This window comes from Bradyrhizobium sp. AC87j1 (assembly GCF_002936975.1).
Classification (GTDB): Bacteria; Pseudomonadota; Alphaproteobacteria; order Rhizobiales; family Xanthobacteraceae; genus Bradyrhizobium; species Bradyrhizobium shewense.
The window spans coordinates 1-55,285 of the sequence record NZ_PTFE01000009.1 but is presented as its reverse complement, the minus strand read 5'-3'; the positions used below and the strand labels follow the sequence as shown (position 1 = coordinate 55,285).

Genomic DNA, 55,285 nt, shown 5'->3' with positions numbered 1-55,285 from the left:
GGGAATGCCGCCGACCCATCGGCTGGACATCCGCTTCACCTCCAGCCGTTCTTCGCTGATCGTCAGCGCCACGACGGGATTGCCGACCAGCGAAAACCTTGGCATCGACGCCCAGTACAATCTGATCGAGGTCGCGACCGGCAAGTCGGTGATGACCGGCACCACGTTCTCGCGCGTGTCCTATGACATGCCCGGGTCCTATCAGCGCTTCTCCCGCACCCGCGCCGTCCGCGACGCGGAGGATCGTGCCGCCAACGAGATCGCCGAGAACATCACGACCCGGCTCGCCTCGTTCTTCACCGCTGGCACGTAGTGCAGTTCCGTCATTCCGGGGCGCCCGCAGGGCGAACCCGGAATCCAGAGATTATAGATCGAGATTCCGGGTTCGCGCTTCGCGCGCCCCGGAATGACAGTTGGGCCCGATGGTCGCGCTGCGTGGAAAAGAGATCGACGCCTTCCTCGCCCGCCCCGATGCGGGCCGCCCGATCATCCTGCTCTATGGTCCCGATGCCGGCCTGGTGCGCGAGCGCGCCGATGCGCTGATCGCCTCCGCCGTCGATGATCCCAACGATCCGTTCTCGCTGGTCAAGCTCGACGGCGACGAGCTTTCCGCCGAGCCCTCGCGCCTCGTCGACGAAGCCATGACGGTGCCGCTGTTCGGCGGCCGCCGCGCCATCCGCATTCGCGCCGGCTCGCGCAGCTTTGCCAGCGGTATCGATACGCTGGCGGAGATGTCGGTGAAGGATTGCCGCGTCGTAATCGAGGCCGGCGAGCTGCGTCCGGAATCGCCGCTGCGAAAAGCCTGCGAGAAGGCCAAGGCCGCGGTAGCGATCGGCTGCTATCCCGACACCGAGCGCGACCTCGCCAAGCTGATGGAAGACGAATTACGCATCGCAAATTTGCGCATCGCGCAGGATGCCCGCGCGGCGCTGATGTCGTTCCTCGGCGGCGACCGCCAGGCCTCGCGCAACGAGCTGCGCAAGCTGACGCTCTACGCCCACGGCAAGGGCGAGATCACACTCGATGACGTGATGGCGGTGGTCGCCGACGCCTCCGAGCTGAAGCTCGACCCGATCGTCGACGGCGCCTTTGCCGGACGGCCCGACATCGTCGAGGCCGAATTCGCAAAGGCCATGATCGCCGGCACCTATCCCGGCGTGATCATCTCCGCCGCGCAGCGTCAGGCTGCGTGGCTGCACAAATCCGCGCTCGCGATCGCCGACGGCCAGCCTGCCTCCGCCGTGCTCGACGGCGGCTATCCGCGCCTGCATTTCTCACGTAAGCCCGCGGTCGAAACGGCGCTACGAAATTTCAGCGTGGCGCGGCTCGCCGCGATCATCGAGCAGCTCGCGACCGCGGCTCTCGACACCCGCAAGCAATCCACGCTGGCCGCCGCCATCGCCCAGCGCACATTGATGGCGATCGCCGCGAACGCGAAGCGGCGGGGCTGAGCCACGCTGTCATCCCCGCGAACGCGGGGATCCATGATCACAGGAAGTGGTTTGGCGAAGACTTGCAGTCCGGTACTGCGCCCCGGTCCGATCGCTAAATCACGCGGTAGCGGTATGGGTCCCCGCGTTCGCGGGGACGACAGCGAGGGCTTGGCCTACAGCGCGCCCTTCGCCAGCCGCTTCATCACCTCGTCGAGCTGATCGAGGTTGCTGTAGCTGATCTGCACCGAGCCGCCGGGGTCGCGGTGATTGACGGTGACCTTGAGACCGAGCGCGTCGCTGACGCGCTTCTCCAGATCGATCGTATCGGGGTCCTTTTCCTTCCCCCCGGTCGCGCGGGCCTTTTGCGGCTTGCGCTCCGGCACGCCCTCTTCATGCGCGAGCGCTTCGGCCTGGCGGACGTTGAGGCCCTCCTCGACGATGCGCTTGGCGGCCGCGAGCGGATCGGGCACGCCGATCAGCGCACGGGCGTGGCCGGCTGTCAGCTCGCCGGTTGCGATGAAGGCCTGCACCTCGGCCGGCAGCTTCGTCAGCCGCATCATGTTGGCGACGTGGCTGCGGCTCTTGCCGACGACCTTTGCGATGTCGTCCTGGCTGCGTTTGAATTCGTTGGCGAGCGCGTGATAGCCTTGGGCCTCTTCGATCGGGTTGAGGTCCTCGCGCTGCACGTTCTCGACGATCGCGAACTCCAGTGCATCGCTGTCGCTGATGTCGACCGGAACGATCGGCACCTCGTGCAGGCCGGCCATCTGCGAGGCGCGCCAGCGCCGTTCGCCGGCGATGATCTCGAAGCGGTCCTGTGCCCCCTTCACCGGACGCACCACGATCGGCTGGATCACGCCGTGCTGCCTGATCGACTCGCTGAGCTCCTTCAGCTCGACGTCCGAAAAGGTGCGGCGCGGATTGCGCGGATTGGCCTTGATGAACTCGATCGGCACCTTGCGCTGCGCGCGCGGCCGATCGACATGCTGAGCCTCGCCGCCGACATCACCGATCAGACTTGCAAGACCCCGGCCCAGTCGCGAACGCGCTTCGTCGGCCATCGCCAGCTCCCTTGGATTCACGGTGCAGCACTCCAGAACTGAATTTCGAAACTAGTAGGATGGGTAGAGCGAAGCGAAACCCATCGCTGTTAGCGCGTATGATGATGGGTTTCGCTGCGCTCTACCCATCCTACGGGTCGGCGCTAATGCGTGACGCGCAGCTCACGCTCGCGCTGAATCACTTCGGTGGCGAGCCGCAGGTACGCTTCGCTGCCGACGCATTTGAGATCGTAGACCAGCACCGGCTTGCCGTAGGACGGCGCTTCGGAGATGCGCACGTTGCGCGGGATCATGGTCTTGTAGACCTTCTCGCCCATGAACTGCCGGACGTCGGCGACGACCTGGTTGGAGAGGTTGTTGCGCGAGTCGAACATGGTCAGCACGATGCCGTGGATCGACAGGTTCGGATTGAGCGTCGAGCGCACCTGCTCCACCGTCTGCAGCAATTGCGACAGACCTTCGAGCGCGAAGAACTCGCACTGCAGCGGCACCAGGATCGCATCGGACGCCGCCATCGCGTTCACCGTTAGCAGGTTGAGCGAGGGCGGGCAGTCGATCAGCACATAGGTGTAATCGGCATCCGGCGAGACGTTGTTGTTGAGCGCGCCGATCGCGTCGCGCAGCTTGAAGGCGCGGCCGGGCGTGGTGCCGAGTTCGAGCTCGAGGCCGGAGAGATCCATGGTCGAGGGCGCGATGTGCAGCCGCGGCACCGCGGTCGACACCACGGCCTCGCGGAGCGGGGCTTCACCAATCAGCACGTCATAGGTCGAGCATGAGCGGTTGCGGCGATCGATGCCGAGGCCGGTCGAGGCGTTGCCCTGCGGATCGAGATCGACGATCAGAACACGCTCGCCGATCGCAGCGAGCGCCGTGCCGAGGTTGATCGCTGTGGTTGTTTTTCCCACACCGCCCTTCTGATTCGCCAGCGCCAGGATGCGCGGATGGCCATGCGGCACCTCGCTGGGCGGTTCTTGGGTCTGCTCTTGCTGCGGCTCGTCAATCACGGTCATCGAATTTCCCCACTCAACCCCTGAGCGCCTCAGCTGCGCCGTTCGGCGGCATCGAGCTCCACGATCCAGCCGTCACCCGTGCGGCTTTGGTGGAGTCGAGGCTCGATATTCCAATATTTAGCGGCTTCGGTCAATTCAGCCTCTACATCTTGACCCTTAAGAAATAACGCCTTCGCGCCCTGGCGCATCAGCGGCTCCGCAAAGCCGATGAGTTGATGTAGCGGAGCCAGCGCACGCGCGGTGACGCAATCGACGGGGCCAGTGATTCTATCCACATTATCCCCGATCTCAGCGAGATGTACGACTCCCGGAGATGCGGTGACGCGAATTGCTTCGCGCAAAAAGGCGGCCTTCTTGGCGATTCGCTCGACGAGATGGACGCTGGCGCCCGGGGTCCCGGCCATGGCACAGGCCAGCACGACGCCGGGAAAACCGCCGCCGCTGCCGAGGTCGGCCCAGCGCTTTGCGGCGGGCGCGAGATCGACGAGCTGGAGCGAGTCGGCGATGTGCCGGGTCCAGAGCTGCGGCAAGGTCGACGGCGCGACCAGATTGGTCTTGGCCTGCCACTCCCGCAGCAGTGCGATGTAGCGATCAAGCCGGGCTTCCGTTTCATGTGAAACGGGCGCGAGCTTCAGCGCCGCGATCTTGTCAGCGGCGATGATCGCATCGAGTGATTGATCATTGGCACTGGCCTTGTCGATCTTTGGTCCGGGCTGTGACGGCGCGGCTCGCCGTCCTGCCCCCTCGCCCGCCTCAGGTCGTTGCGATGAAGATCTACCGCCTGCCGGCCCGCGTTGTTTCACGTGAAACGCCTATGCAATCGCTTTCGAGGTCTTGCGGGCCTCGCGGCGGAGATAGGCAGCAAGGATGCCGAGCGCGGCCGGCGTCATGCCGTCGATCCGGCCCGCCTGTCCGACCGTGAACGGCCGCGCCTTCTCCAGCTTGGCCCTCACCTCGTTGGAGAGCCCGGGCACCTCCTGGTAATCGACCTCAGACAGCACCATCCCCTCGTCGCGCCTGAAGGCCTCGACGTCGGCGCTCTGGCGCTCGAGGTAGACATCGTACTTGGCGTCGATCTCGAGATGGGTGGCGATAGCAGGGTCGATGGCGGACAGCTCCGGCCAGATCGCGCGGACCTGGCTCCAGCTGATATCCGGATAGGCCATCAGCGAGAACGCCGACCGGCGCTGGCCATCCCGGTTCAGGGACAGTCCGTGCTTGATCGCCTCGTTCGGAGTGATCGCCAGCGACTTCGACAGCGCCCTGGCCGCGTTCAGGGCGTCCATCTTGGCGCGGTGATGCTGAGTCCGGGCACTGCCGACGCACCCCAAAGCGATCCCCTTCTCGGTCAGACGCTGATCGGCATTGTCCGCCCGCAAGGTCAGGCGATACTCGGCCCTGGAGGTGAACATCCGATAGGGCTCGCTGATCCCGCGGGTGACGAGGTCGTCGATCATCACGCCAAGATAGCCGTCAGCGCGGTCAAACACGGTCAATGCAGCCCCGCTCGCAGCCAGTGCCGCGTTCAGGCCGGCCACGATGCCCTGCCCGGCGGCCTCTTCATAGCCGGTGGTGCCGTTGATCTGTCCGGCCAGGAACAGCCCGCGCAGCCGCTTGGTCTGCAGGGTCGGATCGAGCTCGCGGGGATCGATGTGGTCGTATTCGATGGCATAGCCCGGGCGAACCATCTTCACCCGCTCCAGACCAGGGATGCTGGCGAGGATCGCGAGCTGGACCTCCTCTGGGAGCGAGGTCGAGATGCCGTTGGGATAGACGGTGCTGTCGTCGAGGCCTTCCGGCTCCAGGAAGATCTGATGACCGTCGCGGTCGCCGAAGCGGACGATCTTGTCCTCGATCGAGGGGCAATAGCGGGGACCAGAGCTCTTGATCTGGCCGGAGTACATCGGCGAGCGATGGACATTGGCCCGGATCACCTCATGGGTCGCGGATGTGGTCCGGGTGATGCCGCACTGGATCTGCGGGGTCGTGATCCGCTCGGTCATCACCGAAAACGGCTCCGGCGGCTCGTCGCCGGGCTGCATCTCGACCGCAGACCAGTCGATCGTGGTGCCGTCCAGACGGGGCGGAGTGCCGGTCTTAAGCCGCCCCAGGGTGAAGCCGGCGCGCTCAAAGGAAGCGGAAAGACCCATGGCGGGCGCCTCATCGACGCGGCCGGCCGGCCAGTTCTTCTCTCCGAGATGAATGAGACCACGGAGGAAGGTGCCTGTGGTGACAACTACGGCCCCCGCCCGAAGCTCTTGACCGTCGGCCAGACGGAGACCGGTGACGCGGCCATCGGCCACGATCAGCTCGTCAGCCTCGCCCTCGATGACGGAAAGACCTTCGGTCTCCTGGATCGCGGCCTGCATTGCGGCGGCATAGAGCTTCCGGTCGGCCTGGGCCCGAGGACCACGGACGGCGGGACCTTTGCGGCGATTGAGCACGCGAAACTGAATGCCGCCGGCATCGCCGACGCGACCCATCAGACCGTCGAGCGCATCAACTTCGCGAACCAGATGACCCTTGCCGAGGCCACCGATCGCGGGATTGCAGGACATTGCACCGATGGTGGAGAAACGATGCGTCACCAGCGCGGTCGCAGCACCCATCCTGGCAGAGGCGGCCGCGGCTTCGCAGCCGGCGTGGCCACCGCCAATCACGATGACGTCGAAGCTCTCTCGCCCTGTTCGCATGGCGGACTTCTAGCTCAGTGTCGGGAAAGCCGGAAGAAGAAACTGGTGAGGCGGATGTTTGACGTGAAACACGGACCAGGGCCGAAGCGATTTCGCGAAAACAACCCCATGCACAGTAGAACGGGCGTTGAGTTCTCGTGTTTCACGTGAGACGAAACGGAGTTCGTCAGCGGGCTGTAGCTAAGTCCGACGAAGACAACGACTTAACTGGGATTGCGTCGCCACGGTAGACGCATTTGACGAACACCGGCCTCGCCACCCGTCATTGCGAGCGTAGCGAAGCAATCCAGAATTCCTCCGCAGAAGCAGTCTGGATTGCTCCGTCGCAGGGGCTCCTCGCAATGACGGGGCGAGAGTTAGCGGCGCTGAAACGGTCCTTTGTACGCGGATAGAGAGGAACCATTCGCCTGCGACCTCACTTTCAGCCCAGCAGTGTTTCACGTGAAACATCCGGGCCTGCAGGCCGGATCGAGCGCCGCGAGAGCTAGAGGCTTCGCGCTGTGCCCATCCGAACTCCAAAGGGGTTCAAGATATCGAGCAACAACGAGCCGTGGGATGTTTCACGTGAAACACAAGAAATGAACAAGCGCTAGTTCTACAATGAAGAACTAGATCTACTTTCCTATGCAGAACTTTTGGAAGATGGCTCCGAGGACGTCTTCGACATCCACCCGGCCCAGCAACCGGCCCAAGGCGTAAGCGGCGGCGCGCAGCTCTTCGGCTGCAAGCTCCTCGCCGTGTTCTACAAGGTCCAGACTCCGGCGCAAGCTCTCTGACGTCCGGACCAACAGATCCCGCTGGCGAGCCCGGGTCACCAGCGCGCCCTCGGTGGTTCCGAAAAACTCCGAAGCGAATTTCACCAGCGCATCCACCAGTTCCGGGACACCATCCCCCCGACTCGCCGAGATCCCGAACTCGGAGCGCGGTACGACGCCCTCGCTCAGGTCGATCTTGTTGCGGACGATCCAGGCCGGGCCACCGGACCGACCGCCCTCGCCGGACGTCCAAGACGATCTCATCGCACTGGGATCGACGTCCTGCTCCCCCTCGACCAGCCACAGCACGAGGTCGGCGTCCTCGGCCCGCGCTCGCGCACGGCGCACGCCCTCCTGCTCGACCGGATCATCGGTCTCGCGAATGCCGGCGGTGTCGATCACAGTGACGGGATAGCCATCAAGATCGAGCTGGACCTCGATCACGTCGCGCGTCGTGCCGGCATGCGGCGAGACGATCGCGACCTCGCGGCGCGCGAGCTGATTCATCAGCGTCGACTTGCCGACATTCGGCTCGCCCGCGATCGCAACCACGAGGCCCTCGCGCAGACGTTCAGAATGTCCCTGTGCCGCAAGGACTTTTGTGATTTCGTCGTGCAGGGCCTTGATCGCTTTCACTGCCGGCGCCCTGAGCTCTGCCGGCACATCGCCCTCATCGGAAAAATCGATGCCGGCCTCGATCAGCGCCGAGGCCTCGATGATGCGCTCGCGCCAGTCGCGCGCGCGGTCGCCGAGCAGCCCTTGCAACTGCCGCAGCGCCTGACGGCGCTGGCGGTCGGTGTCAGCGTGGATGAGATCGTCAAGGCCCTCGGCTTCGGTGAGGTCGAGCTTGCCATTCTCGAAGGCGCGCCGCGTGAACTCGCCCGGCTCGGCCGCCCGAGTATTCGGAATTAAAGAAATTGTGGCGAACAGCACCGAGAGCACGGCGCGGCCGCCATGAACGTGGAATTCGGCGACGTCCTCGCCGGTCGCGCTGGCCGGCCCCGGAAACCACAGCACGACCGCATCGTCGATCGGCTGGCCCGCGCCGTCACGAAGCAGCCGGCGGCTGGCCTGCCTCGGCGCCGGCAGCTTCCCCGCCAAGGTCGTCAACGCCAGGCCGGCTTGCGGACCCGAGACGCGCACCACGGCGATCGCACTCGGCGCCCGGCCGGACGACAGCGCAAAGATGGTCTGGTCTCGCGGATGCATGGCCTATTTGTCCGGCTCGCGCCGAAAAGGCAAACGGCCCATTCATGGACCGCGGCGGTCCATTTTGCTGCGCCTTTGCCGCAGCAAATATCATATTGCAGCGCAATATAGACTCGGCAATTTGCTGCAAGAACCTCGCCGATCAAGGAAAGTCCGCCAGCGAATATCAAGCTTTATATAGATATATCAATACCTTCGGAGAAGGTCGGACCTGCACTTCGATACAGCTCCATGCTGCACCGTTGCCGCAGCAAAGCCGCACAACGAAAAAAGGGCGCCCGAAGGCGCCCTCTGATTTCATATTGCACCGCACTCAGGTGTTCATCGAGTCGAAGAACTCCGAATTGCTCTTGGTCGAGCGCAGCTTGTCGAGCAGGAAGTCGATCGCGTCCATCGTGCCCATCGGGTTGAGGATGCGGCGGAGCACGTACATCTTCTTGAGCACCTGCGGATCGGTGATGAGCTCCTCCTTGCGGGTGCCGGAGCGCGAGATGTCGATCGCCGGGAAGGTGCGCTTGTCCGAGACCTTGCGGTCCAGGATCAGCTCCGAGTTACCGGTGCCCTTGAACTCTTCGAAGATGACTTCGTCCATGCGGCTGCCGGTATCGACCAGCGCGGTCGCGATGATGGTCAGCGAGCCACCCTCCTCGATGTTGCGGGCGGCACCGAAGAAGCGCTTCGGGCGCTGCAGCGCGTTGGCGTCGACACCACCGGTCAGCACCTTGCCGGATGACGGCACCACGGTGTTGTAGGCGCGGCCGAGGCGGGTGATCGAATCGAGCAGGATCACGACGTCGCGGCCGTGCTCCACCAAGCGCTTTGCTTTTTCGATCACCATCTCGGCGACCTGGACGTGACGCACCGCCGGTTCGTCGAAGGTCGACGACACGACCTCGCCCTTCACCGAGCGCTGCATGTCCGTGACTTCTTCCGGACGCTCGTCGATCAACAGCACGATCAGATAGCACTCGGGGTGATTATGCGTGATCGAGTGCGCGATGTTCTGCATCAGCACGGTTTTACCCGTGCGCGGCGGCGCGACGATCAATGCGCGCTGACCCTTGCCGATCGGCGCGACGATGTCGATCACGCGTGCAGACAAGTCTTTCCGCGTCGGATCGTCGATCTCCATGCGGAAACGCTGATTCGGAAACAGCGGCGTGAGGTTGTCGAAATTGACCTTGTGCTTGGCCTTTTCCGGGTCCTCGAAATTGAGCGTGTTGACCTTCAGCAGCGCGAAATAGCGCTCGCCCTCTTTCGGGCTGCGGATGTGGCCTTCGATGGTATCGCCGGTGCGCAGGCCGAAACGGCGGATCTGCGACGGCGAAACGTAGATGTCGTCCGGGCCCGGCAGATAATTCGCATCGGGCGAGCGGAGGAAGCCGAAGCCGTCGGAGAGAACCTCGACGACGCCCTGGCCGACAATATCGGTCTCGGCGAGCGCGAGCTGCTTGAGGATGGCGAACAGCAGCTCCTGCTTGCGCATGGTGCTGGCATTCTCGACCCCGTTCTCCTCCGCGAACGAGACGAGCTCGGCCGGCGTTTTGGACTTGAGGTCTTCGAGTTTAATTTCCCGCATTGGGGTGGTCCTGTGGGGTAACCTTGGGAGGGGTGCGAGGAGGCTCTGAAATGCGGACGTGAGAAGATAAGGTCCGCAGGTCTGGCAAGGTTAAGTGCCGATGAGGCTTCAAACCTGATGCGGTGTCCGGCCTCTGGAAAGCTCAGACACAACCACATCCGCCTGCGTTGGGTGGGATGTCGACAATATAGAAAATCGCTCCCTTCTCCGCAAGCCGAAGCGCTGAGCTAATCGTCGCGCGCCTCGCCTAGAACGGCTTCACGATCACCATGATGACGATGAAAATCATCAGAACGGTCGGCACCTCGTTGATAATTCTATAGAATTTCTGGGTTCGGGGGCGTCGGTCGGCGGCGAAATCCTTCAGCCAGCGGGAAAAAAAGCCGTGGACCGCGGACATCGCCAGGACCAGTGCCAGTTTTACGTGCAGCCAGCCGAACGAGAACCAATGGCCGGACCAGGCGAGATAGAGCCCGGCGAGCCAGGTGACGGTCATGGCCGGGTTGATGATGGCCTTGAGCAGCCGGCGTTCCATGATCTTGAACGTTTCGGACTGCTTCGAGCCGATTTCGGCCTCGCTGTGATAAACGAACAGCCGCGGCAGATAGAGCATGCCCGCCATCCAGGCGATGACGGCAATCACGTGCAGCGCCTTGATCCAGAGATAGACGTCTTCAAACATTTTCTGTTTCCGGATTTCTGACCCAGCCGAGGGAACGCTGGGGATAGTAAGAACTCGTTAAGGTCTTGCCTGCACACATATCCGTCCGTAGCGCCTTCCTCAAATCTAGAATCTTAGATTCTTAAGGTTTGAGTCTATGTGACCGTGGATTGGACTCACACAATTCCGTCCGCGCGTTCACGCGCGCTTGTTCACATCCATCAACATATCCCTGATCGCTCTGGCGACTTCCGATAAGTCGGCCAGCTTCAAAGGCTTGCGCCTTTCTGTCGGCAGCTTATCAAGGGGGTTGTCCGCGCAATCCCGTTTCCCTGGAGCGAGGGCGCCGGACTTGTCCTGACGGGCAGCGGTGTGAAGAAAATTGGCACTTGTCCCGCCCCTGGTGTCGCGCAACCCTTTCCGAGAGGTTAAGCTCCACAGAAATCCACAAATCACCCCGCCTTCATCCAAAGAGTTTTCGTGCCAACCTCGAACAATTATTTCCATCTGCACCTCGTGTCTGACTCCACCGGCGAGACGTTGATCACCGTGGCACGGGCGGTTGCGGCCCAATACGCCAACGTCACCCCGGTCGAGCACGTCTATCCGCTGGTGCGCAGCCAGAAGCAGCTCGACCGCGTGCTCGACGAGATCGAGGAGGCGCCGGGGATCGTGCTGTTCACGCTGCTGGAGAAGGATCTGGTCTCCAGGCTCGAGGACAAGTGCAAGGAGATCAATGTTCCGAGCCTGTCGATCATCGGCCCCGTGATGCAGCTGTTCGAAGCCTATCTCGGGGCTGCGACCACCGGCCGCGTCGGCGCCCAGCACGTCCTCAACGCGGAATATTTCAAGCGCATCGATGCGCTGAACTACACCATGATCCATGACGATGGTCAGCATGTCGAAGGCCTCGACGATGCCGACGTGGTGCTGGTTGGTGTGTCCCGCACTTCCAAGACGCCGACATCGATTTATCTGGCCAATCGCGGCATCCGCACCGCCAACGTGCCGCTGGTTCCCGGCATTCCGGTGCCCTCGCAATTGGAGACGCTGACGCGGCCGCTGGTCGTCAGCCTGCACGCGACGCCGGAACGCCTGATCCAGATCCGTCAGAATCGCCTGCTCTCGATGGGGACCGATTCCGGCAACGACACCTATACCGACAGGCAGTCGGTCACCGAGGAAGTTGCGTTTGCGCGCAAGCTCAGTGCCAAGCATGATTGGCCGCTGCTGGACGTCACGCGACGCTCGATTGAGGAAACCGCGGCGGCGATCATGAAGCTCTACAGCGATCGCCAGCGCAACCGGCCTTCCGGATAGCTTTCGCGATGGGTCTGTGGCTCGGCAAATCTCCGTTGATCCTGGCCTCACAAAGCAGCGCCCGAAAAATGCTGCTGGCCAATGCGGGGCTGGAATTCAAGGCTATTACCGCCGATATCGACGAGCGCGGTATTCAATTAGCTTCAGCGCTTTCAAATCCGCGCGAGATCGCTCTGCTGCTGGCGCGCGAAAAAGCCAAGGCGATCTCGGCCAATCATCCCGGAAGCTACGTGATCGGGGCCGATCAGACACTGGCTCTTGGCAATCGTCTTTTCAACAAGCCCGCAGGCCGTCCGCAGGCATTGGCGCAATTGCGCGATCTCGCCGGCAACAGCCATGAGCTGAATTCCGCGGTGGCTATGGCGCATGACGGCCAGATTGTTTTCGAAGACGTTTCGGTCGCACGCATGACCATGCGCGAGATGACCGAGGACGAGCTTTCAGCCTATCTGGATGCTGCCGGCGACGCCGTCACCGCCAGCGTCGGCGCCTATCAGCTGGAAAGCCTGGGCATTCATCTGTTCGAGCGCATCGAGGGCGATCATTTCACCATTCTCGGCCTGCCGCTGCTGCCGCTGCTTGCATTCCTGCGAGGCGAGCAGCTAGTTGCGGTGTGAATGACAGACATGGCTGAGCGCTGATGCGGATCCTGGGACTGACCGGCTCGATCGGAATGGGAAAATCCACCACCGCGAAATTGTTCGCGGAGGCTGGCGTGCCCGTCTACGATGCCGATGCTGCCGTGCATCAGCTCTATGAGGGCGAAGCGGCGCCCGCGATCGAGGCCGCCTTTCCCGGCACCACCGTGAACGGCAAGGTGGACCGGCCAAAACTGTCGGCGCGCGTCGTGCATGATCCCGCCGCCATCAAGCAGCTCGAGCAGATCGTCCATCCGATGCTCGGCGCCTCCCGGCAAAAGTTTTTTGCCGAGGCGGAAGCTGCCAAGGCGCCGGTCGTGCTGTTGGACATCCCGCTGCTGTTCGAGACCGGTGGCGAGAAGCGGGTCGATGCCGTGGTCGTGGTCTCGACCTCGCCGGAACTCCAGCGCGAGCGGGTGCTGGCGCGCGGCACCATGGACGAAGCCAAGCTCGACGCGATCATCGCCAAGCAGACGCCGGACGCCGAGAAGCGCAAGCGGGCCGATTTCGTAGTGGATACGTCACACGGACTTGACCCGGTGCGCGCGCAAATCGCCCACATCCTGGCCGAGGTCGTTAAGATGCCGCAGCGGCGGGCCTGATTCGCCGCCGCACACGGCTCTCAAGACGCTGCTCTCAAGCCACTGATCTCAAGACATGCGCGAAATCGTTCTCGATACCGAAACCACCGGCCTCGATCCGCTGCGCGGCGATCGTCTGGTCGAAATCGGCTGCGTCGAGATCCTCAATCGCATGCCGACCGGGCAGACGTACCACGTCTATATCAATCCTGAACGGGACATGCCGGCGGAAGCCTTTGCGGTGCACGGGCTGTCGGCCGAATTTCTGTCGACCAAGCCGCTGTTCCACGAGGTCGTCGATGCGTTTCTGGAGTTCATCGGCGATGCGCCGCTGGTGATCCACAACGCCTCGTTCGACATCGGCTTCATCAATGCCGAGCTCGACAAGATCAAGCGCGCGGCGATCCCGCGCGAGCGGCTGGTCGATACGCTGCTGCTGGCGCGCCGCAAGCATCCCGGCGTGTCCAACCGGCTCGACGATCTCTGCTCGCGTTATGCGATCGACAATTCACACCGCACCAAGCACGGCGCGCTGCTGGACGCCGAACTGCTGGCCGAGGTCTATGTCGATCTGGTCGGGGCGCGGCAGTCGCAGCTGCTCCTGGCGTCGGACGCTCAGGAGATTCGCGTCAATGCGGCTGGCGATGCGCCGCGGCGGCAGCGGCTGGTGCCGCTCGCGCCGCGGGTTTCCGATGCCGAGCGTGAGGCCCACAAGGCCTTCATCGCAACGCTCGGCGACAAGGCGATCTGGAACGAGTTTTTGCCCGCTCCAGCTCCTCCGGCTGGTTAGGCCTGGCCGCTCGGCTGAGCGGCCATTTGTCGCTCCATGTTCTGGCGATAGAGACCGACGAAGTCGACCGGATCCAGCATCAGGGGCGGGAACCCGCCGTCGCGCACCGCGGTCGCGATGATCTCGCGGGCGAACGGGAACAGCAGGCGCGGGCACTCGATCATGACCAGCGGATGCAGATTCTCCTTCGGCACGTTGGCGATGCGGAACACGCCGGCATAGGCGAGCTCGAACGAGAACATGATCTTGCCCGCGGTCTCGGCCTTGCCTTCGACCGACAACGTCACCTCGAACTCATGTTCGCTGAGATTGTTAGCGCTGACATTGATCTGGATGTTGATCTGGGGGGGCTGGCTCTGCTGCTGGAGCGAGCTGGGCGCGTTCGGGTTTTCGAACGAAAGGTCCTTGGTATATTGCGCCAGCACGTTGAGCTGGGGAGCCTGGGCCGCCTCGGGAGGGGTGCCGTTACCGTTGGTCATGAGAGTCTCTCCTTACCCGATTTGGGCTGAATTTCGCGGCGGTTGGCTAACATAGGGCCGCCTCGTTCCACAAGGACGAACGGTCCCGGAGGCGGGATTCCGGGCGCGCCGCAACCGCCGCGTTCATCCCGCCTTTTCCGTAAAACTGCGCCTTAAATGATTGAAGATGCGCGATTTCCGGGCAGGATCGGGTTTCCCCTTAAGCATAAAACGCGCTACACTCGGTGCTGTGCCAAAAGGCGCCATTGGCCGGGCAAGATTTCGTGCCTACATCCCACGGACCTGACGCGGACCTAAAATGGTGATGTAGACTTGCCGTTCCCGTATGGAACGGTCTACTGGCCGGATTGATTTTCCCGGCGACGACCCCAAAGCGTAGACCCAGAGCAAAGACCAGAAAGCGAATCCGACGTGGACATCTACACCATCATCTTCCTGGCGCTGGCGGTCTTCATCTTTCTGCGGCTGCGCAGTGTGCTCGGGCAGCGGACCGGCAACGAGCGGCCGCCGTTCGATCGGACTGCCGCCCGCAATGCGCTCGGGGGTACCCAGGACAACAACGTCGTGACCATGCCGGGCAAGGTCATCGATCAGGCCCCGCTGGCGCCGACCGCCGAGCCGACCCCGCCCTCCGATCGCTGGAAGGGCCTGACCGAGCCGGGCACCGCGCTGGCGCAGGGCCTTGATGCCATCGTCGACAAGGATTCCACTTTCGACCCGCGTCATTTCATCTCGGGCGCCCGCGGCGCCTACGAGATGATCGTGCTGGCCTTTGCCAATGGCGACCGCCGCGCGCTGCGCGACCTGTTGTCGTCGGACGTCTATGAGAGCTTCGAGGCCGCGATCAAGGAACGCGAGAAGAACGAGCAGAAGACCGAGACCCGGTTCGTCTCGATCGACAAGGCCGAACTCGTCGGCGCCGAGCTGCGCGACCGTACCGCCCAGCTCACGATCCGCTTCGTCTCACAGATGATCTCGGCCACCCGAGACAAGGCCGGCAACATCGTCGACGGCAGCGCCGACACGGTCGCCGACATCACCGACATCTGGACTTTCGCCCGCGACGTCACCTCTCGCGATCCGAACTGGAAGCTGGTTGGCACCGGAAGCGCGAATTAAGGTCTTTCTGAAGACCGGCGCGACGGCGCTTTGCGCAGGTGTCGTCGTGTTGTCGTCGTTTTCGCTCGGCGCCGAGGCCGCGCGGCGCCACTATCGCAGCCATCACCATCATCCCCCGCAATTGGCTGCGGCTCCGCCGCGGGCCTTGCCCTATCCGCAGCTCCCGCTGCCGTTCGAAATTCCGGGCGCGCAATATCTGCCGCTGGCCTGGGCGGACGTGAAGGGCTGGAGCGATGACAATCATCTCGCGGCGTACAAGACGTTCCGCGCCAGCTGCAAGCCGATCAATGCACCAACCGGCGCGGCGGAGCCAAAGGCGCTGGCAGGCTCGCTGAGCGAACCTTGCCGGGCGGCGAAATCGCTCGAGCTCACCGACGACGCGAAAGCAAAGACCTTCTTCGAGGAGAATTTCGCGCCGCTGCGGATCTCGCGACTCGGCGAGCCCGACGGTTTCGTCACCGGCTATTACGAGCCGGTGCTGGAGGGGTCGCGCACGCAGACCGAGGTCTACAATGTTCCGGTCTACCGCCGTCCCTCGAATCTGTTCGTGCGCGGCTACAAGCAGGATTCGGTGAGCCTGCCCAACAAGGGACCGGTCTATCGCAAGATCGGCCGCCGCAAGCTGGTGCCCTATTACGACCGCGGCGAGATCGAGGACGGCAAGATCGCCGGCCGCGGACTCGAGATCGCCTGGCTGAAGGATCCGACCGATCTGTTGTTCGCGCAGATCCAGGGCTCGGCGCGGATCAAGTTCGACGACGGCGGCACGGTCCGGCTGAATTACGACGCCTATAACGGCTATCCCTACACTGCCGTCGGGCGCGTCCTGATCGAGCGCGGCATCATTCCGAAGGAAGAGATGTCGATGCAGAAGATCAGGGAATGGATGACGCAGAATCCTGATGGCGCCAAGGAGCTGCGCCGCGCGAACCGCGCCTACATATTCTTCCGCGAGGTCAACCTCTCCGACAAGGAGGAGGCGGTGGGCGCGCAGGGCATTCCGCTGACGGCCGGACGCTCGATCGCGGTCGACAAATCGCTGCATGTCTACGGCACGCCGTTCTTCATTGAGGGCGAGCTGCCGATCGAGTCCGAACGCTCGAAGACGCCGTTTCATCGGCTGATGATCGCACAGGATACCGGCTCGGCCATCATCGGCCCCGCGCGCGCCGATCTGTTTTTCGGCGCCGGCGCGGATGCCGGCCGCGTCTCCGGACGGCTGCGCCACCCCATGCATTTCGTGATGCTGGTGCCGAAGGGCCTCGATCCCTCGGTGCGCGGTGCACGGCTGCCGGTGCCCGATCCGCGCCCCTCGGAGAAGATCGCCAAGCTGTTTCCGCAAACCGATCCCGGGAAGGGGACGGCGAAGCCGGCTACTGCCGCCGGCCCCGCGGAAACCAAGAGCGACACGGTCGCCATCGCGGGTCCAGTCCCGCTGCCGGCGCCGCGCCCTGTGATCGAGCCCGCTTCCGAACCGCAGCGACCGGTGAAGAAACGGCCCCATCGGCAGCAATGAAGCGATCGTCCCGTCCGCCCGTGCTCGAGCCTCGCCCCTCGCCGCGCCGCCGCGCGCTGAGCGAGGAGGAGCGCGAGCTGTGGGAGGTCGTTGCCAAACAGGTCAAGCCGCTGAGGAAGCACCGCGCGGCGAAGGCGCATGTCGCTCCGCGCACCGAGCCTTTGCCCGCAGCACCCGTCACGCGGCCTGCGTCATCGCCACGGCCGGCCGCTGCTGCACCGGCACCCCGCGCCGCAAAACCGGCCGTCCCGCCCCTGGCGCCGCTCGGCAAGCGCGAGCGCACAAAACTGTCGCGCGGCCGCAGCGAGATCGAGGCGCGGCTCGATCTGCACGGCATGACCCAGACGCGCGCGCATCGCGCCCTGACCGGATTCCTGCACCGCGCCCATCACGACGGCCTGACCTTCGTGCTCGTCATCACCGGCAAGGGCCGCAGCGGCGGCGAAAGCGGCGTGCTGCGCCGCCTGGTGCCGGAATGGCTGAGCCTGCCGGAATTCCGCGCCTTCGTCGTCGGCTTCGAGACGGCGCATATCGGCCATGGCGGCGAGGGCGCGCTGTATGTGCGGATCAGGCGGGCGAGGTTTTAGAACGGCCTGATGATTCCGACGCGCGGGATCAGCGTGAGGATCAAGCCGAAGATATTCGTCTTCTGATCCTCTGCCGGAATCAGCGGCGCCTCGCGCGCGGCCGGCAGCATCTTCACCGCATGCAGGAGCAGGAACATGCAGACCGCCCAGTTCGAGATCCAGCGCGAATAGTCGAACACCATCGCAAACATCACGAGATAGGCGAGGCTGATTCCGATCAGTGCCGCGAGCACGAGGCGGCGGTGCGTCTCGCTTGCGAGCGCTCCGATCAGCTTGGCAAAATAGCGCCACAGCGGCGTGTGCAGCCAGATCAGCAGCGCGAACACGGGCACGCCGAGGATGTTGTGCGGCAGGCGTCCCCAGGTGTCCGAGACCTCCTTCGCCAGCGGCTGGTACCAGATGTAGGCGAATTGCAGCAGGTCAGTTCGCGAGGGATCGGCCATCCGAGTCTTCAAGTAAGCGACGAAATCCGCTTCCGGGATTGGCATCGTTCCCAAAAATTGCGCCGCAAAGAACAGCACCGCGACGATGAGCAGGGCGACGATGCCGAAGGCGACATCGCCGCGATTGAGCCCGCAGGCGAGATAGTGCCTGATCACGACGATAGTGACGATCGTCGGCACATACATCAGCAGATGAATGTGGTGGATCAGCACGAGAATGATCGAGAACAGCGCGGCCAAAGCCACGAACAGCAATGAGCCTGCCGGCGTCAGCAACAGGATCAGCGCCAGTGCACAGCCATAGATGTCGAAATGGCCGAGCGTGTGCATGAAGTTCTTGAGGAAGAACGGCGAGCCCGCGATGAAGACGAACAGCGGCAGCGTCTTCGCGGTGAAGCCAAAGCTCTTCTGAAACAGCCTTGCGTAGAGGGCCAGCGTCACCAGCCACGTCACCCCGCCGATCGCGAACACCGACCAGACCGGCACCTTGTCCGTGAACAGCGCGACGATCGCCCCGATCAGCGCGCGCTTGATGAAGCCAAAATGGTAGTCGACCAGGAGATGGATGTAGGGGACGTAAGGCGGCAGCTGGATCTTGTGAACGAACACGCCGACGATAACCGCGGCGTTGATCGCGAGCAGCAGCCGCCAGGGGTTTTTCTGGATATGAGCGATCACGCCGCACCTGGGCTGGCGCGATTGACCTCCGCTGTCGTCCCGGGCAAGCGAAGCGCGACCCGGGACCCATAACCACAGGACGCTGTTTGAGCCAAGGCTGGAGCCGCCATCTTTTCTAACAAGGACCGCTGGTGGTTATGGGTCCCCGCGCCCGTGCGCAATTGCGCACTAGGCGGGGACGACAGCGGGATAGATAGCGGACTGAACCCAAATTACAAAATGAACCGGCTCAGATCGGCGTTCTTGGCGAGGTCCCCGACGTGCTTCTGCACGAAATCCGCATCGACCTTGACGGTCTCGCCGCTGCGGTCGGGGGCGGTGAAGGAGATCTCGTCCAGCACCCGCTCCATCACGGTCTGTAGCCGCCGCGCGCCGATGTTCTCGACGGTGGAATTGACGGCGACCGCGACGTCGGCGAGCGCGTCGATGGCGCCGTCGGTGATGTCGAGCGTCACGCCCTCGGTCTGCATCAAGGCGACATATTGCTTGATCAGCGAGGCCTCGGGCTCGGTCAGGATGCGGCGCATGTCGTCGCGGGTCAGCGCCTGCAATTCGACGCGGATCGGCAGGCGGCCTTGCAATTCCGGCAGCAGGTCCGACGGCTTTGCGACGTGGAAGGCGCCGGAGGCGATGAACAGGATGTGGTCGGTCTTGACGGCGCCGTGCTTGGTCGAGACCGTGGTGCCCTCGATCAAGGGCAACAGATCGCGCTGCACGCCCTCGCGCGAGACGTCGCCGGCGGCACGGCCTTCGCGCGCGCAGATCTTGTCGATCTCGTCGAGGAACACGATGCCGTTGTTCTCGACCGCGTTGATCGCCTCCAGCGTCAGCTGATCGGTGTCCAGCAGCTTGTCGGATTCCTCGTTGACCAGGATCTCGTGCGAGCCCTCGACCGTCAGCCGCCGCGTCTTGCTGCGGCCCCCTAACTTGCCGAAGATGTCGCCGATCGAGATCGCGCCCATCTGCGCGCCCGGCATGCCCGGGATCTCGAACATCGGCATGCCGCTGCCGCCGCCTTGCGTCTCGATCTCGATTTCCTTGTCGTTGAGCTCGCCGGCACGCAGCTTCTTGCGGAAGGATTCACGCGTCGCAGGGCTGGCATTGGCACCGACCAGCGCATCGAGAACGCGCTCCTCGGCGGCGAGCTGCGCGCGAGCGTGCACGTCCTTGCGCTTCTTCTCGCGGACCTGGGCGATCGCGACCTCGACGAGATCGCGCACGATCTGCTCGACGTCGCGGCCGACATAACCGACCTCGGTGAACTTGGTCGCTTCCACCTTCAGGAACGGCGCATTGGCGAGCTTGGCGAGCCGCCGCGCGATTTCGGTCTTGCCGACGCCGGTGGGGCCGATCATCAGGATGTTCTTCGGCAGCACCTCTTCGCGCAGCGAGCCTTCAAGCTGCTGCCGGCGCCAGCGGTTGCGCAGCGCGATCGAGACGGCGCGCTTGGCGTCGGCCTGGCCGACGATGAAACGGTCGAGTTCGGAAACGATTTCGCGGGGAGAGAAGTCTGTCATGTCTGTCTAGCTAGGGCGGGAGGCGGTTAAGGACAAGTCGCTTTTTAGGTCAGATGATGGGCGGACCCGATTGCCATTGCTTCACTGCTTCGATCGGATGGATCAACATCAGGATATTGAGCGTCAGATTGTCGCGAATGTGCAGCGCCAGCATGATCTCGAAGGCGAGCCCGATCAGGACGGTCGCACTGACAGGCAGCGCGCGTGCGGCAAGGAACCCCAGCACCATCGCCAGATTGTCGGAGACCGAATTGACGATGCTGTCGCCGAAATAATCCAGCGAGATCGTGCCGGCGCGGTAGCGCTCGATGATGAAGGGCGAGTTCTCGACGATCTCCCAGGCGCCTTCGATCAGCATGGCGATGATCAGTCGAGCCGGCCAGGACAGAGACAGCAACGGCAGGCGCACGAACAGCAGCCAGGTCAGGCCGTAGAACAGGAAACCGTGCAAGATGTGCGAGAAGGTGTACCAGTCGGCGATGTGCTGCGAATTCTCCGAGCTGTTCACCACGCCGTGCCAGAGCTTGACATAGCCGCAGGTGCAGATCGGCACCCGCCCCATGCCGAACAGGATCGCGGCCTGCAGCGCCAACAGCAACAGCGCGATGCCGGCCCAGGCGAGCGGCGGAAATGCGACCCTGCTCTCGTGCGTGTGTGTCAGCGTCACGGTTCGCGCACCATCAACAGCGCCGGCCCGTCCGGCGTCTCGACCATGCGGTCGCGAACGAAACCGGCTTTCTCATAGGCGCGTAAGGCGCGTGCGTTGAGGGGATCAGGATCGGTGACCATGCGCGGCAGGCCGTTCCGAAACTGCTCATCGACAAACTGGCGGATGAACGCCGAACCGTGATCGCGCGCGATCATGTCGCTTTCGCCGATGAACTGGTCGATCCCACGCGTGCCCTCCGGTTGCGGCCCAAAGCCCGTATTCCAGGCGGTCAGGCGATAACATTGAAGATAGCCGAAGGGGCGATCTGCGGCCAACACGATGAACTGGTCCATCGCGGGCTCGTCGAGATCGCCGCTGACGAGCACAAACTGCTCGTCCGGATCGCCCCACCATTCCCGCACATGCGCCTCGCCCAGCCAGCGCTGGATCAGCGGCAGGTCGACTGCGGTCATCGGGCGGAAGGTGTAGGGGGTGGTCATCTAGCGGCCGCGGCGGTGCTGCACTCCCTCTCCCGCTTGCGGGAGAGGGTTGGGGAGAGGGTTTCTCCGCAATGGGACAATCCCCCAGAGGAGAGAACACTCACCCGCGCCTTTGGCGCGACCTCTCCCGCAAGTGGGACAGGTTGCAGCCAGTTCGGAGCTCCGCTGTCCAGCCACAGCCCCTACCCCGTCGCCAGGCTTTCGATGGTGAGATTCCGGTTGGTGTAGACACAGATGTCGGCGGCGATGTCGAGGGAGCGGCGGACGATGGTCTCGGCGTCCTTGTCGGTGTCGAGCAGGGCCCGTGCCGCCGCCAGCGCGTAATTGCCGCCGGAGCCGATCGCCATCACGCCGGCCTCGGGCTCGAGCACGTCGCCGGTGCCGGTCAGCACCAGGGAGACGTCCTTGTCGGCCACGATCATCATGGCCTCCAGCCGCCGCAAATAACGGTCGGTGCGCCAGTCCTTGGCGAGCTCGACCGCGGCCCGGGTCAGCTGCCCCGGATATTGCTCGAGCTTGGCTTCCAACCGCTCAAACAGGGTGAAGGCATCGGCGGTCGCCCCGGCAAAGCCGCCGATCACGTCGCCCTTGCCGAGTTTCCGGACCTTCTTGGCGTTGGACTTGATCACGGTCTGGCCGATCGAGACCTGGCCGTCGCCGCCGACCACCACTTTGCCGCCCTTGCGGACGGTCAAGATCGTGGTGCCGTGCCAGCCCGGCGAGCTGTTCTGGGAATCCTGCATGAAGTACCTCGTTGACCGGCCTGATTTAGGCGGTCGGGGGCAAGGGGACAACCTGGGCACAACGGGCCGCTCCGGCCCCAATTCGCTCACCATAGGTGGAAGTGCCGCCCAGCCAAGGCGATCCCGCGGTAGCGAAGGCGTCATTTGGCTGTTAAAAGACCGGCGTTTTCGGCCCCGAGCCAGGATGAGAGCCAGTTTCAATGCGCACCGCGACGATCAAGCGCAAGACCAAGGAAACCGACATCGAGGTCTCCGTGAACCTCGATGGCACCGGCGTGGCCAATATCGCGACCGGCATCGGCTTTTTCGACCATATGCTCGATCTCCTCGCCCGCCATTCCCGCATCGACCTCACGGTCAAGGCGGTGGGCGATTTGCACATTGATTACCACCATACCACCGAAGACACCGGCATCGCGCTCGGCCAGGCGGTCAAGCAGGCGCTCGGCAACATGGCGGGCATCACTCGCTACGCCGGCGTGCACATGCCGATGGACGAGACGCTGTCGCGCGTGGTCATCGACATCTCGGGCCGCCCGTTCCTGGTGTTCAAGGCCGACTTCCCCCGCGACAAGATCGGCGAGTTCGACACCGAGCTGGTGCGCGAGTGGTTCCAGGCCTTCGCCATGAACGCCGGCGTGACTATCCACGTCGAGACCCTATATGGCGATAACAGCCACCATATCGCCGAGTCCTGCTTCAAGGGCCTGGCGCGGGCGCTGCGCACCGCGGTCGCGATCGATCCGAAAGCGGCGGGAGAAATCCCGTCCACCAAGGGTTCGCTCGGCGGCTGACGTCTTTCGGCCGGGCGGCTGCGCGCCGCTTGCGGCATCACTGAATTCCTAGGAACGGGGCATCCACCATGCCTGTCTACACAATTCATGCTCCCTCCCCTGCCGGAGCCGATTTGCGCGCGACCGACAAGTTCGTGTTCGTGCGCGACGGATTCCATTTCTGGGCGATGATCCTCGGTCCGTTCTGGCTGCTGTGGAATCGGCTGTGGCTGGCGCTGATCGGCTGGGTGGTTTTCGTCGCAGCGTTCAACGCCGGTCTGTCCAGCCTCGGCGTCGGACGCGGCTCGATCTTCTTCGCCGATCTCATCGTCGCGCTGCTGATGGGCTTCGAGGCCTCGAGCCTGCGCCGCTGGACGCTGTCGCGCGGCAAATGGCGGCAGCTCGACGTGGTGGTAGGCGATGACGAGGACACCGCCGAGCGCCGCTTCTTCAAGCGCTGGAGCCAGAAGCAGCACGGCATCGTCAACGATCAATGGGCCGTCGATCGCGGCGGCCCGCCGCCGACCCGCAGCGTGCCGGGTCAGCAATTCTCGAATCCGCCGCCGCTTCCGGCCGGCGGCATCATCGGGTTGTTTCCAGAACCGGGAGGGTCAAGATGAGCGTCGCCATCATCGATTACGGTTCCGGCAATCTGCATTCCGCCGCCAAGGCTTTCGAGCGCGCCGCGCGCAGCCTCGAAAATCCGCAAAAGGTTTTCGTCACCAGCGATCCCGATCAGGCTTACGAAGCCGACCGACTGGTGCTGCCGGGCGTCGGCGCCTTCGCCGATTGCCGGCGCGGGCTCGATGCCGTCAACGGCATGGTCGAGGCGATCACCGAAGCGGTGCGCGTCAAGGCGCGGCCGTTCTTCGGCATCTGCGTCGGCATGCAGCTGATGGCGACCCGCGGCAAGGAGCACGTCACGACCGATGGCCTGAACTGGATCGGCGGCGACGTCGAGAAGATCACGCCGCGCGACGAGAGCCTGAAGATTCCGCACATGGGCTGGAACACGCTCGACGTACTGCAGGAACATCCGGTGCTGAACAAGCTGCCGCTCGGTCCGAAAGGCCAGCACGCTTATTTCGTGCACTCCTACCACCTCAATGCTGCCAACGAGGCGGACGTGCTCGCGCGCGCCGACTACGGCGGAGCCGTCACCGCGATCGTCGCGAAGGACACGGCGATCGGCACCCAATTCCACCCCGAGAAGAGCCAGCGCTTTGGCCTCGCTCTGATCTCGAACTTTTTGCGATGGAAACCGTGATGCGTACCGCTCTTGTTACCTCCCCCCTTGTGGGGGAGGTCGAATGCGCAGCATTCGGGAGGGGGGTAGCGGCAACGGCGGTGCCCGTGGCTTACCCCTCTCCCCAACCCTCCCCCACAAGGGGGGAGGGAGCGCACCGTGTGCGCGGAAAAATCCTGGCTCAATCATGATTCTCTTTCCCGCGATCGATCTCAAGAACGGCCAATGCGTGCGCCTCGAGCAAGGCGACATGGCGCGCGCGACGGTGTTCAACCTCAATCCTGCCGCGCAGGCGCAGAGCTTCGTCGAGCAGGGCTTTGAGTATCTCCATGTCGTCGATCTCGATGGCGCCTTCGCCGGCAAGCCGGTGAATGCAGAGGCCGTCGAGGCGATGCTGAAGACGATCAAGATCCCGGTGCAGCTCGGTGGCGGCATACGCGATCTCGCCACTGTCGAAGCCTGGCTCGACAAGGGCATCACCCGCGTCATCATCGGCACCGCTGCGGTGCGCGATCCGGAGCTGGTGAAGGCTGCGGCGAAAAAATTCCCCGGCCGCGTCGCGGTCGGGCTCGACGCCCGCGACGGCAAGGTCGCGGTCGAAGGCTGGGCCGAGACCTCGCAGGTCACGGTGCTGGAGATCGCAAAGCGCTTCGAGGATGCCGGCGTTGCCGCCATCATCTTCACCGACATCGCGCGCGACGGCCTGCTCAAGGGCCTGAACCTCGATGCGACAATTGCGCTGGCCGACGCCATCTCGATTCCCGTGATCGCTTCCGGAGGCCTTGCCTCGATCGAAGATGTGAAAGCCATGCTGACACCGGGCGCGAAGAAGCTCGCCGGCGCGATTGCCGGCCGCGCGCTCTATGACGGCCGGCTCGATCCCGCGGCCGCCCTCACCTTGATCCGCAACGCGCGCGCGCCTGGGAGCTGACACATGTTCAAGGTGCGCGTGATCCCCTGCCTCGACGTCAAGGACGGACGGGTCGTCAAGGGCGTCAACTTCGTTGATCTCAGAGATGCCGGCGATCCCGTCGAAGCCGCGATCGCCTATGACGCCGCCGGCGCCGACGAGCTCACCTTCCTCGACATCACCGCGACCCATGAGAATCGCGGCATCATGCTGGACGTGGTCCGGCGCACGGCGGAGGCCTGCTTCATGCCCGTGACCGTCGGCGGCGGCGTGCGTGAGGTCAACGACATCAAGACGCTGCTGCGCGCCGGCGCCGACAAGGTCTCGATCAACAGCGCCGCAGTATCCCGGCGCGAGTTCGTCAAGGAAGCGGCCGAAAAATTCGGCGAGCAATGCGTCGTGGTTGCGATCGATGCCAAGCGCGTCAAGCGCCCCGGCGGCGACCGCTGGGAGATCTTCACCCATGGCGGCCGCAACTCGACCGGCATCGACGCCATCGAATACGCCCAGGAAGTCGTCTCGCTCGGCGCCGGTGAAATCCTGCTCACCTCGATGGACCGCGACGGCACGAGGCAGGGCTTCGACATCCCGCTGACCCGGGCGATCGCCGACAGCGTTGCCGTGCCCGTGATCGCCTCAGGCGGCGTCGGCAATCTCGACCACCTTGTCGACGGTATCCGCGACGGCCACGCCACGGCCGTGCTGGCCGCCTCGATCTTCCATTTCGGGGAATTCACCATCCGCGAAGCCAAGGAGCACATGGCCCGGCGCGGACTGGCCATGCGCCTCGATGCCTGACGACTCCCGTTCGTAAAAGTGCTACATGAGGTAGCGGGGAATGGCCTCCGTGGCCAAGTGTGTTGCCAAGCGTGTTTCCGAGTAATTCCGATGCCGCGTTTCACGATCCACGATCTGGCCGAGACCATCGACGCCCGCGCGGCGGCCGGCGGCGAAGCGTCCTATACCCGCAAGCTCCTCGACAAGGGCGCCGAGCATTGCGCCAAGAAGTTCGGTGAGGAAGCAGTCGAAACCGTAATCGCAGCAGTCGAAAACGATCGCGCGCATCTGATCGCCGAAAGTGCCGACCTGCTCTATCACTTCCTTGTCTTGCTGAAGGCCCGCGGCGTAAAGCTGGAAGAGGTGGAAGCGGCGCTCGACAAGCGTACGAATATGTCAGGGTTGGAAGAGAAAGCGTCGCGTAAGGGCTAGTATAAGCCCCAACGGAAAGGTCGCGTTATGGATATCCGCGCACCCGAGCAGCAGTATAATCCGTACCGCATCTATTCGCGCGAGGAGTGGGCGCGTCTGCGCGACGATACGCCGATGACGCTGGAGCCGGGCGAGTTCGACCGGCTGCGCTCGCTGCACGATCGCCTCGATCTCAAGGAAGTCGAGGATATTTATCTTCCGTTGTCGCGCCTGCTCTCGATCTATGTCGATGCGATGCAGCGCCTGTATTATGCGGAGCGCCAGTTCCTCAACATCCGCGACCGCAAGGTGCCCTACATCATCGGCGTCGCCGGCTCTGTCGCGGTCGGAAAATCCACCACGGCCCGCGTGCTCCAGGCCCTGCTGGCGCGCTGGTCGCCGCGCCCAAAGGTCGAACTCATCACCACCGACGGATTCCTCTATCCGAACGCCGTGCTCGACCGGCAGGGCATCATGCAGAAGAAGGGCTTTCCGGAAAGCTACGACCTGCCGCTGCTGCTCAGCTTTCTCTCCGATATCAAGTCCGGCCGCCGCCATGTGCGTGCGCCGGTCTATTCGCATCTGACCTACGACATCGTGCCGAACCAGTGGGCCGAGATCGACCAGCCCGACATCCTGATCGTCGAGGGCGTCAACGTGCTGCAGACCGGCAAACTGCCGCGCGACGGCAAGGCGGTGCCTGTGGTCTCCGACTTCTTCGATTTCTCGGTCTATATCGACGCCGACGAAGCCCCGCTGCGGCAATGGTACATCAAGCGCTTCCTGGCGCTGCGCGACACCGCATTCACCAATCCAAAGTCCTACTTCAACCGCTACGCGCTGTTGTCAGACGAGGAAGCCACGGCCACCGCGATCGCGATCTGGGAGCGCACCAACCTCGCCAATCTCGAGGACAATATCCTGCCGACCCGCCCTCGCGCCACGCTGATCCTGAAGAAGGGCGCCGACCACACCGTGGAGAACGTGGCACTCAGGCGACTGTAGTCGCGGCGGTCGGCGGATCTTGCGCGTTTGTGCAGCGTGTCTTTTGTTGCAGACCGGCAAGAGGTATTGGGCTATGACCTTGGAAAACGCGAGGTCTCGATGGTTGATCGTCTCAGAAGTGCTGCGGAACAACTCGAAGCACCGACCTGTCCGGATTGCCATGTCGAGATGAGGTGGTACCGCTCGGAACTGCTCGCGGACGAGCCGGTTCCGGTGATCGCGCATCTCTTCGTCTGCCCGCATTGCAAGCGGGCGGCAAAGACCGACACCGTCTTCAAGGGCACGTCGGGGCCGCCTGACAAGCTCTCGGCGCCGCGCTTCGTAGCTTACGCCGCGTAGCAGGTCATTTCCGGACCTCCTGTTGCTCTTTCGAGCGGACGAAGACCTGCCAGGCCGTCAGGAACATAGCCGCGACGAGTGGGCCGATGACGAAGCCGTTTGCTCCGAAAGCCGCAAGGCCGCCCAGCGTGGCGAGCAACACAATGTAGCTCGGCATCCGGATCGACTGTCCCACCAAGATGGGACGAAGAAAGTTGTCCGCAAGGCCAATCACGAAGGTGCCGAAAGCGAGCAGGATGATTCCCTTCGTGACTGAGCCTGCCACAAGCAGATAGAGCCCAGCTGGAAGCCATACCAGCGCGGAGCCGAGCACGGGCAGAAGCGAGAGCAGCGCCATCAGCGCGCCCGCCAGTAGCGGCGCGGTCAGTCCGAGCAGCCAGAAGATCACCCCGCCGAGCGCGCCCTGAATCAGGGCAACGAGGATGATTCCCTTGATCGTCCCGCGAACCGCCAGGGTGAACGCATTCAGAATCTCGGCGCTGTGGCTCGGACGCAGCGGCAGGGCGTCGCGGATGCGTGCGTTCAGCTCGTCACCATCGCGCAGCAGAAAGAACAGCAGGTACAACATCACGAGCAAGCTTGCGACGAATTCGAGGGTCAACTGACCGATGTTGATCGCGTGCCCGGCCAGCTGCTGGCCGGCCGGGACGAGCAGTCCCGACAGGCGTTCCTTCAGGGCCGAAAAATCGATGCTGGCGAGGCGATCCGCCATGGGAGCAGCCCAGTCGGGCAGCGCGGATTTCAGCTGCTGAAGCGGATGAGCAAAACTGATCTCCCCCGACTGAACGCGCTGATACAGCTCCCCTCCCTGGTCGATGAGCGAGGCGATGACGATCGCGACGGGGATCAAGACGATCACCACCACGACGACAACGGTGGAGAATGCGACAATGTTGCGCTTTCCCGGGAGGGTTTCCAGGAAGCGTCGATAGAGCGGGGCGAAGATGATGGCCAGCAGCGTGGCCCACAGCAATGCTCCGGAGAAAGGCCAGAGCACCCAGCCAAACGCTAGCGTGATTGCGGCAAGCAATACGAGAAATGAGCGGTCTTCCGATGTTCTCACGTGTTCGCCAGCCTTTCAGTCGGAACTCGCAAGACGTGGGTATCACAAGACGATCGTGCGGGGGCAAGTCGCACAAGGTCAATCTGTCCGCGGCGTTTCGGCAATGTCTCGGCATATCTCAGTTGCCGAGACATTGGCCGGATACCTCCACGTGAGCCGGCTCGTCGAGAGGCCGGGGAAATCCGGCCCCTCCATCACACCAGCGATCAGGGCCGAATGCAGGCGCTTCACTTGCCGGCTTTGGCGCTCCAATCTGCAGGCTTGATGCGTCCGGCAAAGGTGGCCGGGCCGGAGCTGCCGGCCTTGTAAACGAAGGCCTCGCCTTCCCCGACGTCACCGGCCTCCTTGCCGAAGGCATCGGCGATGTTCGTCTTGTGGGTGACCAGGAAATTGTTGGTACCAGCTTTCGGCGGCGCGTCGACGAGCTGGCGCACCGCCTGCCCGGCCTTTGCATTGGCGCCGGTCGGGTTTGCCATTCCCGATGCGCTGGCGTTGCTGCTGTCCGTCAACGCGTCGACCGGCTTGACCTCGCCGCCGGAGATCAGCATGCCGGCCTCGATCGCACGGTTGAGCCGGCTGGTGTAGACATCGCCGATCGGGATCGCGAGGTCCTTAATCGCCGCCCCGATCTGGCGCGCCATGTCCCTGCCCTTTTCGCTGAGCTGACGCTGGGCGCTCATGTCGTCGAACTTGAAGGGGTAGACGTCCTTTTGGCTGTCGTCGGTGGCGGTGTGCCGAAAGATCAGCACGTAGCCGCCTTGCTTGAGCGAGGCGATGAGCTCCGGCGTATCGGCCGCGGCGTGTCGGGAAAATCCAGCGAGAAAGACAATGAATACGAGGCGGCAAAGCACGTTCATGCGCGAAACCCTCCTGCAATGCCCCCGGAGGATGGTGACGCGCAACGCGGTCGATTTCAATTATGGATTGCCTGATGGGATGAGGTTCCCGTGAGGTTTTCGGGTCAGACGGCCAGCCGCCGTGACGCCGCAAGCCCTGCCAGCGCTTCGTCCAGCTTGTCGCGATCGAGCGGCTTGATCAGGAATCCGTTCATGCCCGCCTCGAAGCAGGCATAGCGATCCTCCACCAGCGTATTGGCGGTGAGCGCTAGGATCGGCGTGTGGTGGCCGCCCGTCGCCGCCTCATGCGTGCGGATTCGCTTCGTCGCCTCGATGCCGTCGAGCTGCGGCATCTGGATGTCCATCAGCACGAGATCATAGGGCGTGCCGGCCGATGAAGCGGCGAGCCAGGACTCCAGCGCAGCCTCGCCATGGACGGCGATGACGACGCGATGGCCGAGCTTCGTCAGCAGCGAGCGCATCAACAGCGCGTTGATCTCGTTGTCCTCGGCGACGAGGATCGACAGGCCTTTGGTCGCTCCTTTGGCCGGTGTCGCGCCGGCAGCTTCCGCCGGAGTTTCCGGCGCCAGATCGGGCGAGGCCACCTCCGGCGTCATCGCAAGGCGCGCGGCGAGCGAAGCCGCCCGCAGCGGCTTCACCAGAAAACCGGTGAAGGCCGGCGACAGCTTTTCGTGGCGCGAGCTGGAGGTCAGCAGCACGAGGCGCTGCAGGGCATGTGTGCGGGCCATTTCGCCCAGCTGGTCGGCTATGGCAGAGCCGATCGCACGATCGATCAGCACCGCGTGCCATGAGCGTTCCGGCAGCAGCGCTTCGGCGACCGCCGCATCCGCAACCATGCAGGTCTGGCCACCCCAGCGCTCGAGGCGCCGTGCGATCAGCGAAGCCTCGATGCCGTCGGCGACGAGGAGCATCGACTTGCCGGTGAGGTCGGGACTTGGAAAGACCGTCTGTCCCGCGCTGGCCTGCGACGGCGGAAGCGGCACCGCGATCTCGAAGGTCGAGCCTTTGCCCGGCTCGCTCGCGAGCGTGATCCGGCCGCCCATGCGCTTGACGATGCGCTCGCTGATGGCAAGGCCAAGCCCGGTGCCGCCATAGGTGCGGGCGACGCGCTCGTCGGCCTGCTCGAATTCGCGGAAGATGCGCTGCTGCGCCTCCGGCGCAATGCCGATGCCGGTGTCGCGGACCAGGAAGCTGATCTCGTTCGGCCAGATGCCGGGTTCGACGATCAGCGCGACGCCACCGCTCGCGGTGAACTTGATAGCGTTACCGGCGAGGTTGAGCAGCACCTGGCGCAGTCGCGCGGCATCGCCGACCACCTCCAGCGGCAGGCGCTCGTCGACATAGGCCGCGATCTCGAGCGACTTGGCCTGTGCGCGCGGTGCGAGCAGCTCGGTGATTTCCTCGACCAGGGTCGAGAGCGCGAAGGGACGCTGCTCGAGATCAAGCTTGCCGGCCTCGATCTTGGAATAGTCGAGCAGTTCCTCGATCAGCGCCATCAAGGCTTCGCCCGAGGTTTTCACCGCCTTGGAATAGGTCGCCTGCTCCGGCGTCAGATTGGTGTCGAGCAGGAGGCCGCCCATGCCGATGATGCCGTTGAGTGGCGTGCGGATCTCGTGCGAGGCCATCGCGAGGAAGCGCGATTTGGCGCGGTTGGCGGCGTCGGCCTGGTCGCGCGCGCCGGACAGAGCGCGTTCGGTCTCGGTGCGGTCGGTGACGTCGCGTCCCACGCTCTGCAATTCGGCGGGCTGTCCGGCATCGAGGCGGACATAGCCTTCGCGCCAGGCGATCCAGCGCGCGCCAAGCGGGGTTGCGATCTTCTGGTCGTGCATGCGTGTGCCGCTGCTCTCGCGGGCGCTGTCGCCCTGCTCCAGCACGTCGAAATCGAAACGCGTGCCGACCAGCGCGCTGCGCGCCTGTCCTGCGAGCGCGCAATAGGCTTCGTTGGCGAAGGTGATGCGGCCATCGGTAGCGCGCAGCACGATGAGGTCACCCTGCTGCTCGAACAGGCTGCGGGCGCGTTCTTCCGCCTCCTTCAGCTCCCAATTGCGGTCGATCAGCGCCTCGTTGTGGGCGGCGAGGGTACGCAGCCGCTTGTTCACGAAACGCAGGCGCATGCTCAGCGTTGCAAGGCCGAGGCAGGCGAGCGCGAACAGGAAGCTCGCGCCGATCGCAAAGGTGTGGGGATCGTAGCCGGAGTTCTCGGACCGGCTGCCGGACACGAAACCATAGGCGCCGCCGAAGGTCGCCGAGAAGATTATGAAGGAGCGGATCGCGAAGGCGATGCGGGGATGCTGTCGCCTGAAACGGCGCATGCGCACCTTGATCCGGAACGTCCGACCCATCGCCACCGACCCCGACTCTTTTTCGAAATCCCGCCACCCGCCGTCTGCGACGATGTCGCGCCGACCTTGCGAACAGCTTGAGGCTTTGGCGTTGCCTCCAAACAGGGTTGACGAGGTGTTAACGCTTCAGAGCGAGGCGGCCTGGAGCTGGAGCGGGCGATGGCCGCCATGGGCGCCGACGATCAGCGCCGCGGCCTCGCGCTGCGAGAACGATTTCGAGCGCACATAGATGCGGTAATCCGCCGGCCCTTCGGTGGAGAGATAGATCACCTGGCCGCCATCGACGGGCTGAGCGGCAATCGAGACGAGGCGCGTCGAGGGATTGGCCTGACAGGAATCTGGCTCGGAACCGAGACCGTCGTCGACCACGGCGAAGTCCGCAGTATCGGCATCGTCGGTGATCTGAACCAGCACCGTGGCCCGGGCGGGATCTTCGGTGAAGGCGACATGGACGCCGGCGGTCCAGAACAGGGAGGTGAGCTCGACCGAGGTTTCGCCGAGGGCGATGCAGGGATGCGAGACCGAACCGATCTCCGCGCGGGCGAACACCGCAGCCGCCAACAAGGGAACAACCGAGGCCAGGATCTTGAAACGCAACATGACACTCTACTCGCCAAGGCCGCCAGGAACTGCTCCCGGGAACTCATTGGGCCTTATGGTTTGCAGAGCGTAAAGGAAACTCGTTACCGCCTGGTTGATGCGCGGAATGATCAAGCCATCTGCCGCACATCCTCCGCGAGTGCGCGGTAGGACAGCGCTTCGGCGAGATGCAGCCGGCCGATCTTGTCGGCGCGATCGAGGTCGGCCAGCGTGCGCGCCACCCGCAGCACGCGGTGATAGCCGCGCGCCGACAGCCGCATGGTCTCGGCGGCGTCGCGCAGCAGCTTCTGGCCCTGCGCGTCCGGCTTTGCGATCTCCTCCAGCACGGAGGCAGGAGCCTCGGCATTGGTGCGGACATGGGGCCGGCCGGCATCGGCATAACGCGCGAGCTGGATGTCGCGCGCCGCCGCCACGCGGGCGGCGACTTCGGCGGAGCCTTCCGCCGGTGGCGGCAGGATCAGATCCGCCGCAGTCACGGCAGGCACTTCGATGCGCAGATCGATGCGATCCATCAGGGGACCGGAGATGCGCGCCTGGTAGTCGCCGGCGCAGCGGTCGACGCGGCCGCGCTTGCAGGCATAGCCGGGCTCGAACGCGTTTCCGCAGCGGCACGGGTTCATCGCCGCGACCAGCATGAAGCGGGCAGGGTAGGTGACGCGATGATTGGCGCGCGACACCGCGACCTCGCCGTTCTCCAGCGGCTGCCGCAGTGAATCCAGCACGCGCGGATCGAACTCCGGCAATTCGTCGAGGAACAGCACGCCTTGATGCGCCAGCGAGATCTCGCCGGGTTTTGCGCGCATGCCGCCGCCGGTGAGCGCAGCCATGCTGGCGGAATGATGCGGCGAGCGGAACGGCCGCCGCGCCGTCAGCGCGCCGCCCTCGATCTCGCCGGCGACGGAGGCGATCATCGAGACCTCGAGCAGTTCCGGCATTAGGTAGCAAACTCACCTTAGCACGGCTGGCGGCAAGGCTGGCGGTAACACTAGATTCTCCGCTGAAAAACGGGCGAATAACCCTCCGGTTATCCGCCCCCTTTACGCGGGGTGTTCATGAACGAATTTGTCCTAGCCGGACTCGTTAAGCGTCGGGCGCAGTTGGCGGGCGACATTGAAGCCGCCCATGAGTCCCTTCGGAAGATGGTGCAGGACTTGGAAAGCCTAGACGCCACGATTCTACAATTCGACCCGAGCTACCGGGTGGAGTCGATCAAGGCCAAAGCCTTCCGCCCGCCCAAGGACTGGTCGAACAGGGGCGAAATGAGCCGCCTCGTGTTGTCCATTTTGCGCCAAGCGGCAGAGCCGCTTACCAGCCGCGATATCGCTCTAGAGATGCTGGTAGAGCGAGCCTTGGACAAGAACGATCAGCGGCTCTTGCGGATCATGTCTAAGCGGGTCGGGCTGGCACTCCGGACCCAAAAGGAAAACGGCCTTGTCCGGAGCGAGCAGGGTCCCGGGCAGTACATGTTATGGGAAATTTGCCGCTCGTAACGGAACTTTTCACACTTTCTGCCGTAACATCCACCCGATGAGCAATACTTAGGTAGCATGGCACCTAGTTTGAGACTTGTCGGGAGTCCTCGGTAGAGTTACCCTAATGCAGTGATTTGGGGGAGATAATGCCGCAAGAACTGAAGACCGATCCAGCCCTTCTCTCCGCGCTTCAACGGGCTCTCGACCTGCCCCAGACCCGCGAACAAATCGACCAACAGCGGCTTTCTTTCATCATGGGTTCGCTGAAGTCGAGCAATCAAATTACGCGTGCCCAAGTGCAAGAGATTCTTGCTCAGCAGGAAGGGCGAAAGGTTGCGTAAGTGATTGTCTATGAGCTGGTCAATACAGAGAGCCATCCTGTATATGCCGCTCTAGAGGTATCCAACGGCAATCGTCAGTACGACTTTCTCCGCTCTATCGTTCAGGCTTCCCTAGATATCGGGAAGCCTTTTCTGTCTCAGCAGGTGATAAAGTCATTCAACTTCCACGCAATCACCTGCCTGCATGCCTATGCAGGTGAATATCGTCCTTGCCACGTCGAAATCAGCAATGGCCCCGGGCTTCCCCCGCAGTACGTACCTCCAGCGCACTATCGCGTACAGGCGCTTATGGATGACTTCGTCAACACCGTGAATCGCGGGTGGGATCAAAATACTGACGTTATTGCCCTGGCGACTTACGTTCTTTGGCGAATCAACAACATACATCCGTTCATAAACGGCAATGGCCGAACTGCGCGCGCAACGTGCTATTTCGTGCTGTGTGTTGCAGCGGGCGGCTTGCTGCCGGGTACGAAGATTCTCCCCGAGCTAATCCGGCAAAATCGTCCGGAGTATTGTGATGCGCTTCAGCTTGGTCACGACTCGTTTGAGCGCGGCAATTTGGATTTGAGCGTTTTGCACGCGCTTGTTTCCCGGCTCGTAAACGAACAACTACAATCGGCCACGCCGGCACCCTCCCCCTCTCCCGGTGCTCCTATCGTGCTCCCCGCTGCCAGTACCCCTTCCACTGGCGCGACACCGGGTGCGACAGGGCCGAGTCCGTAGCCATCAAATATTGCTCGCCGTTACTGCGACGGCGGTTGTTCTCGCGCCAAGCCATTTCCTTCGCATAGGCAGCCAAATACGGGCCGGCGATATGGTGATGGATGCCGATCTCAGCGCGACGCAGGCGGGAGAAAAACGACTCCGCTTGGTTGGTGCAAGCCTCGCCGTCTGAGTAAGCTTCGCTGTGGTTGATCCGCTTCGTGAGGAAACGAGCGTGCAGCGCGTCCCAATGGGCGGCCTCGTCAGCGTGAACGGTGCTGCCGGGCTGTACGGTGCGAGCAATCGTCACAACGGAAGCATCTTCCGACTTGAAGACGAAGGGCAACGTCCTGCCGCCGCGCTCGCGCATGATGACAACCACGCGGCGCTTGCCGGTCTGGTTCTGCACCAAACGACGGTCGCGGCGGTTTTCCTTGCGATTGGCAGGACGCACGTGGCCGCCAAAATACGCACCGTCAACTTCCACCGTGCCGCCCACGGTCGCGCCGTTGGCTTCTGAGGCCATTGCTTCGCGGATCTTGTGAGCCATCACGAAAGCCGTCTTGTACTGGCAATCCAAGTCGCGGCTGAGCTGGAGCGCGCTGTGGCCCTTCGCGCCGTTGACGAAGATGGCAATTGCCAAGAGGTAGTCGCGGATCGGCAGCTTGCGGCTGGCGAAGATCGTGCCCGACGTGACGCTGAATTGGTGATTGCAGCCCTTGCACTTGAACAGCTTGCGCGTCTGGTAGGCGTAGACCGCGACGCAGCCGCACTTGGGGCAAAACGGTTCGCCGTTAGTGGCGGCCCAGCGGATCAGCTTGAAGGTCTGATAGGCTTCCTCGTCCGACAAACGGGCGACTTTCGCTAAACTTAGCGACCTCGCCTTTGCCGTGAGAAGGAAGTGTTGCGACATGAGACCAACGTTTTCCGTTGACCTCATTGATAAGCGTTGAAAGTAATGGCGTCAACGAAAAACGTTGACGTTGAGTAATATTTTTGGCATCACTGTCTGGCGATGACCCCGGAACAGTGTCGAGCTGCGCGAGCCTGGCTAAACTGGCCTCAAGACGCGCTTGCAAAAGCCGCGAATGTGGGCGTTTCGACCGTGCGCGACTTTGAGGCCGGTCGGCGGGAGCCGACCCGGAACAACCTTGCTGCGATGCAGGCGGCTTTGGAGCAGGGGGGTATTTCATTTTCTGAAAACGACCAAACACGGGGCGTTTCCGCGCCCCGTTAGACAAACCTTTGCGTTTCTGATAGAAATGGCGGTGGACCGACTGGGGATTGGACCCAGACCCGCGCAGGTGGAAATCCGGCGAGTGTCTCCAGACCCGGCCCGGCCGCGAGGAGCTACCAAATCACGCGCCAACGTGACTGATAGCCCCTCCAGTACCCGGCGACTTTATGTTGTCATGTACCACCTACCTTTCGGCCCGTTCAGACCGGGCGCCACACTTGGTTAGACTGCGAACCACCGGGGCCTTATGGCCCCGGATTTCGTTTGGGGTCACGCGAATACCCCAGATTTCATTCCGCCTTCGTCTTTGAACGCGCGAACGCTATCCGAATTGCGAACGTGGGTCGGGACGCCAACTGCAACGGCGATATGCCGCCACCGCTGACGAAAACCTACGGCAGTCCAAGGCAACTTCGAGACTTCGCTCACGATCATGGGTCCGTTGCGATTTGCCGTAGGCACTGCCGCAAGCTCCTGCATCACCATCGGGCAACGGCTCAGATCCACCTCAATCGACTTCTGCTGATTCTGGCGGCCCGCAGTGAGCGTTCGGCGTAGAACCCCATGCTCGTCGATGTCCGACCAGCGCAGACCGCGAACCCACTTCTCGTCGCCCTTGGTGATGTCAGACGGCGCCTTATCGCTCATTGGCACCCATTCGCCGATAACGTCCATCTGACGAAGTTGCGGGACCTCCAGTTGGAAGGCTTGCGCCAACGCGATTGAATGCAGCCCCCGGCGGTGCGCCTCCGCTCGAATTGCGTTGGCGTGATCCGCCGTAAGCGCGACCGTGCGAGCTTTGGACTTTGGGATCCGAAGATTGCCGAGAAGCGCGCTCAGACGAATGCAGGCGTCGTCATTCAGGGTCGTGGCCCCGTAGGTGCAAAGCAGGCGAAGCTTCGCGACCATGGTGTGGCCCATCGAAACGCCCCTCACAGACCACTTGTTTGAATAAACGTCCATAACGTGCTCGGCATTCCAGTCAGCGAGGCGTTCAGAACCGACAGTCTCTTTCATGGTCCGGAACGCTGATTTGTAGTTGCGGCTAACGCTTCGTTTCAGGTTCCAGATGGGTGAACGTGGGTCGGTCTCATAGCAGTCGATTAAGCCGGTCACTGTGCCGTCAAAGTGGACGGCTGGCTCCGGTTTATCCGGGGCCGGTGGAGGCGGTTTAGGTTCCTCGGGCTTCTCAGATGGCTTGTCGCCTAGAGGCACCAGCGCGAGATTCAATTCCGCAGCGAATTGCTGCAATTCAGCGAGCTTTGCCATTCTCGCCTCGATTAGACGTGCCTCTTCGAGCTTCTTGGCGACCTCGTCCATCACACGCGCCCTCTCGCGTTCAAGCTGGACTTTGAGGACGTTTGGGTCTTCCATAGGGGCGCGCTTCTAAGTGACAACGAATCCAATATTCGGAACATCTTACATTTCTCCCGTTCATACTGCAAGTGCGACAGGCGTATTCCGGGCGTTTCATGCCCCATAAGCAGTTAAGCCGCTGATTTCTCAGCGGCTTTCCCACGTTTGTAAGTTAGGTGAGTTTGCTACCTAATGCCGAGCAGTTCGCTCGGTGACAGCGGCGGCAGGATCGAGGGCAGGCGTGCCGCCAGCATCGACTTGCCGGCGCCGGGCGCGCCGATCATGAGCAGATGATGCCCGCCAGCGGCGGCGATCTCCAGCGCGCGCTTGGCGCTTTCCTGACCCTTGATGTCGCGCAGGTCGAGCGTGGAGGCGGCGGGCTCGTGCACCTTCGGTGACGGCCGCGACAGTACCTGCGTGCCCTTGAAGTGGTTGGCGATCTGGATCAGCGAGCTTGCTGCGATGATCTGGATGTCCGGGCTCGCCCACGCCGCTTCGGAGCCGCACGAGGCCGGGCAGATCAGCCCTTCCTCGCGCATATTGGCGCCGAACGCGGCGGGAAGAACGCCGGCCACGGGCGCGATCGAGCCGTCGAGGCCGAGTTCGCCGAGCACGGTGAAGCCGGTCAGCGCATCCGGCGGGATCGCGCCGATCGCAGCCATCAAGCCGAGCGCGATCGGCAAATCGTAATGGCTGCCTTCCTTCGGGAGGTCGGCCGGCGCCAGATTGACGATGATCCGCCGCGCCGGCAGCGCCAGCCCCGAGGCGATCAGCGCCGAGCGCACCCGCTCGCGCGCCTCCGACACCGCCTTGTCCGGCAGGCCGACGATCGCAAACGCCGGCAAGCCCGGCGCGACCTGCACCTGCACGTCGACCGCACGGGCCTCGATCCCCTCAAAGGCGACGGTGGAAACCCGTTGAACCATGCTCAAACCAGCCTGCCCCTCTCGCACAATTAGGGGTAGCAGAGCCCGGCCCTTTCCGCAAGAACAATACGGGAACAATCCCGGAGGGCGAGCAAGCCCTAACCAATCGTAAACGCCACGCCGACACTAAGCCTCGAATGCCGGCTTCTGTCCTCAGCACATCCCAACAAATGTCAGCTACTCCTACGCTTGCGGGATGGGCCGTGGTCAACGGGTGAACAGTTCAAATGCTTGCAAATCGCCGGAGAAGCGAACGTCGGATGTGCAGCCGGCTCGCCAAGATCCATTTTGGCGCGGGCTCGCTGCCGCGGGACTGCACGATCACGGATATTTCGGATGGCGGCGTGAAAGTCGTGGCGGAATTCCTGGAAGTGCCGCCGCAATTCACCATCATCTTCGCACCTGATTATTCCCGCCAATGCCGCCTGCGATGGCGCATCGGCTGCGAATTCGGTGCCGAGTTCACCGACTAAGATGATCTCACAGGCCGCGTCCTTAACGGGACTTTAGCGTTAATCGGTAAGCATCTCTGATCAGTTGCCGAGTGATCAGAGTATGTCCAAGCGTTCGTCCCTCGCCTCTCCCCGGGCGAGATTGCTGCTTCCCGCACTCCTGGTGCTCGTCCTCGGTGGCTGCCAGACCGCCGGCATCGAGGATGTGACCGGCGCGCTCGGCGTCAGATCGGAAGCGGCTGTCAAGGCGGACGCCAGGCCCGAGATGGACGCGTTGCGCGAGCGCTATCGTGCCAAGCCCAGTGATCCCAACGTTGCGCTCGCCTACGGCAAGGCGCTGCGCGAGAGCGGCCAGCGCGCGCAGGCGGTCGCGGTCATGGAGCAGGCCGTGCTCGCTCATCCCAGCAACAAGGCGCTGCTCGCCGGCTATGGCCGCGCGCTCGCCGACAGCGGCAGTTTCCAGCAGGCCTTCGACGTCCTCAGCCGCGCGCATACGCCCGAGGATCCGGACTGGCGCATCCTGTCGGCGCAGGGTGCGGCGCTCGACCAGCTCGGCCGCAACGAGGAGGCGCAGCAATATTATGCCGCGGCGCTGAAGATCGTGCCGGACGAGCCGACCGTGCTGTCCAATCTCGGCCTGTCCTATATGCTGCAAAACAATCTGCCGAAGGCCGAACAGGTGCTCGGCCGCGCTTATCAGCGCAATCAGAACGATGCGCGGGTCCGCGCCAATCTCGCGCTCGTGCTGGGGTTGCAGGGCCGCGAGGCCGAGGCCGAAATCCTCGTGAAAGCAGATTTGCCGCCGGACCAGGCCGCGGCCAAGGTCGCGGCGCTGCGGCAGCTGCTGGCGAAGAAGCAGCAGCGGGCGGACAAGTAGTCAGTCCCTTTTGGTGTACGGTTACGACGCCTTGCGATGCGGCGCCGAGTTGCGGCTTGATCTGCCCTTCAGCTTCTTGAGCAGCGGCCCGAGCAGCGAGCGCTTCGGCTTCTTCACCTCGCCGCGCCCGGCGAGGCGGTTCGCCATGTTCTGGAACAGCTCGGTGGTGCGGTGGCTCTTGGAGACCTCCGCGATCATCTGGCCGTTATTGGCTGCGGTCGAGAACAGTTTCGAATCGAACGGGATCACCGCGATCGGCTGGCTTTCCATCGTCTTGGCGAACGCCTTGACCTCGATCTCCGCGCGCTTGTGCATGCCGACCTGGTTGAGGCAGTACAACGGCGGCCGGTCGTTCGGCCGCGCCGCCTTCAGCACGCTCAGCATGTTCTTGGTGTTGCGCAGATTGGCGAGATCGGGCTCGGCCACGATGACGATGTCGTCGGCGTTCACCAGCGCGCGCCGCGTCCAGCCGGACCATTGGTGGGGAACGTCGAGCACGATGCAGGGCGTGGTCATGCGCAGCGTGTCGAACACGGCGTCGAAAGCTTCGGCCCCGAAATCATAGACGCGGTCGAGGGTGGCAGGCGCCGCGAGGAGGCTGAGGCGCTCGGTGCATTTGGAGAGCAGGCGCTCCATCAGCGCCGTGTCCGGCCGGTCCTGCGACAGCACCGCGTTGGCGATGCCCTGCACTGGGTCCTGGTTGTAGTCGAGGCCCGCGGTGCCGAAAGCGAGGTCGAGGTCGATCACGACGGAATCGAGCGCGAGGTCACGCGCGATGGTCCAGGCCAAATTGTGCGCGACGGTGGAGGCGCCGACGCCGCCCTTGGCGCCGACCACCGCGATGACGCGGCCGGTGATGATGGCTTCGGAGGCCGAGAACAGGCTGCAGATGGAGCGGACGACGTCGAGCGTTTCGACCGGCCCCACCACGTAATCGTTGACGCCGCGGCGCACCAGCTCGCGATAGGGCGCGGTGTCGTTGGGATTGCCGATCACGACCACGCGGGTGCCGGGGTCGCAGACGCCGGCGAGGTCGTCGAGTCCCTCGAGGATGTCGCGCGTACCGTCGGATTCGATCACGATCACGTTCGGCGTCGGCATCGATTCATAGACTTCGATCGCCGCGGCAAGGCCACCGTCCTTGGCGGTGAGGTGCGCCTTGGCGAGCCGGCGATCTTGCCCGGCCGCGGTTACCGCGGCGAGCGTCTTCTCGGTTTCGCAAAAGGCCTGCACCGAAATGCGGGGAACCGGCGCAATGTGTTCCTCGGGGTGCTGCGGATCGTCCGCTTCTTCGTCGTGGATGCCGGTCATTTGCCTGTGTCGCTGAGCCTGGCCCTGTCGGCCTCGGAATTGGGAGTCGAGATCGCAGTGCCCTTGCGATAGCGATCAAAGGCGATGTCGCGCCGCGCGGTATAGGCCGGCGTCTCCGATCGCGGCTGCTCGAGGTCGGCCGGATTGTCGATCATCGCGGCGAGATTGCGCTGGCTGGCGCAGCCCAGATTGAAGTAGGGCCGGTTCTCGTTGTAGCCGGGATCGAGGATGTTGGGGCCGAGGTCTTCCGGCCACAGCCCGCAGGGACCGGCGACCGCGGCGATCTTCGAATAGCTCAGGCGGATGGTGGGCAGCAGGCCGGGATCCTCGGGGCGATAGGGGTGCTGGACGATGGCACGCGACGGCACGCCGCCGGATGCGAGCACGGAACGGATTTCCCGATAGGTCGCAGCCGCCGCCCGCGAATTCGCGCTGTCGACGGGAACGTCGACGACGACGGAGCCGGTGCCTTCGCGCACCCAGTCACGGGCGATGCCCGCGACGTCCGAATGCTGCGCGGCCGATAGGCCGCCCCTCGCCTTGCCGACGAAGATCACGATCGACTTCTTGCCTTCCTGCACCGCGATCGGGTGGCGCTGGCGATAGTCGGTCGGCACCGTCTGGGTGACGATCTCGCCGGTGGTGTTGCAGGCGCCCAGCATGACGGAGAGTCCCGTCAGTGCCAGCGCGACGCCCAGATTGCGACGTCGATCGGCTGTCGTCTTCGTCATCGCTTCATCCCCTCTTGCCCCAAATCCCGCCTCGTTCCCCAGCCGTCCGTTCGTCTCAGTCGATGATGAAGCCGAAATCGCCGGGCGCGCCGGCGATCGGATCGACGCGACGCGCGATGCCATAGAGGCGGTTCATGCGGCCGAGCAGCGCCGTCTGCGCGTCCGAGGCCGGCGCGAAGCCGTCGTCGGGCCGCGCCAATTCCTTCTGGGCGACCGCGCGCACCACATAGGGCGTCACGATCACCATCAGCTCGGTCTCGTTGTTGACGAAGTCCTGGCTGCGGAACAGCGCGCCGATGATCGGCACCTGGTCGACGCCGGGCAGGCCGTTGATCGCCTGCTTGGTCTGCTGCTGGATCAGGCCGGCCATCGCCATCGAGCCGCCCGAGGGAATTTCCAGCGTCGTCTCGGCGCGACGGGTCTGGATCGAGGGGATGGTGATCGAGTTGCTCGAGGTCGAGGACACCGCCTGCGTCAACGTGATCGAATTCGTATTCGACAGCTCCGAGACCTCGGTCATCACGCGCAGGCTGATGCGGCCTTCGCTGAGCACGACCGGAGTGAAGTTCAGGGAGATGCCGAACTTCTTGTAGGTGACCTGGGTGGTACAGACGTGGGTGACCGGATCGCAGGAATAGCCCGCCGGAATCGGGAATTCGCCGCCGGCGATGAAGGTGGCGGATTCGCCCGAGATCGCGGTCAGGCTCGGTTCGGCGAGCGTGCGCATGACGCCGGCGCTTTCCATCGCGCGCATGGTGGCGCTGACGGTGGCGACGCCCTTGGCGAGGCCGGCGACGCCGAGCCCGTTGCTGCCGACGATCGGTCCGCCCGAGACCGAGAACGGGTTGGAATTGTTGAAATTCACCACCGCGGTGCCGGCGTTCAGGCTGGCGCTGAGATCGACGCCGAGCTGTTTGACGATGTCGCGGCGCACTTCGCCGACGACGACCTTGAGCATCACCTGGTCGCGGCCGCGCACGACGATGCTGTTGACGACCTTGTCCGAGCCGCCGACCAGTTTTGCCGCGACCTCGCCGGCCTGCTGGGCCTCGACCGGGCTCGACACCGACCCGGTCAGCATCACGCTGTCGCCGACGCCTTCGATCTGGACGCCCGGCAGCGACTGGCGCAGGGCCGCGCGCATGCCGTTGAGGTCGCGCTTCACTGCGATGTCATAGGAGGCGACCTGCTGGCCGTCGGCGGTGAAGAACACGACGTTGGTCTGGCCGACCTGACCGCCGATGATATAGGCGCGCTGGGCCGAGCGGATCACTGCATTGGCGATCTTGGGATCGGCCACCAGCACGTCCTTGACCTCGCGCGGCAGGTCGATGACGACTGACTTGCCGACGCCAAGCGAGAGAAAACGCGTCTTCGCCGACGCGATGGTCGCGACCGACGACACGCCGAGATCCGGTGCCTGCATCGGCGCCTGGTCGCCGACCGGCGCATCCGTCGCGCTGACGAGGTCTGGGGCTGCGAGCAGCCCCAGCATCAGCATCGTCCCCGTCCAGAACGAGCGCGTGCGCTTCCCCCGAAGGCGCAGGCCCATCCGATCATCCCCGTAGTTCATGCTATCCCCATCATCACTTCTGTGACGTCAATTGCCGTGCCTGCACCCCGTAACGGATCACGTTCACGCCGCCCGCACGCTTGATCCCCTGGTCCTCAGGCGTGCCGTCGACTGCGTTGGCATCGACGATGCTGCGCAGCGCGAGCTGGAGCGTGCCGCCCTGGCGCGCGGCTGCGAGGACTGCGACCTGGTCCGGCCGGAGCTCGAGCGTGACGGTCTTGCCGACGACGGCGTTCTGGCCGTCCTTCTCCTTCGGCGCCTGGTCGATCGCGAGCACGCGGATATTGGTCAGGATGACCTCGGACAGGACGAGGTCGTTGCCGCCGGTCGGACCGTTGTTGTTGGCGCCGTCGGGGTTCTTCAGACGGCGAGTCAGGACGATGTCGACGCGGTCATTCGGAAGGATGAAGCCGCCAGCGGCGGTCTCGGCTGAAATCTCGGTGGAAACCGCGCGCATCCCGGCGGGCAGGATCGCGGCCATGAAGCCGGAGCCGTCGGCCTTGACCAGCTTCTGCTCGCGGATCGGTTCGCCCTGCATCAGCGGGACGCGGGCGATCGAGCCGGCGATCTGGGTCTGCGCCTCGGGCCTGCTGTCGCGGCGGATGAAGGCGCTGCTCGCGGTCGCCGCAGGCCAGGCCTGCCATTGCAGGTCTTCGGGCTTTACGGCCTGCCCGAGCCCGATGTCGGACTTGGCGACGAGGACCTCGACGGTCGGCAGCTTCTCGGCGACGGGCAGAACGGGCGCGGGCTTGTTGTCGAAGCCGCTCGCCAGATATGCAGCGACACCGCCGGCGCCCAGCGCGATGACGAGAACGACAATGCGTGCGGTATTCATACGCTTCTACTCTTACGCGGGGCACTCGAACCGCACCTGGCGGGTTCCCCCGTGTCGATGAGTAGGGAGTAAAAGTATAAGGGGTGTTGCGAGGCCGAACGCGCCGGCCGGCCGCGATGCTGGTTTTCGGCAGATGGTGAACGCGGCGTTATCCGGTCGGCCAACGGCCCCGTAGATTCACGCAGTACGAGGCGTCCGTTCGAATGACAGGCGCGGCGTCATGGTGAATGGGGGGTTAGTGGTGCGCGGGTGCGATCATGCCAATGAGATCGCAGCAGCGCTCCACACCATCGGTGTCGTCCCGGCGAACGCCGGGACCCATAACCCCAGGGAGCAGTTTGACGAAGATTGAGCGCCCGGTACCGCGACCAATCTCCCCGGATATATTCCGCGGTATGGGTCCCGGCGTTCGCCGGGACGACGCTGAGGAGAGTTCGCGCGCTCCCCAACGTCATCATTGCAGAGTGCTACTTCGTCCGCTTCTGCTCGATCACGTCCCAGACCTTCGCCGCAACATCGGGGCCGCCGAGGCGTGCGATGGCGCGGATACCCGTTGGCGAGGTCACGTTGATCTCGGTGAGGTTGCCATTGATGACGTCGATGCCGACGAACAGCAGGCCGCGCTCACGCAGCGCCGGTCCGACGGTGGCGCAGATCTCGCGCTCGCGCGGGGTGAGCTCGGTCTCCTGCGCCGCGCCGCCGCGCACCATGTTGGAGCGAAGGTCGTCGGCGGCCGGCACGCGGTTCACCGCGCCGGCGAATTCGCCGTTGACCAGGATGATGCGCTTGTCGCCGTGCTTTACCTCGGGGATGAATTGCTGGATCACCCAGGGCTCCCGGAACGTCACCGAGAACATGTCGAACAGCGAGCCGAAATTCATGTCCTGCGGCATCACGCGGAATACCGCCGCGCCGCCATGACCGTGCAGCGGCTTCATCACGACGGCGCCGTGCTTGTCGCGGAACGCGTTGATCTCATCTAAGTCGCGCGAGATCAGCGTCGGCGGCATCAGCTGCGGAAAATTCATCACGAACAGCTTTTCCGGCGCGTTGCGCACGGAAGCTGGATCGTTGACCACCAGCGTCTTCGGATGGATGCGCTCCAGAAGATGCGTCGAGGTGATATAGGCGAGGTCGAACGGCGGGTCCTGGCGCAGTAGCACCACGTCGAAGCCGTTCAGCGCCTCGCGCCTGGGTTCGCCGAGCGTGAAATGGTCGCCGGACTCGTCGCGCACGGTCAGGAGCTGAACCGGCGCCACGATCTCCTCGCCGACCATCGAGAGCTTGTCGGGCGTATAATAGGACAGGCCGTGGCCGCGCTTCTGCGCCTCCAGAAGCAGCGCAAAGGTGGAATCGCCCTTGATGTTGATGCGGGCGATGGGGTCCATCTGGACGGCGACGTTCAGTTTCATGGTTTGCCTTTCAGGTCGAGGCGTCGAATGCCGCCAACACATGGCGCGGAAGTGAGCGCGGCGCAATCAGCATGGCGTCGAATCGCAATTCGAATTCGGCATGCTCGGGATGCGCCACGAGCCAGCCTTGCGCGGCGGCGATGATGCGCTGCTGCTGGCGCGGCGTCACGGCGAAGGCGGCGTCATCCAGCGTGGCCCGCGCCTTGACCTCGACGAAGGCGATCAGATTGCGGCGGCGTGCCACGATGTCGATCTCGCCATGCGGGGTACGGTAGCGCTTGGCCAGGATGCGATAGCCCTTCGCCATCAAATAGGCCGCGGCGCGGCTCTCCGCGGAGATGCCGGTGTGAAACGCGGCGACGCGATCGGGCGAGGGGACCTTCGGTTCCGCCGGGACCTCAGTCTTCGCCATCGCCGCCCTTTAAGTCTTTGGCGAGCTCGAGCGCGCGGGCATAGACCTCGCGGCGCGGCCGGCCCGAGAGCGCGACCGCATGCGCCACGGCATCCTTGACGCTGTGCGCGGCAAGCTGCTCGCGCAACAGATCATCCAGCGCATCCGATGTCAGCATTTCGGCGTCGGCCGCTGGCGGAGCGATCACCAGCACGAACTCGCCGCGCGTCTCCAGCGTATCGGCCTCGCGCGCCAGCTGGCTCAACGGTGCGCGCGAAATCTCCTCGTGCAGCTTGGTCAGCTCGCGGCAGATCGCGGCCTCGCGCGCCCCCATGATCTCGGCGAGCTCGGCAAGCGTGTCCTGCACGCGGTTACCGGACTCGAACATCACCAGCGTCGCATCGATGCGCGCGAGCTCGGTCAAGCGCGCCTTTCGCGCGGCTGACTTCGCCGGCAAAAAGCCTTCAAAGAAGAAGCGGTCGGTCGGCAGTGCCGCCACCGACAGCGCCGCCAGCACCGAGGACGGGCCGGGCAGGGCATACACCGCATGGCCGGCGGCGCAGACCTCGCGCACCAGCTTGAAGCCGGGATCGGAAATCAGCGGAGTGCCGGCATCCGAGACCAGCGCAATCGAGCCGCCCTGCCCCAGCGCCTCCAGGATTTTCGGGCGCGCGGCCTCCGCATTGTGTTCGTGATATTGCTTGAGCTGCGCCGCGATGGCGTAGCGCTCGGTCAGGCGCCGGGTGATGCGGGTGTCCTCGCAGGCGATGACGTCGACGCCGGCGAGGGTCTGGAGCGCCCGCAGCGTGATGTCGCCGAGATTGCCGATGGGGGTTGCGACCAGATGGAGGCCCGGTGCCGCCTTCGGCGCCGCAACTCGATGGGCATCGATGGAGAAACCGCGCGAGGCGGCGTCTTGAGCTTCAGGCGTATTTATCGGGGCCGGCTTTGCGCGCATAATGAAATCAACTTAGGCACGATCCGCAGGGCTGGGAACCGGTTCGCCGAAAAAGATCGTGCCGAGGTGAGGGGCGGGGAACGGACGGGAATGTGATCGATCCAGGATCACGTCGAGAGGGCGTGAGGGCTCTCACGCCATATTCGCGACCGAAACGCCGCCTTGATGCTGAATGAGCGAGGGCAAACAGCTGCCGGGACAGCAAGGCGGCCGCGTTAAGCGGCTATTATCCTTTTGTTTCGGTTAACTATTTGTCGACAATATGCCTGAATCCGCGGCTTGTGTCGTGGAAAGAATGTCGTGACTGGCCGGCGCCGGCGGGTCAAAAGAGAAGCTGCATGGTGGGCCCGCGTTATCCAAAATCTCCCGTTCCGGGGTCCCTGATGTCGGGGGCGACCCGCCGGAGCGCGCTCGGCCTGTTGCTCGGCACGCCCCTGCTGTCGGCCTGCGCCGGCGTGCAGCAGAGCCTGAGCCAGTTCTCCAACCCGTTCTCGAGCTCGACGCCGCCGGCTCAGCCCGCAGGTCCTCCGCAACAGGCGACGACCGCCGGCACCGGCGGCGTGAAGGTCGCCGTGATCCTGCCGCTCTCGGCCGCCGGCAATGCCGGCCTTGCCGCGCAATCCATGCGCAACGCCGCCGAGATGGCGCTGGCCGAGTTCCAGAACCCGAACATCCAGCTGTTGATCAAGGACGACAATGGCAGCCCGCAGGGCGCGCAGGCGGCCGCGCAGCAGGCCGTCGACGAAGGCGCCGAGATCATTCTTGGACCGCTGTTCGCGCAATCGGTGCCGGCGGTGGCGCAAGTCGCGCGCACGCGCGGCATCTCGGTGATCGCGTTCTCGACCGATTCCAGCATCGCCGGCCGCGGCGTCTATCTGCTCTCCTTCCTGCCGGAGTCCGACGTCAATCGAATCGTCGAATATTCCGCCAGCATCGGAAAGCGCTCCGTCGCCGTGCTGGTGCCCGACAACGCCTATGGCAATGTCGTCGAGGCCGCGGTGAAGGCGGCCGTGCCGCGGCGTGGCGGGCGCATCGTCGCCTTCGAGAAATACGGCGCCGATCGCGCAACGCCGGCGCGCACCGTGGCGCAGCAGCTCGGCAGTGCGGATGCGTTGTTCATTGCCGATGACGGCGATGCCGTCGTGACGGTCGCAGATGCGATGACCGCGGCGGGCGCGAACTTACGCAACATCCAGCTGCTCGGCACCGGCCTGTGGGACAATCCGCGGGTCTATGCCAATGCGAGCCTGCAAGGCGGCCTCTATGCCGCGCCCGACCCGGCCGGCTTCCGCGCCTTCTCCGGCCGCTACCGTACCAAATACGGCGCCGAGCCGATTCGCACCGCAACGCTCGCCTATGACGCGGTCGCCCTCGTCGCCGCGCTGGCGCGTACGCAAGGCACCACGCGCTTCTCGCCCGACGTGCTCACCAATCCCTCGGGCTTCGCCGGCATCGACGGCCTGTTCCGCTTCCGCGCGGATGGCACCAACGAGCGCGGGCTTGCGGTGATGAAGGTGACGAACGGCGGCGGCGTTGCGGTCGCGGGCTCGCCGAAGAGTTTTGGGGCGTAGTTCGGGACGACGCTGCCGTAGGGTGGGCAAAGGCGCACTTGCGCCGTGCCCACGATCTCTTTCGATAGCGAATAATTCGTGGGCACGCTTCGCTTTGCCCACCCTACGAGATCTCGTTACGCCGCGAGATCCGCGACCACCGCGTCCAGCACCGGAAATCCGCTACTCGTCACGCGCAAGCGGCCCGTCGCATCCACGGTGATCGCGCCTTCCTCGCGCAGCAGCGCGATGCGTTTGGGATCGAGCGGGCGGCCGGAGAGGGCTTTGTAGCGCTCGGGGTCGATGCCCTCAGCCAAACGCAACCCCATCAGCAAAAATTCGTCGGCGCGTTCTTCACTGTTGAGGAGATCGTCGGTGACGACACCATGGCCGTTGGTCTCGACCCGCATCAGCCAGGCCTCGGGGCGCTTCTCGGTGGCGGTCGCATGCCTGACGCCGTCGATGTCGAGCCGGCCATGCGCGCCGGGACCGATGCCGGCATATTCCTCGCCGCGCCAGTACACCAGATTGTGCCGGCACTCGGCGCCGCGCCGCGCGTGATTGGAAATCTCGTAGGCGGGCAGGCCGAGCTTGTCGCAGGTCTCCTGCGTGACGTCGTAGAGCGCGCGCGAGACCGCTTCGTCCGGCGTCTTCAATTTGCCGGCCTGGTGCAGGCCGAAGAACGGCGTGCCTTCCTCGATCGTCAATTGATAGAGCGACAGATGCTCGGCCGCCTCGTCAATGGCGAGACGCAGCTCATCAGCCCACATTGCCGGCGTCTGGTCGGGACGGGCGTAGATCAGATCGAACGAATAGCGATCGAACGAGCGGCGCGCGATGGCGACCGCATCGAGCGCCTCGCGCGCGCTGTGCAGGCGGCCCAGCGCTTTCAGCGAAGCATCGTCGAGCGCCTGCACACCGAGCGAGACACGGTTGACGCCGGCGGCGCGATAGCCGGCAAAGCGCGTGGCTTCGACGCTGGTCGGATTCGCCTCCAGCGTCACCTCGACATCGCCGGCGACGGTCCAGTGCTTGCCGATCGCATCGAGCACCGCGCCGACGGTTGCGGGCTGCATCAGCGATGGCGTGCCGCCGCCGAGAAAGATCGAGGTGACTTCACGGCCGGGCGAGCGCTCGGCGGTGGCCGCGATCTCGCGCGCGAAGGCCGAGGCGAAGCGCGCCTCGTCGATCGCGACGTGACGGACATGGCTGTTGAAGTCGCAATACGGGCATTTCGACAGGCAGAACGGCCAGTGCACGTAGACGCCGAAGGCTTCGGATTCTTGTTTTGACGCGTTTTCCTGGCGCGAACCGGTATCCACTTCGCTCGAAAACGCTCTAGCGCGGCTCAAGGCAGATCTCCGCCAGTTTCACGAAGGCGCGGGCGCGATGCGACAGGCCAAGGCCGAGCGGCGGCAGACCGTGCTTCTCGATGCTGTCCATCTCGCCGAAGGTGCGGCTGTGGCCGTCCGGCAGGAACATCGGGTCGTAGCCGAAGCCGGCGGTACCGCGCGGCGGCCAGACCAGCGTGCCGTCGACGCGCGCCTCGACCTCTTCGAGATGATCGTCGGGCCAGGCCACGCAGAGCGCGGAGACGAAATGCGCTTTGCGCTTGTCCGGCGTGGTGGCGCCGCGCTCCTGCAACAGGCGCTCGATCTGCGCCATCGCCGCGGCGAAATCCTTGGAAGGTCCAGCCCAGCGCGCGGAGAAAATGCCCGGCGCGCCGTCGAGTGCGTCGACCACGATGCCGGAATCGTCGGCAAAGGCGGGAAGCTTGGTCGCCCTCGCGGCTGCGATCGCCTTGATCGCGGCATTGCTGCGGAAATCGTTGCCGGTCTCATCCGGCTCGCCGAGGCCGAGCTCTCCGGCCGACACCGCCTCGATGCCGTACGGCGCGAGCAGCTCCTTCATCTCGGTGTGCTTGCCGGGATTATGGGTGGCGATGACGAGCTTTCCGGTGATTCGGCGGTGCATGGGCTTATTGACTACGCGACAGCCAGTTTCTGCAAGTCCACGAGACGCGCGATGCCCTTTTGCGCCAGGGCGATCAGCTTCAGGAACTCGTCCTGCGTAAACGGCTCGCGTTCCGCGGTGCCCTGCACCTCGATGATGCGGCCATCGCCGGTCATGACGAAATTGGCGTCGGTCTGGGCTTCCGAATCCTCGGCATAGTCGAGATCGAGCACGGGCGTGCCATTGTAGATGCCGCAGGAGATCGCAGCGACGTTGTCGCGCATCACATTGGCCTTGATCATGTTGCGCGCCTTCATCCAGTTGATGCAGTCGGCGAGCGCGACCCAGGCGCCGGTGATCGAGGCCGTGCGCGTGCCGCCGTCGGCCTGGAGCACGTCGCAATCGACCGTGATCTGGCGCTCACCGAGCGCTTCGAGATCGACGATGGTGCGAAGCGAGCGGCCGATCAGGCGCTGGATCTCGACGGTGCGGCCGCTTTGCTTGCCGGCTGAGGCCTCGCGGCGGGTGCGTTCGGAGGTCGCGCGCGGCAGCATGCCGTATTCGGCCGTGACCCAGCCGCGGCCCTGGCCCTTCAGCCACGGCGGCAGGCGATCTTCCAGCGTGGCGGTGACCAGCACATGGGTGTCGCCGAATTTCACCAGGCAGGAGCCTTCCGCATATTTGACCACGCCGCGCTCAAGCGTCACGGGGCGCAATTCGTCGGGCGCACGGCGGCTTGGCCGCATGGGAAATCCTCCAAAACTCGCAGGTGTAGGGCTGTTCGCGGTGCTTGTAGGTGGGGTGAGGGTATGCGGCAAGGCTTTTTCACCCCCGGTTTTCCACCCTGCAAACGCGACGCTTGTCAGAACCCTCCTGGATGGACAAATTATGAGCATCTGAGAGGAGTTACCGTCTGTGGCCCATCACGATCCGATCCATCTGATCGCGCCGCGCGCAGGCCTCGCCCAGCTCAACGAGCGTTCTCGCGACATCTTTCGTCAAATTGTCGAAAGTTACCTCGCGACCGGTGAGCCCGTGGGCTCGCGCAATATCTCGCGTCTCATCGCCATGCCGCTGTCGCCGGCCTCGGTCCGCAACGTCATGGCCGATCTGGAACAGCTCGGCCTGATCTACGCCCCGCACACCTCCGCCGGCCGGCTGCCGACGGAACTCGGCCTGCGGTTCTTCGTCGATGCCCTGATGCAGGTCGGCGACCTCAACGAGGCCGAGCGGCAGTCGATCCAGAGCCAGCTTGCCACCGTCGGCCAGGCGCAATCGGTCGAGGCGGCGCTGGACCAGGCGCTGACGCGGTTGTCGGGCCTGACCCGCGCCGCCGCGGTGGTGCTGACGCCGAAATCCAATGCGCGGCTGAAACACATCGAATTCGTCCGTCTGGAACCGGAAAAGGCGCTGGTGATCCTGGTCGGCGAGGACGGTCAGGTCGAAAACCGCGTGCTGTCGCTGCCCCCCGGAGTTCCCTCCTCGGCGATCACCGAGGCCGGCAATTTCCTCAATGCGCGCATCCGCGGCCGCACCCTGGCCGAGGCGCGGCTCGAGCTCGAGACGGCACTTGGACAGGCCCGCGCCGAGCTCGATCAGCTTGCACAGAAGGTGATTTCCGCCGGCATCGCCAGCTGGTCCGGCGGCGAGAACGAGGATCGCCAGCTCATCGTCCGCGGCCATGCCAATCTGCTCGAAGATTTGCATGCGCTGGAGGATCTGGAGCGGGTGCGCCTGCTGTTCGACGATCTCGAGACCAAGCGCGGCGTGATCGACCTGCTGGGACGCGCCGAGACTGCCGAGGGCGTGCGCATCTTCATCGGCAGCGAGAACAAGCTGTTCTCGCTGTCGGGGTCCTCCACCATCATCTCACCTTATCGGGATGCCGCCGGCCATATTGTTGGTGTTTTGGGCGTGATCGGGCCGACACGGCTGAATTATGCCCGTGTGATCCCGACCGTGGACTACGCCGCCCGCATCGTCAGCCGCCTTTTGGGAGGCTGATCGGCGTTTCCGCCGATCACGGGCGCTTGATTTTCGGCGCTTTAGGCACGATATCCGGGCCAACAATCCCTGGAAACGAGTTCGAGATTAGAGCCGATGACCGAGCAAGACCGGCAACCCGAAGACACGACTGCCGCGACCGGCGAGCCCGTGGTGTCAAAACCCTACATCATGCCCGACGATCCCGAGCCCGGCTCGGTGGAGCTGTTGCAGAAGGAAGCCGCCGAGGCGCGCGACCGCATGCTGCGGACGCTGGCCGAGATGGAGAATCTGCGCAAGCGCACCACCAAGGAGGTCGCCGACGCCCGGCTCTACGGCATCACCGGCTTTGCCCGCGACGTGCTCGACATCGCCGACAATCTCCAGCGCGCGCTCGATGCCGTTCCGGCCGAGGCCCGCGCCACGGCCGATCCCGGCCTGATCTCGCTGATCGAAGGCGTCGAGCTCACCGAGCGTTCGCTGCTCAACGCGCTGGAAAAGCACGGCGTGAAGAAGCTCGATCCGCAGGGCCAGAAGTTCGATCCGAACTTCCACCAGGCGATGTACGAAGTGCCTGATCCGTCGGTGCCGTCGGGCACCGTGGTGCAGATCATGCAGGCCGGCTACACCATCGGCGAGCGCGTGCTGCGCCCGGCCCTGGTCGGTGTCGCCAAGGGCGGCGCGAAGCCCGCGGCCGCGGCGAACAACAACGAGTCGAGCGGCGCGGCGAATTGAGTTTTGATGTCATTCCGGGGCGGCTCGCGAGAGCCGAACCCGGAATCTCGAGGTTCCGGATTCGATGCTTCGCATCGCTCCGGAACGACCAGTTGAAATCTTACGCGCTCACCGCGATATCCGCAGACTGAATCCGCTTCACGCCGGCCTTGGCCATATCGGCCCAGGCTTTTGCCAGCGAGCCCTGCGTGTCGATGCCGCGGCAGGCGTCTTCCACGACATAGACCTCGAAGCCCGCCTTGCGCGCGTCGAGCGCGGTCCAGGCAACGCAGAAATCCGTCGCGAGCCCTGCGACGAAGACGCGCTTGATCTTGCGTCCCCTCAGATAGCCGGCAAGTCCCGTCGAGGTCTTGCTGTCGGCTTCGAGGAAGGCGGAATAGCTGTCGACGTCCTTGTGAAAACCCTTGCGAATGATGAGCTCGGCATGCGGGATCGCAAGATCCTTCGACAGCGAAGCGCCGTCGGTGCCCTGCACGCAATGGTCGGGCCACAGCACTTGCTTGCCATAGGGAAGGTCGACGGTCTCGAACGGCTTCTTGCCGGAATGCACCGACGCAAACGAGATGTGGCCCGGCGTGTGCCAGTCCTGCGTCATCACCACATTCGCAAATGCCTTCGAGATCTTGTTGATGACGGGCACCACCTGCTCGCCCTCTTTCACCGCGAGGCTGCCGCCCGGCAGGAAGCAGTTCTGCACGTCGATCACGAGCAGCGCGGAGGCATCGTCCGGCTTGATCGATGCCGCTGCAAGGAGTGCGGTTGGAGCCAGCGTTGCAAGCGCCGTCGTCCCAAGCATTGCCAAGACTTGTCGCCGATCCAGCATCGTTCGCCTCCCCTTAGGATGAACTCAACGGAGACGAAGCCTAGTTCCGTTCGTGTACGAACAGAAGCCCGAAAATGCGGCCGGCTTTGGTGAGGGCTTAGGCCGCCAACCCCACCATCACTGTCGTCCCGGACAAGCGCGCCCTTAGGCGCGCGCCGATCCGGGACCCATACACCCCCGGGGAGATGTTTGGCGAAGAGTCATCATGGGTACTGCGACCGACCGCAATCGCACGATCACGCGGTGTGGGTCCCTGCGTTCGCGGGGACGACACCGAGTATGCCGAATGGCTCAGCCCTTCGGCTGGATCCCGTCGCGCACGGCGCGGAAGCGGGTGAAGGCGGCCAGCCACTGGTCGCGCGGGGCGCTGGCGATGATGCGCAGCGAGGCGCCGCCGCTCGAGAAGCGGATCCACTGCACCACGGTGACCGGGACCTTGTCCTTACCGCTGACGCCGTCGATCCGGGTCTCGAAGCCTTGCTGGCCGTTGATGCGGATCGGCTCGGACATGGTGACGCGCGATTCGCGCACGCCGGGAATCTGCAGCGCCGCCTCCTGGGCGAAGCGGGCGCGGTCGTCGGCCTGCTGCGGCGTGGCGCCGATCAGGCCGAGGATCATGAACGGCTTCGACTCGTAACCGGTGCTCTCGTCGCCGTCGGCCAGGATGATGCTCGAGCCCGGCGCCAGCGTGCGGATGTCCTTGAACTCGGCGAGATCGGTGATCCTGAACGGCATCAGCGCGATCTGCTCCTCGGCCGAGACCTGCTTGCGGGTGGTGGCGGTCGCAAACATCTGCCGCACCGCTTCATCCGTGTAGATCTTGGTCGCATTCTCCGGGACCTGCACCGCGACATAGCCGGAGAAGCCGGCACCCGGCACGATCATCGAATAGCGCTTCACCGGGGTGTCGCCGGCCTTGCCGCTTTCGGTGGTGAAATAGGCGAGGCCCGCCGGCGTCTCGATCTTGTCCTGCTTGACGCCGCCAGCGCCGGCCGGATTGGAATTGAAGGCGCTCACGACCTCGCCATAGGCCGCCGGCGGCAGCTCGGTGATCAACACCTTGACGCTGCCGTCCTCGCTCTCGAATCCCGGAAAGGTTTTTGCCGTGCTGAGACCGACCAGCGGCGCCATGCCGAGGCGCAAGCCGGGTGGAAACACGGCGTCGGCAGCGAGGGCCGGAAACGCGGAGGCGATCAGAAGGGCGAGCGCGGCGAGGGGGCGGATCAGCTTCATGGGCACTCTGATTGGTTCACATTGAGGCCGTTCGATGGTCGGCCACCGGGCCGCATTGTCGCGCGAAGCAGCTGTGGCGGCTGACCGGCCGGTCCGCCTTTTACCGGGTTTAGGCGTGCGGCAACAGGGCGGGCGGGCTTGCGGTAG

The 55,285-nt window shown here is 64.2% G+C and carries 58 protein-coding genes and 2 pseudogenes (1 of these 60 cut by a window edge); 26 read left to right on the top strand and 34 right to left on the bottom strand.

The window, feature by feature from the left end:
- Positions 1-313 carry the 3' portion of an LPS assembly lipoprotein LptE gene (gene lptE, locus CV770_RS07925; RefSeq protein WP_018323549.1) on the top strand. The gene continues 239 nt to the left of window position 1, outside the view, so the window shows 313 of its 552 coding nt (coding positions 240-552); its start codon lies beyond the left edge, outside the window; it ends in the stop codon at positions 311-313.
- A 109-nt stretch (positions 314-422) separates the two neighbouring features.
- Entirely contained in the window at positions 423-1,451 is a 1,029-nt protein-coding gene (gene holA / locus CV770_RS07920; RefSeq protein WP_104461925.1) for a DNA polymerase III subunit delta, read from the top strand.
- Positions 1,452-1,606: 155 nt separating this feature from the next.
- On the opposite strand, the gene CV770_RS07915 is transcribed toward holA, so the two are convergent.
- From CV770_RS07915 to CV770_RS07875, 8 genes are all read right to left on the bottom strand, one after another.
- Complete coding sequence (locus CV770_RS07915) at positions 1,607-2,494, bottom strand: ParB/RepB/Spo0J family partition protein (RefSeq protein ID WP_201759745.1); 888 nt, start codon at positions 2,492-2,494, stop codon at positions 1,607-1,609.
- Positions 2,495-2,637: 143 nt separating this feature from the next.
- Complete coding sequence (locus CV770_RS07910; protein WP_104461923.1) at positions 2,638-3,504, bottom strand: ParA family protein; 867 nt, start codon at positions 3,502-3,504, stop codon at positions 2,638-2,640.
- 29 nt (positions 3,505-3,533) lie between these two features.
- Positions 3,534-4,166: a 16S rRNA (guanine(527)-N(7))-methyltransferase RsmG gene (gene rsmG, locus CV770_RS07905; RefSeq protein WP_201759755.1), complete on the bottom strand. Its 633-nt coding sequence runs from the start codon at positions 4,164-4,166 to the stop codon at positions 3,534-3,536.
- Between the two features lie 150 nt (positions 4,167-4,316).
- The gene (gene mnmG, locus CV770_RS07900) at positions 4,317-6,197 is read right to left on the bottom strand and encodes a tRNA uridine-5-carboxymethylaminomethyl(34) synthesis enzyme MnmG (protein WP_104461921.1); all 1,881 of its coding nucleotides are present in this window, start codon (positions 6,195-6,197) and stop codon (positions 4,317-4,319) included.
- 614 nt (positions 6,198-6,811) lie between these two features.
- Complete coding sequence (gene mnmE, locus CV770_RS07895; protein WP_091965361.1) at positions 6,812-8,161, bottom strand: tRNA uridine-5-carboxymethylaminomethyl(34) synthesis GTPase MnmE; 1,350 nt, start codon at positions 8,159-8,161, stop codon at positions 6,812-6,814.
- A gap of 313 nt (positions 8,162-8,474) precedes the next feature.
- Positions 8,475-9,740, bottom strand: coding sequence for a transcription termination factor Rho (rho, locus tag CV770_RS07885; RefSeq protein ID WP_008133567.1), 1,266 nt, complete (start codon positions 9,738-9,740; stop codon positions 8,475-8,477).
- A 247-nt stretch (positions 9,741-9,987) separates the two neighbouring features.
- Positions 9,988-10,422: a protoporphyrinogen oxidase HemJ gene (gene hemJ / locus CV770_RS07880; protein WP_091965360.1), complete on the bottom strand. Its 435-nt coding sequence runs from the start codon at positions 10,420-10,422 to the stop codon at positions 9,988-9,990.
- A gap of 177 nt (positions 10,423-10,599) precedes the next feature.
- Positions 10,600-10,908 carry a hypothetical protein gene (locus CV770_RS07875; RefSeq protein ID WP_245453700.1) on the bottom strand — a complete coding sequence of 103 codons (309 nt, stop codon included), beginning with the start codon at positions 10,906-10,908 and terminating at the stop codon, positions 10,600-10,602.
- Between CV770_RS07875 and CV770_RS07870 the strand changes: the two genes are divergently transcribed.
- Genes CV770_RS07870 through dnaQ form a run of 4 tightly spaced genes read left to right on the top strand, consistent with a single transcriptional unit; the run spans position 10,882 to position 13,730 of the window.
- Positions 10,882-11,721 carry a pyruvate, water dikinase regulatory protein gene (locus CV770_RS07870; protein ID WP_018323540.1) on the top strand — a complete coding sequence of 280 codons (840 nt, stop codon included), beginning with the start codon at positions 10,882-10,884 and terminating at the stop codon, positions 11,719-11,721. The genes CV770_RS07875 and CV770_RS07870 overlap by 27 nt on opposite strands.
- 8 nt (positions 11,722-11,729) lie before the next feature.
- Positions 11,730-12,338, top strand: a complete 609-nt coding sequence (locus CV770_RS07865; protein WP_104461919.1) for a Maf family nucleotide pyrophosphatase — start codon at positions 11,730-11,732, stop codon at positions 12,336-12,338.
- 23 nt (positions 12,339-12,361) lie between these two features.
- Positions 12,362-12,961 (top strand): dephospho-CoA kinase, encoded by a 600-nt coding sequence (gene coaE, locus CV770_RS07860; RefSeq protein ID WP_091965358.1) that lies wholly within the window; start codon positions 12,362-12,364, stop codon positions 12,959-12,961.
- Between the two features lie 55 nt (positions 12,962-13,016).
- Positions 13,017-13,730, top strand: coding sequence for a DNA polymerase III subunit epsilon (gene dnaQ / locus CV770_RS07855; RefSeq protein ID WP_018323537.1), 714 nt, complete (start codon positions 13,017-13,019; stop codon positions 13,728-13,730).
- On the opposite strand, the gene secB is transcribed toward dnaQ, so the two are convergent.
- A complete protein-coding gene (secB, locus tag CV770_RS07850; RefSeq protein ID WP_091965356.1) occupies positions 13,727-14,209 on the bottom strand; it encodes a protein-export chaperone SecB in 483 nt (160 codons plus the stop codon). The two genes, dnaQ and secB, sit on opposite strands and share 4 nt — an antisense overlap.
- 411 nt (positions 14,210-14,620) lie before the next feature.
- Between secB and CV770_RS07845 the strand changes: the two genes are divergently transcribed.
- The 3 genes from CV770_RS07845 to CV770_RS07835 are packed head-to-tail and all read left to right on the top strand — an operon-like array spanning position 14,621 to position 17,431.
- Positions 14,621-15,328: a Tim44/TimA family putative adaptor protein gene (locus tag CV770_RS07845; protein ID WP_104461918.1), complete on the top strand. Its 708-nt coding sequence runs from the start codon at positions 14,621-14,623 to the stop codon at positions 15,326-15,328.
- Positions 15,306-16,844 (top strand): murein transglycosylase A, encoded by a 1,539-nt coding sequence (mltA, locus tag CV770_RS07840; RefSeq protein WP_201759744.1) that lies wholly within the window; start codon positions 15,306-15,308, stop codon positions 16,842-16,844. The genes CV770_RS07845 and mltA overlap by 23 nt, the downstream gene beginning before the upstream one ends.
- Entirely contained in the window at positions 16,841-17,431 is a 591-nt protein-coding gene (locus CV770_RS07835) for a Smr/MutS family protein (RefSeq protein WP_104461917.1), read from the top strand. The genes mltA and CV770_RS07835 overlap by 4 nt, the downstream gene beginning before the upstream one ends.
- Here CV770_RS07835 and CV770_RS07830 read toward each other — a convergent pair.
- From CV770_RS07830 to hslV, 5 genes are all read right to left on the bottom strand, one after another.
- A complete protein-coding gene (locus CV770_RS07830) occupies positions 17,428-18,552 on the bottom strand; it encodes a hypothetical protein (RefSeq protein ID WP_104461916.1) in 1,125 nt (374 codons plus the stop codon). The two genes, CV770_RS07835 and CV770_RS07830, sit on opposite strands and share 4 nt — an antisense overlap.
- Before the next feature lie 212 nt (positions 18,553-18,764).
- Positions 18,765-20,069, bottom strand: coding sequence for an ATP-dependent protease ATPase subunit HslU (gene hslU, locus CV770_RS07825; RefSeq protein WP_104461915.1), 1,305 nt, complete (start codon positions 20,067-20,069; stop codon positions 18,765-18,767).
- Positions 20,070-20,118: 49 nt separating this feature from the next.
- Positions 20,119-20,736, bottom strand: a complete 618-nt coding sequence (locus CV770_RS07820; RefSeq protein WP_104461914.1) for a DUF2585 domain-containing protein — start codon at positions 20,734-20,736, stop codon at positions 20,119-20,121.
- Positions 20,733-21,218: a GNAT family N-acetyltransferase gene (locus CV770_RS07815; protein ID WP_104461913.1), complete on the bottom strand. Its 486-nt coding sequence runs from the start codon at positions 21,216-21,218 to the stop codon at positions 20,733-20,735. Before CV770_RS07815 ends, CV770_RS07820 begins: the two co-directional genes overlap by 4 nt.
- A gap of 182 nt (positions 21,219-21,400) precedes the next feature.
- Positions 21,401-21,961, bottom strand: coding sequence for an ATP-dependent protease subunit HslV (hslV, locus tag CV770_RS07805; RefSeq protein ID WP_104461912.1), 561 nt, complete (start codon positions 21,959-21,961; stop codon positions 21,401-21,403).
- Between the two features lie 200 nt (positions 21,962-22,161).
- Here hslV and hisB point away from each other — a divergent pair, with 200 nt between their 5' ends.
- The 8 genes from hisB to CV770_RS07765 all read left to right on the top strand — a co-directional run bounded on the left by hisB (position 22,162) and on the right by CV770_RS07765 (position 27,422).
- Positions 22,162-22,755, top strand: coding sequence for an imidazoleglycerol-phosphate dehydratase HisB (gene hisB / locus CV770_RS07800; protein ID WP_104461911.1), 594 nt, complete (start codon positions 22,162-22,164; stop codon positions 22,753-22,755).
- Between the two features lie 68 nt (positions 22,756-22,823).
- Complete coding sequence (locus CV770_RS07795) at positions 22,824-23,354, top strand: DUF2628 domain-containing protein (protein WP_104461910.1); 531 nt, start codon at positions 22,824-22,826, stop codon at positions 23,352-23,354.
- Positions 23,351-24,001: an imidazole glycerol phosphate synthase subunit HisH gene (gene hisH / locus CV770_RS07790; protein WP_091965348.1), complete on the top strand. Its 651-nt coding sequence runs from the start codon at positions 23,351-23,353 to the stop codon at positions 23,999-24,001. The genes CV770_RS07795 and hisH overlap by 4 nt, the downstream gene beginning before the upstream one ends.
- A gap of 166 nt (positions 24,002-24,167) precedes the next feature.
- Positions 24,168-24,911: a 1-(5-phosphoribosyl)-5-[(5-phosphoribosylamino)methylideneamino]imidazole-4-carboxamide isomerase gene (hisA, locus tag CV770_RS07785; RefSeq protein ID WP_104461909.1), complete on the top strand. Its 744-nt coding sequence runs from the start codon at positions 24,168-24,170 to the stop codon at positions 24,909-24,911.
- Positions 24,912-24,914: 3 nt separating this feature from the next.
- Positions 24,915-25,688 (top strand): imidazole glycerol phosphate synthase subunit HisF, encoded by a 774-nt coding sequence (hisF, locus tag CV770_RS07780; RefSeq protein ID WP_018323523.1) that lies wholly within the window; start codon positions 24,915-24,917, stop codon positions 25,686-25,688.
- A 90-nt stretch (positions 25,689-25,778) separates the two neighbouring features.
- Positions 25,779-26,099 carry a phosphoribosyl-ATP diphosphatase gene (locus CV770_RS07775; protein ID WP_018323522.1) on the top strand — a complete coding sequence of 107 codons (321 nt, stop codon included), beginning with the start codon at positions 25,779-25,781 and terminating at the stop codon, positions 26,097-26,099.
- Between the two features lie 27 nt (positions 26,100-26,126).
- Positions 26,127-27,083 (top strand): type I pantothenate kinase, encoded by a 957-nt coding sequence (gene coaA, locus CV770_RS07770; protein WP_028139389.1) that lies wholly within the window; start codon positions 26,127-26,129, stop codon positions 27,081-27,083.
- 99 nt (positions 27,084-27,182) lie between these two features.
- Positions 27,183-27,422, top strand: a complete 240-nt coding sequence (locus tag CV770_RS07765; RefSeq protein WP_104461964.1) for an SIR2 family protein — start codon at positions 27,183-27,185, stop codon at positions 27,420-27,422.
- Between the two features lie 4 nt (positions 27,423-27,426).
- Here the strand turns inward: CV770_RS07765 and CV770_RS07760 are convergent, their stop codons facing one another.
- From CV770_RS07760 to CV770_RS07740, 5 genes and pseudogenes are all read right to left on the bottom strand, one after another.
- The gene (locus CV770_RS07760) at positions 27,427-28,485 is read right to left on the bottom strand and encodes an AI-2E family transporter (protein WP_165637718.1); all 1,059 of its coding nucleotides are present in this window, start codon (positions 28,483-28,485) and stop codon (positions 27,427-27,429) included.
- 227 nt (positions 28,486-28,712) lie between these two features.
- Positions 28,713-29,342, bottom strand: a complete 630-nt coding sequence (locus tag CV770_RS07755) for a histidine phosphatase family protein (protein WP_091965346.1) — start codon at positions 29,340-29,342, stop codon at positions 28,713-28,715.
- 104 nt (positions 29,343-29,446) lie between these two features.
- Entirely contained in the window at positions 29,447-31,684 is a 2,238-nt protein-coding gene (locus tag CV770_RS07750) for an ATP-binding protein (protein ID WP_201759754.1), read from the bottom strand.
- A gap of 126 nt (positions 31,685-31,810) precedes the next feature.
- Positions 31,811-32,284 carry a hypothetical protein gene (locus tag CV770_RS07745; protein WP_104461907.1) on the bottom strand — a complete coding sequence of 158 codons (474 nt, stop codon included), beginning with the start codon at positions 32,282-32,284 and terminating at the stop codon, positions 31,811-31,813.
- A 110-nt stretch (positions 32,285-32,394) separates the two neighbouring features.
- A pseudogene (locus tag CV770_RS07740) lies at positions 32,395-33,213 on the bottom strand (ATP-binding protein); the annotation flags it as partial.
- A gap of 123 nt (positions 33,214-33,336) precedes the next feature.
- Here CV770_RS07740 and CV770_RS07735 point away from each other — a divergent pair.
- From CV770_RS07735 to CV770_RS07725, 3 genes are all read left to right on the top strand, one after another.
- Entirely contained in the window at positions 33,337-33,774 is a 438-nt protein-coding gene (locus CV770_RS07735; protein WP_104461905.1) for a hypothetical protein, read from the top strand.
- 128 nt (positions 33,775-33,902) lie between these two features.
- On the top strand, positions 33,903-34,097 hold the full coding sequence (locus CV770_RS07730; RefSeq protein WP_104461904.1) for a hypothetical protein: 195 nt from the start codon (positions 33,903-33,905) through the stop codon (positions 34,095-34,097).
- Positions 34,098-34,823, top strand: coding sequence for a Fic family protein (locus tag CV770_RS07725; protein ID WP_104461903.1), 726 nt, complete (start codon positions 34,098-34,100; stop codon positions 34,821-34,823).
- On the opposite strand, the gene CV770_RS07720 is transcribed toward CV770_RS07725, so the two are convergent.
- Positions 34,753-35,742, bottom strand: a complete 990-nt coding sequence (locus CV770_RS07720; RefSeq protein ID WP_104461902.1) for an IS1595 family transposase — start codon at positions 35,740-35,742, stop codon at positions 34,753-34,755. The genes CV770_RS07725 and CV770_RS07720 overlap by 71 nt on opposite strands.
- Positions 35,743-35,817: 75 nt before the next feature.
- Between CV770_RS07720 and CV770_RS07715 the strand changes: the two genes are divergently transcribed.
- Positions 35,818-36,039 carry a helix-turn-helix domain-containing protein gene (locus CV770_RS07715; RefSeq protein ID WP_104461901.1) on the top strand — a complete coding sequence of 74 codons (222 nt, stop codon included), beginning with the start codon at positions 35,818-35,820 and terminating at the stop codon, positions 36,037-36,039.
- A gap of 270 nt (positions 36,040-36,309) precedes the next feature.
- On the opposite strand, the gene CV770_RS07710 is transcribed toward CV770_RS07715, so the two are convergent.
- Entirely contained in the window at positions 36,310-37,359 is a 1,050-nt protein-coding gene (locus CV770_RS07710; RefSeq protein WP_146101261.1) for a site-specific integrase, read from the bottom strand.
- 227 nt (positions 37,360-37,586) lie between these two features.
- Positions 37,587-38,321: pseudogene (locus tag CV770_RS07705) on the bottom strand (magnesium chelatase domain-containing protein); the annotation flags it as partial.
- Between the two features lie 227 nt (positions 38,322-38,548).
- On the opposite strand from CV770_RS07705, the gene CV770_RS07700 reads away from it, so the two are divergent.
- Both CV770_RS07700 and CV770_RS07695 read left to right on the top strand, forming a co-directional pair.
- Entirely contained in the window at positions 38,549-38,794 is a 246-nt protein-coding gene (locus CV770_RS07700) for a PilZ domain-containing protein (protein WP_091965316.1), read from the top strand.
- Positions 38,795-38,876: 82 nt separating this feature from the next.
- A complete protein-coding gene (locus CV770_RS07695; protein WP_104461899.1) occupies positions 38,877-39,650 on the top strand; it encodes a tetratricopeptide repeat protein in 774 nt (257 codons plus the stop codon).
- A 21-nt stretch (positions 39,651-39,671) separates the two neighbouring features.
- On the opposite strand, the gene CV770_RS07690 is transcribed toward CV770_RS07695, so the two are convergent.
- The 7 genes from CV770_RS07690 to rsmI all read right to left on the bottom strand — a co-directional run bounded on the left by CV770_RS07690 (position 39,672) and on the right by rsmI (position 46,861).
- Positions 39,672-40,961, bottom strand: coding sequence for a CpaE/TadZ family protein (locus CV770_RS07690; RefSeq protein ID WP_091965314.1), 1,290 nt, complete (start codon positions 40,959-40,961; stop codon positions 39,672-39,674).
- Positions 40,958-41,692, bottom strand: coding sequence for a CpaD family pilus assembly protein (locus CV770_RS07685; protein ID WP_104461898.1), 735 nt, complete (start codon positions 41,690-41,692; stop codon positions 40,958-40,960). The genes CV770_RS07690 and CV770_RS07685 overlap by 4 nt, the downstream gene beginning before the upstream one ends.
- Before the next feature lie 55 nt (positions 41,693-41,747).
- Entirely contained in the window at positions 41,748-43,265 is a 1,518-nt protein-coding gene (locus CV770_RS07680; protein WP_091965312.1) for a type II and III secretion system protein family protein, read from the bottom strand.
- A 13-nt stretch (positions 43,266-43,278) separates the two neighbouring features.
- A complete protein-coding gene (gene cpaB, locus CV770_RS07675; RefSeq protein ID WP_038972285.1) occupies positions 43,279-44,100 on the bottom strand; it encodes a Flp pilus assembly protein CpaB in 822 nt (273 codons plus the stop codon).
- A gap of 467 nt (positions 44,101-44,567) precedes the next feature.
- Positions 44,568-45,512, bottom strand: a complete 945-nt coding sequence (gshB, locus tag CV770_RS07670; protein ID WP_104461897.1) for a glutathione synthase — start codon at positions 45,510-45,512, stop codon at positions 44,568-44,570.
- Positions 45,513-45,522: 10 nt separating this feature from the next.
- The gene (locus CV770_RS07665; protein WP_104461896.1) at positions 45,523-45,924 is read right to left on the bottom strand and encodes a YraN family protein; all 402 of its coding nucleotides are present in this window, start codon (positions 45,922-45,924) and stop codon (positions 45,523-45,525) included.
- On the bottom strand, positions 45,911-46,861 hold the full coding sequence (rsmI, locus tag CV770_RS07660) for a 16S rRNA (cytidine(1402)-2'-O)-methyltransferase (protein ID WP_104461895.1): 951 nt from the start codon (positions 46,859-46,861) through the stop codon (positions 45,911-45,913). Before rsmI ends, CV770_RS07665 begins: the two co-directional genes overlap by 14 nt.
- Positions 46,862-47,199: 338 nt before the next feature.
- On the opposite strand from rsmI, the gene CV770_RS07655 reads away from it, so the two are divergent.
- Positions 47,200-48,432 carry a penicillin-binding protein activator gene (locus CV770_RS07655; protein ID WP_201759743.1) on the top strand — a complete coding sequence of 411 codons (1,233 nt, stop codon included), beginning with the start codon at positions 47,200-47,202 and terminating at the stop codon, positions 48,430-48,432.
- 116 nt (positions 48,433-48,548) lie between these two features.
- Here the strand turns inward: CV770_RS07655 and hemW are convergent, their stop codons facing one another.
- The 3 genes from hemW to rph are packed head-to-tail and all read right to left on the bottom strand — an operon-like array spanning position 48,549 to position 51,110.
- Entirely contained in the window at positions 48,549-49,733 is a 1,185-nt protein-coding gene (gene hemW, locus CV770_RS07650; RefSeq protein ID WP_104461893.1) for a radical SAM family heme chaperone HemW, read from the bottom strand.
- A gap of 16 nt (positions 49,734-49,749) precedes the next feature.
- Positions 49,750-50,385 (bottom strand): RdgB/HAM1 family non-canonical purine NTP pyrophosphatase, encoded by a 636-nt coding sequence (gene rdgB / locus CV770_RS07645; RefSeq protein WP_104461892.1) that lies wholly within the window; start codon positions 50,383-50,385, stop codon positions 49,750-49,752.
- Positions 50,386-50,396: 11 nt separating this feature from the next.
- Positions 50,397-51,110 carry a ribonuclease PH gene (gene rph, locus CV770_RS07640; RefSeq protein ID WP_018323503.1) on the bottom strand — a complete coding sequence of 238 codons (714 nt, stop codon included), beginning with the start codon at positions 51,108-51,110 and terminating at the stop codon, positions 50,397-50,399.
- Positions 51,111-51,279: 169 nt separating this feature from the next.
- On the opposite strand from rph, the gene hrcA reads away from it, so the two are divergent.
- Together hrcA and grpE are read left to right on the top strand one after the other, a co-directional pair.
- Positions 51,280-52,368, top strand: coding sequence for a heat-inducible transcriptional repressor HrcA (gene hrcA, locus CV770_RS07635; RefSeq protein ID WP_091962484.1), 1,089 nt, complete (start codon positions 51,280-51,282; stop codon positions 52,366-52,368).
- Between the two features lie 96 nt (positions 52,369-52,464).
- Positions 52,465-53,082, top strand: a complete 618-nt coding sequence (gene grpE, locus CV770_RS07630) for a nucleotide exchange factor GrpE (RefSeq protein WP_097668241.1) — start codon at positions 52,465-52,467, stop codon at positions 53,080-53,082.
- A 100-nt stretch (positions 53,083-53,182) separates the two neighbouring features.
- Here the strand turns inward: grpE and pncA are convergent, their stop codons facing one another.
- Both pncA and CV770_RS07620 read right to left on the bottom strand, forming a co-directional pair.
- Positions 53,183-53,905 (bottom strand): bifunctional nicotinamidase/pyrazinamidase, encoded by a 723-nt coding sequence (gene pncA / locus CV770_RS07625; protein WP_104461891.1) that lies wholly within the window; start codon positions 53,903-53,905, stop codon positions 53,183-53,185.
- Between the two features lie 291 nt (positions 53,906-54,196).
- Entirely contained in the window at positions 54,197-55,138 is a 942-nt protein-coding gene (locus tag CV770_RS07620) for a hypothetical protein (RefSeq protein ID WP_201759742.1), read from the bottom strand.
- Positions 55,139-55,285: the final 147 nt, after the last annotated feature.

What these genes read in the sequence shown, in the direction of transcription:
- rph (WP_018323503.1), bottom strand. Translation starts at nt 51,110, where the DNA reads ATGCGGCCAAGCCGCCGTGCGCCCGACGAATTGCGCCCCGTGACGCTT.
- hslV (WP_104461912.1), bottom strand. Translation starts at nt 21,961, where the DNA reads ATGCAGGATTCCCAGAACAGCTCGCCGGGCTGGCACGGCACCACGATC.
- hisH (WP_091965348.1), top strand. Translation starts at nt 23,351, where the DNA reads ATGAGCGTCGCCATCATCGATTACGGTTCCGGCAATCTGCATTCCGCC.
- CV770_RS07655 (WP_201759743.1), top strand. Translation starts at nt 47,200, where the DNA reads ATGGTGGGCCCGCGTTATCCAAAATCTCCCGTTCCGGGGTCCCTGATG.
- CV770_RS07720 (WP_104461902.1), bottom strand. Translation starts at nt 35,742, where the DNA reads ATGAGGTCAACGGAAAACGTTGGTCTCATGTCGCAACACTTCCTTCTC.
- CV770_RS07755 (WP_091965346.1), bottom strand. Translation starts at nt 29,342, where the DNA reads ATGAACGTGCTTTGCCGCCTCGTATTCATTGTCTTTCTCGCTGGATTT.
- dnaQ (WP_018323537.1), top strand. Translation starts at nt 13,017, where the DNA reads ATGCGCGAAATCGTTCTCGATACCGAAACCACCGGCCTCGATCCGCTG.
- CV770_RS07620 (WP_201759742.1), bottom strand. Translation starts at nt 55,138, where the DNA reads ATGAAGCTGATCCGCCCCCTCGCCGCGCTCGCCCTTCTGATCGCCTCC.
- CV770_RS07765 (WP_104461964.1), top strand. Translation starts at nt 27,183, where the DNA reads ATGGTTGATCGTCTCAGAAGTGCTGCGGAACAACTCGAAGCACCGACC.
- CV770_RS07690 (WP_091965314.1), bottom strand. Translation starts at nt 40,961, where the DNA reads ATGACCGGCATCCACGACGAAGAAGCGGACGATCCGCAGCACCCCGAG.
- CV770_RS07730 (WP_104461904.1), top strand. Translation starts at nt 33,903, where the DNA reads ATGCCGCAAGAACTGAAGACCGATCCAGCCCTTCTCTCCGCGCTTCAA.
- CV770_RS07865 (WP_104461919.1), top strand. Translation starts at nt 11,730, where the DNA reads ATGGGTCTGTGGCTCGGCAAATCTCCGTTGATCCTGGCCTCACAAAGC.
- hisF (WP_018323523.1), top strand. Translation starts at nt 24,915, where the DNA reads ATGTTCAAGGTGCGCGTGATCCCCTGCCTCGACGTCAAGGACGGACGG.
- CV770_RS07795 (WP_104461910.1), top strand. Translation starts at nt 22,824, where the DNA reads ATGCCTGTCTACACAATTCATGCTCCCTCCCCTGCCGGAGCCGATTTG.
- hemJ (WP_091965360.1), bottom strand. Translation starts at nt 10,422, where the DNA reads ATGTTTGAAGACGTCTATCTCTGGATCAAGGCGCTGCACGTGATTGCC.
- CV770_RS07835 (WP_104461917.1), top strand. Translation starts at nt 16,841, where the DNA reads ATGAAGCGATCGTCCCGTCCGCCCGTGCTCGAGCCTCGCCCCTCGCCG.
- CV770_RS07700 (WP_091965316.1), top strand. Translation starts at nt 38,549, where the DNA reads ATGCTTGCAAATCGCCGGAGAAGCGAACGTCGGATGTGCAGCCGGCTC.
- grpE (WP_097668241.1), top strand. Translation starts at nt 52,465, where the DNA reads ATGACCGAGCAAGACCGGCAACCCGAAGACACGACTGCCGCGACCGGC.
- CV770_RS07775 (WP_018323522.1), top strand. Translation starts at nt 25,779, where the DNA reads ATGCCGCGTTTCACGATCCACGATCTGGCCGAGACCATCGACGCCCGC.
- CV770_RS07665 (WP_104461896.1), bottom strand. Translation starts at nt 45,924, where the DNA reads ATGGCGAAGACTGAGGTCCCGGCGGAACCGAAGGTCCCCTCGCCCGAT.
- hslU (WP_104461915.1), bottom strand. Translation starts at nt 20,069, where the DNA reads ATGACAGACTTCTCTCCCCGCGAAATCGTTTCCGAACTCGACCGTTTC.
- CV770_RS07875 (WP_245453700.1), bottom strand. Translation starts at nt 10,908, where the DNA reads ATGGAAATAATTGTTCGAGGTTGGCACGAAAACTCTTTGGATGAAGGC.
- CV770_RS07910 (WP_104461923.1), bottom strand. Translation starts at nt 3,504, where the DNA reads ATGACCGTGATTGACGAGCCGCAGCAAGAGCAGACCCAAGAACCGCCC.
- CV770_RS07745 (WP_104461907.1), bottom strand. Translation starts at nt 32,284, where the DNA reads ATGTTGCGTTTCAAGATCCTGGCCTCGGTTGTTCCCTTGTTGGCGGCT.
- CV770_RS07685 (WP_104461898.1), bottom strand. Translation starts at nt 41,692, where the DNA reads ATGACGAAGACGACAGCCGATCGACGTCGCAATCTGGGCGTCGCGCTG.
- rdgB (WP_104461892.1), bottom strand. Translation starts at nt 50,385, where the DNA reads ATGCACCGCCGAATCACCGGAAAGCTCGTCATCGCCACCCATAATCCC.
- hisA (WP_104461909.1), top strand. Translation starts at nt 24,168, where the DNA reads ATGATTCTCTTTCCCGCGATCGATCTCAAGAACGGCCAATGCGTGCGC.
- cpaB (WP_038972285.1), bottom strand. Translation starts at nt 44,100, where the DNA reads ATGAATACCGCACGCATTGTCGTTCTCGTCATCGCGCTGGGCGCCGGC.
- pncA (WP_104461891.1), bottom strand. Translation starts at nt 53,905, where the DNA reads ATGCTGGATCGGCGACAAGTCTTGGCAATGCTTGGGACGACGGCGCTT.
- holA (WP_104461925.1), top strand. Translation starts at nt 423, where the DNA reads ATGGTCGCGCTGCGTGGAAAAGAGATCGACGCCTTCCTCGCCCGCCCC.
- coaE (WP_091965358.1), top strand. Translation starts at nt 12,362, where the DNA reads ATGCGGATCCTGGGACTGACCGGCTCGATCGGAATGGGAAAATCCACC.
- mnmE (WP_091965361.1), bottom strand. Translation starts at nt 8,161, where the DNA reads ATGCATCCGCGAGACCAGACCATCTTTGCGCTGTCGTCCGGCCGGGCG.
- mnmG (WP_104461921.1), bottom strand. Translation starts at nt 6,197, where the DNA reads ATGCGAACAGGGCGAGAGAGCTTCGACGTCATCGTGATTGGCGGTGGC.
- coaA (WP_028139389.1), top strand. Translation starts at nt 26,127, where the DNA reads ATGGATATCCGCGCACCCGAGCAGCAGTATAATCCGTACCGCATCTAT.
- CV770_RS07750 (WP_201759754.1), bottom strand. Translation starts at nt 31,684, where the DNA reads ATGGGTCGGACGTTCCGGATCAAGGTGCGCATGCGCCGTTTCAGGCGA.
- CV770_RS07710 (WP_146101261.1), bottom strand. Translation starts at nt 37,359, where the DNA reads ATGGACGAGGTCGCCAAGAAGCTCGAAGAGGCACGTCTAATCGAGGCG.
- rsmI (WP_104461895.1), bottom strand. Translation starts at nt 46,861, where the DNA reads ATGCGCGCAAAGCCGGCCCCGATAAATACGCCTGAAGCTCAAGACGCC.
- CV770_RS07915 (WP_201759745.1), bottom strand. Translation starts at nt 2,494, where the DNA reads ATGGCCGACGAAGCGCGTTCGCGACTGGGCCGGGGTCTTGCAAGTCTG.
- CV770_RS07695 (WP_104461899.1), top strand. Translation starts at nt 38,877, where the DNA reads ATGTCCAAGCGTTCGTCCCTCGCCTCTCCCCGGGCGAGATTGCTGCTT.
- CV770_RS07815 (WP_104461913.1), bottom strand. Translation starts at nt 21,218, where the DNA reads ATGACCACCCCCTACACCTTCCGCCCGATGACCGCAGTCGACCTGCCG.
- CV770_RS07680 (WP_091965312.1), bottom strand. Translation starts at nt 43,265, where the DNA reads ATGAACTACGGGGATGATCGGATGGGCCTGCGCCTTCGGGGGAAGCGC.
- CV770_RS07735 (WP_104461905.1), top strand. Translation starts at nt 33,337, where the DNA reads ATGAACGAATTTGTCCTAGCCGGACTCGTTAAGCGTCGGGCGCAGTTG.
- CV770_RS07715 (WP_104461901.1), top strand. Translation starts at nt 35,818, where the DNA reads ATGACCCCGGAACAGTGTCGAGCTGCGCGAGCCTGGCTAAACTGGCCT.
- secB (WP_091965356.1), bottom strand. Translation starts at nt 14,209, where the DNA reads ATGACCAACGGTAACGGCACCCCTCCCGAGGCGGCCCAGGCTCCCCAG.
- hisB (WP_104461911.1), top strand. Translation starts at nt 22,162, where the DNA reads ATGCGCACCGCGACGATCAAGCGCAAGACCAAGGAAACCGACATCGAG.
- gshB (WP_104461897.1), bottom strand. Translation starts at nt 45,512, where the DNA reads ATGAAACTGAACGTCGCCGTCCAGATGGACCCCATCGCCCGCATCAAC.
- rho (WP_008133567.1), bottom strand. Translation starts at nt 9,740, where the DNA reads ATGCGGGAAATTAAACTCGAAGACCTCAAGTCCAAAACGCCGGCCGAG.